This is a genomic window from Bradyrhizobium sp. LjRoot220, assembly GCF_964252915.1.
Lineage (GTDB): Bacteria > Pseudomonadota > Alphaproteobacteria > Rhizobiales > Xanthobacteraceae > Bradyrhizobium.
In genome coordinates, this window is record NZ_CAXUPS020000012.1 from 115,344 (window position 1) to 158,546 (window position 43,203).

At 63.8% G+C, this 43,203-nt stretch carries 34 protein-coding genes (1 of these 34 cut by a window edge); 17 read left to right on the forward strand and 17 right to left on the reverse strand.

Annotated features, from left to right (window positions below; genetic code table 11):
* Nucleotides 1–1,694 carry the 5' portion of a marine proteobacterial sortase target protein gene (locus ACSQ84_RS32855; protein WP_436215923.1) on the reverse strand. It extends 541 nt beyond the left edge of the window, so the window shows 1,694 of its 2,235 coding nt (coding positions 1–1,694); it begins with the start codon at nucleotides 1,692–1,694; its stop codon lies beyond the left edge, outside the window.
* Nucleotides 1,695–1,937: 243 nt separating this feature from the next.
* Here ACSQ84_RS32855 and ACSQ84_RS32860 point away from each other — a divergent pair, with 243 nt between their 5' ends.
* On the forward strand, nucleotides 1,938–2,702 hold the full coding sequence (locus ACSQ84_RS32860; RefSeq protein ID WP_436215888.1) for a helix-turn-helix domain-containing protein: 765 nt from the start codon (nucleotides 1,938–1,940) through the stop codon (nucleotides 2,700–2,702).
* Between the two features lie 174 nt (nucleotides 2,703–2,876).
* Nucleotides 2,877–3,086, forward strand: a complete 210-nt coding sequence (locus ACSQ84_RS32865; protein ID WP_192735591.1) for a cold-shock protein — start codon at nucleotides 2,877–2,879, stop codon at nucleotides 3,084–3,086.
* A gap of 115 nt (nucleotides 3,087–3,201) precedes the next feature.
* Here the strand turns inward: ACSQ84_RS32865 and ACSQ84_RS32870 are convergent, their stop codons facing one another.
* From ACSQ84_RS32870 to ACSQ84_RS32900, 7 genes are all read right to left on the reverse strand, one after another.
* Nucleotides 3,202–4,752, reverse strand: a complete 1,551-nt coding sequence (locus ACSQ84_RS32870; protein ID WP_436215889.1) for an acyl-CoA synthetase — start codon at nucleotides 4,750–4,752, stop codon at nucleotides 3,202–3,204.
* A 947-nt stretch (nucleotides 4,753–5,699) separates the two neighbouring features.
* The gene (locus tag ACSQ84_RS32875) at nucleotides 5,700–5,882 is read right to left on the reverse strand and encodes a hypothetical protein (RefSeq protein WP_436215890.1); all 183 of its coding nucleotides are present in this window, start codon (nucleotides 5,880–5,882) and stop codon (nucleotides 5,700–5,702) included.
* A gap of 180 nt (nucleotides 5,883–6,062) precedes the next feature.
* Nucleotides 6,063–6,593: a PaaI family thioesterase gene (locus ACSQ84_RS32880; RefSeq protein WP_436215891.1), complete on the reverse strand. Its 531-nt coding sequence runs from the start codon at nucleotides 6,591–6,593 to the stop codon at nucleotides 6,063–6,065.
* Nucleotides 6,594–6,657: 64 nt separating this feature from the next.
* The gene (locus tag ACSQ84_RS32885) at nucleotides 6,658–7,218 is read right to left on the reverse strand and encodes a hypothetical protein (RefSeq protein ID WP_436215892.1); all 561 of its coding nucleotides are present in this window, start codon (nucleotides 7,216–7,218) and stop codon (nucleotides 6,658–6,660) included.
* Between the two features lie 28 nt (nucleotides 7,219–7,246).
* Nucleotides 7,247–8,836, reverse strand: a complete 1,590-nt coding sequence (locus tag ACSQ84_RS32890) for a hypothetical protein (protein ID WP_436215893.1) — start codon at nucleotides 8,834–8,836, stop codon at nucleotides 7,247–7,249.
* 167 nt (nucleotides 8,837–9,003) lie between these two features.
* Entirely contained in the window at nucleotides 9,004–9,888 is an 885-nt protein-coding gene (locus tag ACSQ84_RS32895; RefSeq protein ID WP_436215894.1) for a tetratricopeptide repeat protein, read from the reverse strand.
* A 58-nt stretch (nucleotides 9,889–9,946) separates the two neighbouring features.
* Entirely contained in the window at nucleotides 9,947–10,993 is a 1,047-nt protein-coding gene (locus ACSQ84_RS32900) for a hypothetical protein (protein WP_436215895.1), read from the reverse strand.
* A gap of 230 nt (nucleotides 10,994–11,223) precedes the next feature.
* Here ACSQ84_RS32900 and ACSQ84_RS32905 point away from each other — a divergent pair, with 230 nt between their 5' ends.
* The 5 genes from ACSQ84_RS32905 to ACSQ84_RS32925 all read left to right on the forward strand — a co-directional run bounded on the left by ACSQ84_RS32905 (nucleotide 11,224) and on the right by ACSQ84_RS32925 (nucleotide 17,142).
* Nucleotides 11,224–12,435 (forward strand): NAD(P)/FAD-dependent oxidoreductase, encoded by a 1,212-nt coding sequence (locus ACSQ84_RS32905; protein ID WP_436215896.1) that lies wholly within the window; start codon nucleotides 11,224–11,226, stop codon nucleotides 12,433–12,435.
* 228 nt (nucleotides 12,436–12,663) lie between these two features.
* Complete coding sequence (locus ACSQ84_RS32910) at nucleotides 12,664–12,963, forward strand: hypothetical protein (RefSeq protein ID WP_436215897.1); 300 nt, start codon at nucleotides 12,664–12,666, stop codon at nucleotides 12,961–12,963.
* A gap of 140 nt (nucleotides 12,964–13,103) precedes the next feature.
* The gene (locus ACSQ84_RS32915; RefSeq protein WP_436215898.1) at nucleotides 13,104–14,840 is read left to right on the forward strand and encodes a type I secretion system permease/ATPase; all 1,737 of its coding nucleotides are present in this window, start codon (nucleotides 13,104–13,106) and stop codon (nucleotides 14,838–14,840) included.
* Nucleotides 14,837–16,165, forward strand: coding sequence for an HlyD family type I secretion periplasmic adaptor subunit (locus tag ACSQ84_RS32920; protein WP_436215899.1), 1,329 nt, complete (start codon nucleotides 14,837–14,839; stop codon nucleotides 16,163–16,165). The genes ACSQ84_RS32915 and ACSQ84_RS32920 overlap by 4 nt, the downstream gene beginning before the upstream one ends.
* Before the next feature lie 14 nt (nucleotides 16,166–16,179).
* A complete protein-coding gene (locus ACSQ84_RS32925; protein WP_436215900.1) occupies nucleotides 16,180–17,142 on the forward strand; it encodes a hypothetical protein in 963 nt (320 codons plus the stop codon).
* 6 nt (nucleotides 17,143–17,148) lie between these two features.
* Here ACSQ84_RS32925 and ACSQ84_RS32930 read toward each other — a convergent pair whose 3' ends face one another.
* The gene (locus ACSQ84_RS32930; RefSeq protein WP_436215901.1) at nucleotides 17,149–18,357 is read right to left on the reverse strand and encodes an ABC transporter substrate-binding protein; all 1,209 of its coding nucleotides are present in this window, start codon (nucleotides 18,355–18,357) and stop codon (nucleotides 17,149–17,151) included.
* Between the two features lie 171 nt (nucleotides 18,358–18,528).
* On the opposite strand from ACSQ84_RS32930, the gene ACSQ84_RS32935 reads away from it, so the two are divergent.
* The 7 genes from ACSQ84_RS32935 to ACSQ84_RS32965 all read left to right on the forward strand — a co-directional run bounded on the left by ACSQ84_RS32935 (nucleotide 18,529) and on the right by ACSQ84_RS32965 (nucleotide 27,429).
* Nucleotides 18,529–19,683 (forward strand): acyl-CoA dehydrogenase family protein, encoded by a 1,155-nt coding sequence (locus ACSQ84_RS32935; RefSeq protein WP_436215902.1) that lies wholly within the window; start codon nucleotides 18,529–18,531, stop codon nucleotides 19,681–19,683.
* 270 nt (nucleotides 19,684–19,953) lie between these two features.
* Nucleotides 19,954–21,120 (forward strand): acyl-CoA dehydrogenase family protein, encoded by a 1,167-nt coding sequence (locus ACSQ84_RS32940; protein ID WP_436215903.1) that lies wholly within the window; start codon nucleotides 19,954–19,956, stop codon nucleotides 21,118–21,120.
* Nucleotides 21,121–21,225: 105 nt separating this feature from the next.
* Nucleotides 21,226–21,882 (forward strand): glutathione S-transferase family protein, encoded by a 657-nt coding sequence (locus tag ACSQ84_RS32945; RefSeq protein ID WP_436215904.1) that lies wholly within the window; start codon nucleotides 21,226–21,228, stop codon nucleotides 21,880–21,882.
* Nucleotides 21,883–22,021: 139 nt separating this feature from the next.
* Complete coding sequence (locus ACSQ84_RS32950) at nucleotides 22,022–22,837, forward strand: helix-turn-helix domain-containing protein (protein ID WP_436215924.1); 816 nt, start codon at nucleotides 22,022–22,024, stop codon at nucleotides 22,835–22,837.
* Nucleotides 22,838–22,889: 52 nt separating this feature from the next.
* On the forward strand, nucleotides 22,890–23,756 hold the full coding sequence (locus ACSQ84_RS32955; RefSeq protein WP_436215905.1) for a 3-keto-5-aminohexanoate cleavage protein: 867 nt from the start codon (nucleotides 22,890–22,892) through the stop codon (nucleotides 23,754–23,756).
* 89 nt (nucleotides 23,757–23,845) lie between these two features.
* Entirely contained in the window at nucleotides 23,846–25,462 is a 1,617-nt protein-coding gene (locus ACSQ84_RS32960) for an acyl-CoA carboxylase subunit beta (protein ID WP_436215906.1), read from the forward strand.
* A 5-nt stretch (nucleotides 25,463–25,467) separates the two neighbouring features.
* A complete protein-coding gene (locus tag ACSQ84_RS32965; RefSeq protein ID WP_436215925.1) occupies nucleotides 25,468–27,429 on the forward strand; it encodes an acetyl/propionyl/methylcrotonyl-CoA carboxylase subunit alpha in 1,962 nt (653 codons plus the stop codon).
* A 165-nt stretch (nucleotides 27,430–27,594) separates the two neighbouring features.
* On the opposite strand, the gene ACSQ84_RS32970 is transcribed toward ACSQ84_RS32965, so the two are convergent.
* The 5 genes from ACSQ84_RS32970 to ACSQ84_RS32990 all read right to left on the reverse strand — a co-directional run bounded on the left by ACSQ84_RS32970 (nucleotide 27,595) and on the right by ACSQ84_RS32990 (nucleotide 33,328).
* The gene (locus ACSQ84_RS32970) at nucleotides 27,595–28,587 is read right to left on the reverse strand and encodes an ABC transporter ATP-binding protein (protein ID WP_436215907.1); all 993 of its coding nucleotides are present in this window, start codon (nucleotides 28,585–28,587) and stop codon (nucleotides 27,595–27,597) included.
* The gene (locus ACSQ84_RS32975) at nucleotides 28,584–29,597 is read right to left on the reverse strand and encodes an ABC transporter ATP-binding protein (protein WP_436215908.1); all 1,014 of its coding nucleotides are present in this window, start codon (nucleotides 29,595–29,597) and stop codon (nucleotides 28,584–28,586) included. Before ACSQ84_RS32975 ends, ACSQ84_RS32970 begins: the two co-directional genes overlap by 4 nt.
* Nucleotides 29,597–30,490 carry an ABC transporter permease gene (locus ACSQ84_RS32980; protein ID WP_192735580.1) on the reverse strand — a complete coding sequence of 298 codons (894 nt, stop codon included), beginning with the start codon at nucleotides 30,488–30,490 and terminating at the stop codon, nucleotides 29,597–29,599. Before ACSQ84_RS32980 ends, ACSQ84_RS32975 begins: the two co-directional genes overlap by 1 nt.
* Nucleotides 30,491–30,736: 246 nt before the next feature.
* Entirely contained in the window at nucleotides 30,737–31,684 is a 948-nt protein-coding gene (locus tag ACSQ84_RS32985) for an ABC transporter permease (protein WP_436215909.1), read from the reverse strand.
* 51 nt (nucleotides 31,685–31,735) lie between these two features.
* A complete protein-coding gene (locus ACSQ84_RS32990) occupies nucleotides 31,736–33,328 on the reverse strand; it encodes an ABC transporter substrate-binding protein (RefSeq protein WP_436215910.1) in 1,593 nt (530 codons plus the stop codon).
* A 385-nt stretch (nucleotides 33,329–33,713) separates the two neighbouring features.
* On the opposite strand from ACSQ84_RS32990, the gene ACSQ84_RS32995 reads away from it, so the two are divergent.
* Nucleotides 33,714–35,144, forward strand: a complete 1,431-nt coding sequence (locus ACSQ84_RS32995; protein WP_436215911.1) for an extracellular catalytic domain type 2 short-chain-length polyhydroxyalkanoate depolymerase — start codon at nucleotides 33,714–33,716, stop codon at nucleotides 35,142–35,144.
* A gap of 73 nt (nucleotides 35,145–35,217) precedes the next feature.
* Here the strand turns inward: ACSQ84_RS32995 and ACSQ84_RS33000 are convergent, their stop codons facing one another.
* Nucleotides 35,218–36,780, reverse strand: a complete 1,563-nt coding sequence (locus ACSQ84_RS33000) for an AMP-binding protein (protein WP_436215912.1) — start codon at nucleotides 36,778–36,780, stop codon at nucleotides 35,218–35,220.
* Nucleotides 36,781–36,797: 17 nt separating this feature from the next.
* Complete coding sequence (locus ACSQ84_RS33005) at nucleotides 36,798–37,952, reverse strand: iron-containing alcohol dehydrogenase (protein WP_436215913.1); 1,155 nt, start codon at nucleotides 37,950–37,952, stop codon at nucleotides 36,798–36,800.
* Nucleotides 37,953–38,410: 458 nt separating this feature from the next.
* Here ACSQ84_RS33005 and ACSQ84_RS33010 point away from each other — a divergent pair, with 458 nt between their 5' ends.
* Both ACSQ84_RS33010 and ACSQ84_RS33015 read left to right on the forward strand, forming a co-directional pair.
* A complete protein-coding gene (locus ACSQ84_RS33010) occupies nucleotides 38,411–39,595 on the forward strand; it encodes an efflux RND transporter periplasmic adaptor subunit (protein WP_436215926.1) in 1,185 nt (394 codons plus the stop codon).
* Nucleotides 39,592–42,744 (forward strand): efflux RND transporter permease subunit, encoded by a 3,153-nt coding sequence (locus tag ACSQ84_RS33015; RefSeq protein WP_436215914.1) that lies wholly within the window; start codon nucleotides 39,592–39,594, stop codon nucleotides 42,742–42,744. The genes ACSQ84_RS33010 and ACSQ84_RS33015 overlap by 4 nt, the downstream gene beginning before the upstream one ends.
* A gap of 18 nt (nucleotides 42,745–42,762) precedes the next feature.
* On the opposite strand, the gene ACSQ84_RS33020 is transcribed toward ACSQ84_RS33015, so the two are convergent.
* Nucleotides 42,763–43,155, reverse strand: a complete 393-nt coding sequence (locus tag ACSQ84_RS33020; protein ID WP_436215915.1) for an MAPEG family protein — start codon at nucleotides 43,153–43,155, stop codon at nucleotides 42,763–42,765.
* Nucleotides 43,156–43,203 lie beyond the last annotated feature (48 nt).

A 43,203-nucleotide genomic window follows, 5' to 3' on the forward strand; every position in this document is an offset into this window, starting at 1 on the left:
CGGTCGCCAATGCGGCCCTTGATCTCGACCGAGCCCGTGAGCTTGTCGAGCTTTGCGGCAAGCACCAGCGGCTCGTCGCGGTAGAGATCGGGGATCGCCGCCGGCGTGGTGTCAGCGCTGGCGTCGGAGAATTTCGCGGTGAGATTGGTCACCGCGGGATTCTCCAGTTTCGAGAACAGCCCGCGCATGCGCTCCTCGACCTGTTCGACCGAGCCGATATGGGTGAAGGCGCCGCGGCCGAGTTCGGCGGCGCGAGTCATCAGATGGGTGTTCGGAGCGGAGCCGATGCCGACCATGAAGATGCGCGAGCGGCCGCGTAGCGCGTTGATGGTCTCGAACAATTGCTGCTCATTGCCGATCGCGCCGTCGGTCAGGAACACGACCTGACGAACGCGGTTGGTGTCGCTGCCGGAACTGTCGCTGAGCGCAGCGCGCATCGCGGGTACCATTTCGGTGCCGCCAGTGGCCTGCAGCGCGCCGACGAACGAGGTGGCCTGATCGACATGCTCGCGGTCGGCTGGCACCGAGGCCGGGAACAGCATCTCCATGGTGTGATCGAAGCGGATCACGTTGAAGCGGTCGGCAGGCTGCAGGCGGCCCAATGCGTAGGTGAGGCTGGCCTTGGCCTGGATAATCGAGATACCGCCCATCGAGCCGGAATTGTCGATCACGAAGATCACCTCGCGCGGCAGTGGCTTCTGCTCGTTCTGCTCGACCGAAGGCGGCGTCACGAAGGCGAGCAGATGATCGCTGTCGCCGACACGTTCGCGGAACAGCCCGACCGACGGCGCCTTCTCGGCGGCCGGTTTCCACGTGAGTTCAAAGTCGCGATCCGCCGGCACCGCGGCTTCGGCGAGCCTGATGATGCGCGTGTCGTTGTCGGGGCTTTCGGTCTTGATGGGATGGTGATGGCTCTTGACCTCGCCGAGCGGGAAGCCGGCCTGCAGCCGCACCGTGATGCTGGTCGGATTGACCGGCGCGTTGGTCGCGGGGTCGAGCACTTCAGGCGAGATGCGGTCGCGGTCCGGAACGGGATCGGATTTGACAGCGCCCCAGCCGCCGCCATCGGCCCGGAAATCGACGCTCTGCACGATTGGTGCAGGATTATAGCGCGGCCCAACCACCATCGGCAGCCGCAGCGAGAATTCATGGCCGGTCTGCTGCACCGGTTCCTGGTATTCGATCTGCACCAGCACGGTTTCGCCGGGGCCGATATTGGCGACGGAGTTGGTGAAGATGTTCGGCCGTTCCTGTTCGGTCAGCGCCGCCTTGTGGCCGCCGGCGCGCGCCTGTTCATAGATGATGCGGGCCTGTTGCCGTTCCCTGATGTCGCCGACGATGACGCGGTCGCCGACCACCATCTTCAGCGTATCGACCGCGCCGCCCGACGGCAGCGGATAGACGTAGACCGCCTCGACCCAATTCTGCGTCGGGTTGCGGAACACCTGCGTGACGCGGGCGCGCACGGTGGGGCCGGACACGGTGAGGTCGACATCGATGCCGAGCCGCGAGGCGTCGGCATATCCGTCCTCGGTCTTCAGCAGCAGCGAGCCGGAGCGGGCGTCGCTTGCCTTGAGGAAGGCGGTCTGCGCGCGTTCGGCAGACCAAGCCGGCTCAAAACTCAAAAATAATGCCGCAAATCCGATAAAGAGTGCGGCGGCGCTCTCAAAGGCGAAGAACAGGATGACGCGCATTTTGCGCGACAGGCGCGTACTCCTGCTGGACTGGATTTCACCGCAAATCGTCATTTCCTTCTCCCGTGCGAATTGTTCGCCGTGGAGGAAATCTCCGGTAACGCGCGAGGTGGCGCGAGCGGAATGATCGGCCTTGTTCAGCCTGACGCCAGCGGAGGGCGCCACCGCGCGGACGGGTTTGTGCGGGTTTGTGATGGATTGTGCGTCTGGTAGAGTACCCAAGCAGGCCGAACAGGGGTGACGATGCCGACGCCGGACAAGCAGCTTTCCGCCGAGCAGAGCCGGCAGATCGCCGATACCATTCGTGAGGAGATCGCCCGTCGCCGCATCTCGCGGCAATCGCTGGCCGAGCTTGCAAAACTCAGCCTTTCGACGCTCGAGAAGGTGCTCGGCGGCCGCCGTCCGTTCACGCTGGCGACCACGGTCCGGCTCGAACAGGCGCTCGGCGTATCGCTGCGCAAGACGGCGGATGCCCCGGCGCCGGTCATACCGATCAATGGTGACATCGCGCCGGATGGTCTGGGGGCCTATTCGCGCCGCGCGGTGGCGTGGATCGAGGGCGCCTATGTGACGATCCGGCCGTCGTTCGGCGACAAGGATGCGATCTTCGCCTACCGCACCGAGATCGGCTGGGATGACACGGCCTCGTCGCTCGTGTTCCACGAACGCGAGCGGCAGGACGCGGCGTATACCCAGTTCGGTGAAGTATCGGTGCCGAACCAGTCCGGCCACATCTATCTCGTCACCAACCGGCACGGCCAGCACCGCCTGATCACGGTGGCTCGGCTAGCGATATCCGGCGAAATGTACGGCATCATCACCACGCTGCTGGCGGGGCGCGGTTCGCTGCTGACGCCGATCGCAGCCCCGATCGCCTATGTGCCGGTCAAGATGATCGAAAGTCCGACTTTTGGACGGATTTCGCCCGATAATGCCAATTATGCTGCCTATCGCGCCCATTTGCGCCGTACGATCGATGAGCCGTTTGCGATGTTTTTGCCCGGCTAGCTGGGGGCCCTTGTATTTCCCGGGCAAATGGCCTATATCGCACTTATTCGAATTGTCGTTTGCCTTGTTGACTACGCCGACACCGGCCCATCCCCAAGACATCGTTGAAATCGGATCAAGCCGGCACGGAGGTCGTGCAGGCAAAGCGCATACGCGCATCTTGGAGATAGTTACATGGCTACCGGAACAGTTAAGTGGTTTAACGCGACCAAGGGCTTCGGCTTCATTCAGCCCGACGATGGTGGAACGGACGTTTTCGTTCACATCTCGGCTGTGGAGCGCGCAGGTCTGAGCTCGCTCAACGAAGGTCAGAAGATCTCGTTCGAAGCGAAGAAGGACCCGATGCGCGGCAAGACCAGCGCCGAGAACCTTCGCGTCGACTAAATAAAGGTTGCTGATTACGGATTACCACGGACGTACTGGGATCCCTTGATTAGCCTCTGATACAGAAGCCCGCCGGTGATGAACCGGCGGGCTTTTCGTTGGTGCTCGCGCACGATCATGAAGCAATCGCCGCTTGGTCGGTCGGCTTCGAAACGCTGAAATTCTTTCGCAATGTCGGTTTGTGAATCTTCCCCGTCGCGTTGCGCGGCAGGGCGTCGACGAACTTGATCAGCCGCGGGCATTTGAACCGCGCCAGATTGGCTTGGCAGTGCGCGTGAATTTCCTCGGCTGAAAGCGTCTGGCCGGGCTTCACCGCCACGATCGCCATGCCGACCTCGCCCCACTGCTCGTTCGGGATACCGATCACGGCCGCTTCGGCGATGGCGTTCAGTTGATGCAGCACGCTTTCGACCTCCGCCGGATAGACGTTCTCGCCGCCTGAAATGTACATGTCCTTCCAGCGGTCGACGATGTAGTAGAAGCCCTCCTCGTCGACACGCGTGGCGTCGCCGGTGTGCAGCCAGCCATCTGTAAAGGAGGATGCGTTGGCATCCGGCCGGTTCCAGTAGCCCGGCGTGACGTTCGGCCCTTTCACCCAGAGTTCGCCGAGTTCGCCGACATCGGCATCCGTGCCATCAGGGCGAACGATCCGCACTTCCGTATGCAGCACCGGCTTGCCGGAGGAGCCGGCCTTGCGCGCGGCGTCTTCCTTGTCGAGCGTCAGCACCGCGGGGCTGGTCTCGGTCATGCCGTAACCTTGCTGCAGGGCGACGCCGCGGGCTTCCCATAGCTTTAGCAGCGGCACCGGCATCGGCGCGCCGCCGACGCCGCCGATCACCAACCGGCTGAAATCGGCCGCAGCGAACGCGGGGTGCTGCGACATGAACTGATAGATCGCCGGCACGCCGAAGAACTGGTTGATGCCGACGGACGCATCGCTGATCAATTGCAGCGCCAGACCAGGATCGAACGCGCGCATGATCAGCACGGTGCCGCCGGCGTGCAGCACCGGATTGGTGTAGCAATTCAGCCCGCCGGTGTGGAAGAGCGGCAGCACCGTGAGCAGCACCGATGACGGCGAGATGTAAGCGGGGCCGCCGAGATTGACGCAATTCCAGAACGTCATGCCGTGGGTGATGATCGCGCCCTTGGGCTGGCCCGTGGTGCCCGAGGTGTACATGATGGTCGAGATGTCATCGAGCGTGACCATCTCCGCGCGGTCGAGCGGTTTTGATCCCGCGATTGCCGCCTCATAGGAGCCGCCGGGGCCGAGCAGCAGCGCCGACGACACGTTGCAGAGTTTTGCGACCTCAAGCGCGACCTCGGCAAGATCAGCATCGTGGATCATCACTTTCGGCGAAGCATCGCCGACGATGTATTGCAGTTCGGGAACGGTGAGGCGGGTGTTGAGCGGCAGAAAGACAGCGCCGATCCGGAAGCAGGCGAACTGCACTTCCAGCGTATCGGTGGTATTGAGCGCCAGCACCGCGACCCGCTCGCCGCGCGCGACTTTCAGTCTGTCGCGGAGATGGGTGGCGAGCAGCGAGATCCGCGTATCGAACCCGGCATAGGAAAACCGGCGCTGGCTGGCGAGATCGACGGCCGCGATCTTGTCCGGCGTGCGTCGGCCGAAATGGGCGATCCAGTCGTAATAGCGAACGGACAAGGCATCCTCCAAATCCGGCAGTCTCGCGCCGCTGGTTTTGCTTGATGGTGTTTCCAGCAGATGAGGGGTCATATGGGGGATGCTGTCTTGCGTGGAGTGGCTGGGGCGAGGGCGGTTCGGGTGGGGAGATGGCTCCATCCACCGTCATTGCGAGGAGCGTAGCGACGAAGCAATCCATCTTGCCGAGCAAAGGAAGAATGGATTGCTTCGCGGAGCCTGTCATCGGGCGGCATTCGCGCGACCCGGTGGCTCGCAATGACGGAGGATACAATTTCGCATTCTCGCGACGCATTACGCCCGAGGCTTGCTATCGAATTTTCCGTACCCTCCAAACAGAGGGCGCGGGGAATGCCGGATGCGCGCTGCACCCGCGGTCTCGTGTGCAAATTGTGCAAAAAGTGCGCACACGAGCATACAGGGCAGCGGAGAGCATCCGACATTCCCTGCGCAATGGCTTTACGGCTTATAACGAGCTCTCCCCGGAGAACGGCTCTTTTGCCTCCGTTGCGCCCTGAGAAGCAATTGCCTCCAGGTGCGTTGACGCCAGCATCGCGACGTCAGGACCACACGTCTTTGCCGTACGCGACACCCGTCTTCGCCAAAAGGCTTCGCCGGGCAAGGCACCTTCGTCACAGGCACCTTCGCGTCCACCGCATCCCATCCCGCGCTTATGACGATCGCGAAACGCCCCTCGTACCGGGACGGGACCGGATCGTTATATTGCTGAGTCGGGTCGCGGTCAAGAAATATTTCTGTAAATCGGAAATTAATTGGGGGCGCGGGCCTTGGGCTGGCTTTCGGCATGCCTGCCTTGTGCCGACAGGCGACATGGGACCGCATCGATGAATGAAAGAGGCCGCCAACTGGAGGCGGCCTCTCAAGCCCGGTTTGCCGAGCCGGCATCACCGCATGTGCAGGCTCATCCGTTCCATTATTTGTGAACGGGATCAGTCGGGCGGTCGGTCGAACGGCGAAGGTCGCCGCCCTCCAAAGAGGCCACGGAGCCAGCTGATAATGCCGCCGACGCTGATCGCCTCGAGTTCGGCATCCGTCAACGCGTCGATTTCCGAGTACGAAATTTCGTCTTTGAATTGATCATTGCGGTCTCCTGTTATGCTCGGGAAGGCCATCCCCTCAATCCGTGGCCGAAGCAATGCCCGGCTGCGTGCCTGCCGGCTGCGCCGCACGTCACACAGATTGTCACAGTTCAAATCAGGTCAAACCAGATCGACGAGGGTCAAAACAGGCCAGCACCACGCTATCCTGATCAGTACAGCACCTGGCGCGGAGCGGCAGATTACGCCTTCGGCTCACCGCGAGATATCACCATCAATTGGAACCATTAAGGTCTCGCCGGTCGCCACCAGCGTTCGTTCGCCTCGATCGTTCTCGGCAAAAAGCTCCGCCTCGGCAAAGATCTGTTTGCGGCCAGCTCGAACGGTCGTGCCCTTGGCGATGAAGCGGCGGCCGACGGCCGGCCTCAGGCAGTTCATCGAGAAATGCGTGGCGGTTACGTTGCCAGCCAAGGTGGCCGCGGCGAAACCACACGCGGTATCCAGGAGCGCTGCGATCATTCCCGCATGGAGATGACCGGCGTACTGGGTAAAATCGTCGTTCCAGGCCATGACGATTTCGGCAGCCCCGTTTTCCGCGGCGGTCACGTCGAATCCGGCCAGGCGGTTCAACCCGGCGGAGGCGCTCGCCGAGGCAAGGTCCTGCAGACTCATTCCTGAACGGCTGACTTGTTTTTCGGCCATGCTAAACCCCGTCTGATCCGGTGTTCTGCCATCGAACACGATCGAGACGTGGATTGCATCGCCTACAAAGTTTAAATCAACCATTCAGCGCTTGTTTAAAACGGGCGCTGTGGGAGGGCAGGGCAATCACATTGCTGGCACGCGCACGTCAGAGGCCAAGCGTGATTTCAGCCCAGCGCATCACCGTGTTGCCGTTGAGAAACGCGATCACACTGGGCTCGGTCGCCGCCGGCCGGTCGTGGCCGAGCACGGCGGTTGCCGCGATCATGTCGCAGCGTTCGTTAAAAACCACCGATATCGCCGTCTTGCCGGGCGAATTGCGCGCGTTCAGCGCGTAGGCGCGGCTGCGACCTTTCATCCAGGCAATGCTGACCGGACGGCCAGCGCCGAGCGGCGATGCTTCGCCGACGAGAACAAGGTCTCCCATGCGGTCCAGATCTTCGTCGTCGGCCACGCCGGTCGTGCAATTGCAAAAGCCGATCTTGGCACGCAGATAGATGTTCACCTCGGCGCCGCAGTCCGCCGCCTTGCAGCGGAACGCCTTTCCCTTCCCCCACTGATCGATGGGGAAGGGCCAGGCCACTTCGGTCCAAACAGGCACGGTCGCGGTTGCGGCCGCGTGCCGTGGCGGACCGAACCACGCCAGCATCGCCGCCAGTATGCACCCCAGCGAGGCAGCTGCGACGGCGATACCGGTTACCCTTCTCATTGCGTCACCGTTTTTTCTTCCGGCCAGGTTAGTTGCTGGCGAGATACGTCTTCGCCGTCTTAACCTCCGGCCGCTCGGTGTCGGCATTCGCCGTCAGCGCCACGAGTTGCTGATAGTTCTGTCGCGCCGCGGTTTTGTCACCGAGCGTCTCGGCTGCCTTGGCAGCGCCGGCGTAGCCCTGGAAGCGATTCGGCTCCTTGGCCTTGGTGGCCTCGAATGCCGCAAACGCCTCCTTGGCCATGCCGCGATCGAGCAGCATAAAGCCGTAGAGTTCGCGCGCCGGCGCCAGCGGACCCGGCGTGACCACATGCTTCTCGGTCTTGTCCTCGGCGTCCGCTGCAGCACTCATCGCCTTGAGAGCCTCGTCGTACTTGCCCTCTGCGTGAAGCAGCCAGGCAACGGCAACCTGATGCTGGATGTCGACGATCCCTGACCAATAATTATCCTTGGCGTCGCGCAACTTGTCGCGCAATTCCGCGAGCTTTTGGATGTCAGCCTTGGCGGCTTCCGGCTTGCCGGAGCGCGCCGCGCCGAGCGCGCGTGCGAAATGCGTGATCGCCGTCGCGAAGTGCAGGTTGCTCGGCCTGACAGAGAGTTGCGAGGCGGCGTCCCAGTCGCCGCGGTCGATGGCATAGCGCGCCGGCGAGGCCGCCAGCGCGTAGTCGGCCGCCGCGACGGTCGCCTTGAAGTCGGTCTCCTTTATCATGTCGTCTATCACGGCGCGCGCCTGCTGGTCCTGGGCGAGCTGAAGGTGGGCATAAACCATGTAATCCTGCGCGTGCAGGTAGTTGCCCACCGACTTCTCCGCCTTCGCGGCCTTCACGGAGGCGACGTTGGAGGCGATCGATTCCTTCCAATAGCCGACACGGGTGTAAATGTGCGACGGCATGTGCTGCGCGTGCGGCGCGGCCGGCGCGATCTTGGCGTAGCGGTTGGCGGCGTCGAGGCCTTTCTGCGCAGTCGCCGGATAGTCGTAGAGGTGGATCAAATAGTGCGTTACGCCCGGATGCTGCGGCAGCCGTTTGGACATCGGCTCCAGGATTGCGGCGCCCTTGGTCTGTTGTGCGTAGGTCTTGTCGTTCAAATCCGCCGACGTGTTGAGCGTGATCGCGTAGGCAATTTGAGCTTCGTCGTCGTCAGGATATTTCGCCGCGATCTGGGCCTGCTTGTCGCGCAGCGCGCGCATGCGCTGGGCATGGGGGATGGTTTCGTAGTCCGCGTACATCACCATCATCGCATCGATGTAGTCGCGCTCGCGCTCGGTCTTGGCCCCGATCTCCTTGGCTTTGGTGATAGCAGCGAGGCCGGGCGCAAGATTCGGCCGCGGAATTGCGGCATGCGGATTATCCATCAGCGTGAGCGCGATACCCCAATATGCCATGGCGCATGTCGGGTCAGCCTTGATGGCCTCCTCAAAGATCTCCTTGGCATTGGTGTACCAAAAGGAGTGCTGATAGCGCATCGCGCGATCGAAGCGACGTTGCGCAACATCGTTGCACGAGGTTTTGAAGTTCACGTTACCGAGCTGCTGATCCCCGTCGTCCTGCGCGGCGACCAGCGGTTGAGATGTTGACAGGAAAAGAGCCGCGACGGCGACACCGAATGGAGACTTCCGCATGGATTCCCTCCCTCTGGCTCATCTGGAAAGGATGGCACTATACGACTTTCGCTCCGTGCTGGAATAACTTCGTCATGGCAGTGCAACTGACCTTTTGGCCGCTTCGGGTAAATGAGCTTAGGTGGTCTTGGAGGTCCGCTTTCAATCATATCGCGAGCGGAACAACCTCACACGGCCACGCCGAGCTGCGCGAGCAATTCTCCGATCAGCTTGCGCCCGTCGGCATCCTGCGTCAGCGCCAGCGCGTTGCGGTAGTCCGCGATCGCAAGGTCGAACCGCCGGATCATTCGGTAGGTCTGCGCGCGGTTGCGCAGAAAGAAGGGATTTGCCGGACTGATCTCGATCGCCTGGGTGAAGTCGGCGATGGCGAGGTCGTATTTGCGCAAGGTGTGATGGAGCAGGCCGCGGTTGCTGAGGGCGTGGGCGTGTCGCGGGACGATCTGCAGCAGCTTGCCGTATTCGGCGACGGCCAGCTCTTCGAAGCGGCCCTCGTTGACGAAGGCGTCGAAATCCGAGCTGGCCTTCTGCTGCCACGTCATTGCCCGGCCGAAATGGGCGTTGACCGACTTCGGATTGATGGCGATCGCGGCGTCGTAGTCCTGCAGCGCGCGGTCGAAGCGGCCCTTGTCGCGGTAGGCGTCGCCGCGGTTGGCGAAGGCAATGGGATCGTTGGAATTGAGACGGATCGCCTGGTCAAGCTCGGCGATGGCGCGATCGAGCTGCTTCTGGCGCAGGAACGCAACGCCGCGGCTGTTGAACGGGCCGCTGGCGGCAGGGCTGGCCTTCGTCACCGCGTCGAAGTCCGCCAGCGCACGGTCGTAGACGCCCAGGGCCAGATAGGCATTGCCGCGGGTGAAGTAGACACGGGCGAGCTCCCTCGCCTCGGCAGGCGGCGCGTTCATGATGACGAATGAGCAGGCCGCAACCCGATCCGCCTGCGGGGTGGCGTTGTCCAGGCACGTGCGCAGCTGAGGCGGCGTCTGGGCTTGCGCGCCTGATGGCGCCATTGCGAACGCGACGGCGGTGAGAATCATGCTGGCCAGAATTCGCATCGCGCGCTCCATGCTTCCTGATTGCCCGGTTGTCTGAGGCTGCCGTGTCGTTCGCATGTTACGAGCGTCCCGGCTGGCGCGTCGCGTCTGAAACCGTCTGAGGCGCGGACTTGGCGCGCGCCTCGTCCTGCAGGCGCCGGTTGGTCTCGGCATTGCGGCGAACCAGCGTGCCGATTGCTCGCGCGATTTCGTCGTCGTGCCGCCCGAGCACGCAGCCGCCCATCGCGATCGCGCCATAGTCGATCACGCCGTGGCGCTTCGGGTCGGTCGCTTCGACGAGAAGGTGGGGGACCACGTAGCCGGCCTGTCGCAGCGCCTGCACCATCGGCGTCTGCTGAGCGGCGGTCGGCACCTGTTGGTCGTTCGGGTCGCTGACGACCATCATGCGCAAGGCGCGGTTCTGCGCGAGCAATGCCACCTTGCCCGTGATGTCGAAAAAAGTCCTGCCGGGATCGCCGGCGCGCGGCTCCCCGCGGGTCACGATCTGTCCCGAGCCGGAAATCAGGCAGGCGATGTCGCGCCGCCGCTCGGCCAGGCCGAACACCAGCCGTCCCCCGCCGGACTCGCCAAACAGATGGAAGCCTTCGAACTGGTGGCGTTGCCGGATCGCCTCAAGCGCCGCGTCCATCAGGTGCAACTCGACCAGGGTCTTGCGTGACAGATGGGTGCCGGACGTGCCTTCGACGCCGATGCGTCCAAGATAGATCGCCGTCGTCCTGGCCAATTTCGAGAACTGATCGGCGATAGCAGCGAGCTTGTCGGTGTTGACGTCGCTGGCCTTGGATGGGTCCGCCCAGGTCCAGCGGGCCGGATCGACCGGGCCGTTGTGGTCGCCGTTCAGAATGACGACCGGTCGTGAGCCCTGACCTCCGGCTGTGGAGAGATAATAGCGGACACAGAAATCCTGGCCGTAGACGTTGAGCCATAGGGTCTGCGGTTTTGCGGCACACTCCTCGCGCGTCATCGTGATGCCGCGCAGCGTATCTTCCTTCCTGATGATCTCCGCGCCGGCAGGCCCAGCCGCGAACGGCGCAATGGCCAGCAGCACCGCTGCAAGCGCGCCGCGCGCCACACTCGACCAGCCAACATATCTTGAGAAAGCCATGACGACCTGCCACTCGGTTCCAGTCTCTTCCCGTGGTTTGTCGCTGGAAGAGGGTGGAAGCGCTGTGATGCCGGTCACACCGGACGTTTCGCGGACGCGCCTCGCTGGCGCAGTCGGCTACGTACTTGCGGACAGGGTTTGCCGCCGGTCGCCAGCCCCGCAAGCTTTCAACAAGCTTGCTTCCGGCGTTCTCGCGGGATTAGCTCCTGGCGAGCGTTCGGGAAAATGATATGGCGCGGATTGTCGTCCTCGGTGCGGGATTCGCAGGGCTCTGGGCTGCCCTTGGTGCTGCGCGCAAGCGCGACAAAACCGGTGCGCCGGATGTCGAAATACTCGTCGTCGACCGCAATCCCTATCACAACATCAGGGTTCGCAACTACGAGGTCGACACCAGCGAGGCGGTGATACCGCTCGTCGAAGTGCTGGATCCGGTCGGCGTCCAGCACAGGGTTGCCGAGGTGCTGGGAATCGATCCCCTCAAGCAACACGTCAGCGTCACAACGGGTCGCGGCAGCGAAGTCATCGCATACGATCGGCTGGTGCTGGCGCTCGGCAGCCAATTGGTGCGCCCTGCAATACCGGGCCTCGCGTCGAATGGCTTCGACATCGATACGTATGCGGCGGCCGTTCGGCTGGAGGCGCACCTCGCCGCATTGGGCGGGCAGGCGGATGCGGAAGGCCGTGCGACGGTTGTCGTCGTGGGCGCGGGCTTTACCGGCATCGAGGTCGCAACGGAGATGCCCGGCAAGCTCAAGAAAGCGGGCCTCTCTGCCAACCAGCGCACTATTCTTGTCGATCCAAATCCCATCGTTGGTGAGACCTTTGGAGAAAATGCACGCCCGATCGTCAGGGAAGCGCTGGCGGCGCTCGGTGTGGAGACGCGGCTCAACGCAAGGGTCACGGCTGTTGACACCAATACCGTCACGCTCTCCTCCGGCGAGATTATCCCGACGCGGACGGTGGTGTGGTGCGGGGGTATGAGGGCAAGCGCCGTGGTTCAAGCAATGGATGTCGAGCGGGATCGGCTTGGCCGCCTCCATGTCGATCGATTCATGCGCTTGACCGGCACGTCCAACATCTTTGCCGCCGGCGATGTGGCTTCCTGCGTCGTGGACGGTGAACATTCAAGCGTGATGTCCTGCCAGTTCGCAAGACCGATGGGCCGCTTTGCCGGCAATAATGTCGTGGCTGATTTGATCGGGCAGCCGATGCTGCCCCTGCAGATCGATTGGTACGTCACCGTGCTCGATCTCGGAAGCTGGGGCGCGCTTCATACCGTCGGATGGGACCGGCAGCTGCACACCTTTGGAGCCGCGGCCAAGGCGACCAAGCAAATCATCAATCAGCAGCGGATTTATCCGCCAAGGACAGGCGTGCGCGCCGACATTCTGGCTGCCGCCGCACCGACGGTGCAGAAGCCGCCGCCAACGGCGCGTCGATAATCCGCTGCGGTCCGCTTGGCGTGGCCGGCTCGCGAATTCCGTCAGCAATTCGCTGATGGATGGCGGCGCCGAACGCCCCCGGAACCGTGGGAACTCCAGGTTCCTGTTCCGCGCCCATTAAATGAGCACCAAATCGTCGCATATGAGTCCGCAACCATTCGCGCCGACGCGACTTTGTGGCCTGCGGCGCTTGCGTCGCACCCAAACCAACCAACCAAAGGAGATCACATGGCTCTACTCGGAAACCTGCTCGGTACTGTTGACGGATTGCTCGGTTCCGCGACCGGCGCACTCTCAGGCGGTGCCAGCGCAGGCGGCGGTGTGTCAGCTGGCGCCAGCGGAACGGATACGTCGCATACGCTCGACATCGGTGCGTTGATCGAAACCAACCCGAGCGTCAGCCTCTCGGCATCCGACCTTACCGGAACCGGCAGCATCGATGCCTCAGTTTCCGCTCCGACCATGATCGGCGCCACCGCCGATGTCGGCCACCTCGACGCAGGTGGCCTGCTCCAGGGGCTCACCTAAGGCCCTGCAAATCTCACAGCGCGTGGCGTGGGGAGATATCCCCACGCCATCGTCCTTGATGCCGCCGGCCTTCCGCAGCCGGTAGCTCCTGCATAGTGACCTGCATATTGACCTTCATAGTGATTTGGAGATGACACCGAATGCATTCGGGTTCGCCGGCGGTTTTTGACGAAGCCGTCGCACATTCGCGGCAAAGCGATGGCGTGCGCCAGGCGCTGGTCGCGCTGTGGCCGCACTTCATGTGGGCCGGCCTGTTCTCGAGCGGCATCAACCTGCTCTATTTGAGTTCGCCGCTCTACCTGATGCAGGTCTACAACCGCGTCCTGCTCAACGAGAACATCTCCACCCTTGTTCTTCTCACCCTGATCCTCGCCATCGCCTTGCTCACGATGGGGATGCTCGACGCGGTGCGTGCCTGGGTCCTGATCCGCTGCGGCATCCGTCTCGACATGGAGCTGTCGCGTCGCGTGTTCGAGGCGCTGGTGGTGCGCTCTGCTCAGCGCGGTGCGTCACGCGGCGCCCAGCAACTGCGTAATCTCGACCAGTTCCGCACCTTCGTGACCGGGCCGGGCATCTACTTCGCCTTCGACCTGCCGTGGATTCCGATCTACCTGATGCTGCTGTTCTTCATCCATCCGCTGCTCGGCATCGTCGCAACCATCGGCGCGGTCCTGCTGCTCGGCCTCGCCGGGCTCAACGAGGTGCTGACGCGCGAGCCGATGAAGCAGGCCGAGGCCGCCGGCAACCAATCCTACGTGTTCACCGAAAACGTATTGCGCCATGCCGACGTGATCCGTGCCATGGGCATGCAGCCCGCGGTCGAACGCAACTGGCAAAGCCAGCGCTCCTCGATGCTGGTGCAGCAAGCGCACGCCAGCGACAAGAACGCGGTCATGACCTCCTCGATCCGCTTTTTCCGCCTGCTGCTGCAATCGCTGATGCTCGGCACCGGCGCCTGGCTTGCGATCGATCATGCCATCGCGCCCGCGACGATCTTCGCGGCCAGCATCGTCATGGGCCGGGCACTGGTGCCGGTTGAACAGGCGGTCGGCACCTGGAAGCAGTTCATTGGCGCGCGCGAGGCCTATGTCGAGGTGCGCGACCTGCTGGCCGAGATCGACCTGACGCCGCCGCGCACCATCGTGCCGCGCAGCCGCGACACCATCGACGTGCGTGATGTCAGCTGCTTCCTGCCGGCGCGGAAGGAGCCGGTGATCAAGGGGCTGTCGTTCGATCTCGCCAGCGGTCAGGCGCTCGGCATCGTAGGCGCGAGCGGCTCGGGAAAAAGCACGCTGGCGCGCATGCTGGTCGGCGCGATCGCACCCGCCGGAGGACGGCTGCGCTTCGGCGGGCTCGATTACAGCCATTGGGATCCGCTCGAGTTCGGCCGCCATGTCGGCTATCTGCCGCAGGATGTCGGGTTGTTCGTCGGCACCGTGCGCGAAAACATCGCGCGCTTCGGCAATGCCTCGACCGAGGACATCATCGACGCGGCCAAGCGTGCCGGCATTCACGAGATGATCCTCGACCTGCCCAAGCAATACGATACGCAGCTCGGTGCCGGCGGCATCGGCCTGTCCGGCGGGCAACGTCAACGCCTCGCGCTGGCACGCGCGCTGCTCGGCCGGCCGCCCTTGCTCGTGCTCGACGAACCCAACGCCAATCTCGACGGGCCCGGCGAGGAAGCGCTGAAAGCCGCGCTGCTGCAGGCCAAGAACGAGGGCGCGACCGTCATCGTCATCACCCACCGCACCACCATCCTCGACATCGTCGACGTCATGATGGTGCTGCGCAACGGCCTGCTCGACATGCTCGGCCCGCCCGGTGAAATCTATCAGGCGCTGCAGCAGCAAGCCGCCGCGCGAGGCGCCGTATGACGGCGATCGGCGACGATTTCGGCCCGCTACGTGACCGCGCGGCCTATTCCCGGCCCGAGCGGCCGGCATGGCTCGGCGCCGGCGTCGCCGTTGCGTTCACGGGCGCGATGACGATGTGGGGCACGCTGGCGCCGATCTCGGGCGCGGCGATCGCCACCGGCAATCTGCAGGTCGAGGGACGGCGGCAGAGCGTGCAGCACCCCTATGGCGGCGTGGTCCGCCAGCTCCTGGTGCGCGACGGCGCCCGTGTCGAAAAGGGCCAGCTCCTGATCGCGCTTGACGACAGTGACCCGCGCGCCAAGCTCGACGTGCTGGTCGCCGACCGCGACGCGGCGCTTGCCGCGCAGGCGCGGCTGGTCGCCGAACGCGACGGCGGCGAGGCGCCCGAGTTCGGCGACGATCTGCGCACGCGAGGCGAGAAAGTCACCGTGCGCCAGGCGATGGCCAACGAACGCGCGATGATGGCCGCGCGCAAGCATCATTTCGAGGCCGAGACCGCGGTGCTGCGCGGCAAGATCAAGGAACTCACCGCGCAGGTCGGAGGCACGCGGGCGCAACTGACCGGCACCGAGAAGCAGCGCGAGCTGCTGCACGACGAGATGAGCGGCGCGCAGCACCTGTTCGAACAGGGCTACACGCCGAAGACCCGGATCCTGGCGCTGCAGCGCGAGGATGCGAGGCTGCAGGCCGACATCGGCGCGCAGCAGGCCAACATCGCCGGCATGCAGCAGCAGATCGCGCAGAACGAACTCGAGATCGCCAAGGCGGAACGCGCGCGGATGAGCGAGATCACCGACCAGATCCGCGCCACCGGCAGCAAGCTCGCCGAGCTCGGCCCCAAGATCGATGCCGCGGCCGACGTGGTGGCGCGCACCGGGATCACCGCCCCTGCAACCGGCTCGGTGGTCGGCCTCGACGTATTCACCGAGGGCGGCGTCATCCAGCCCGGCGCCAAGCTGATGGACGTCGTGCCGTCGGACAATCCGCTAATCGCCGACGCCCGGCTCAAACTGTCCGACATCAACGACGTGGCGTCGGGCCGCCGCGCCGAGGTCCGGCTTACCGGTGTGAATTACGCTGAGCGCCCGCGCCTCTACGGCACCATCAAGACGGTCTCTGCCGACCGAATGACGGACGACAAATCCTCGCCCGGCTACTACGCCGTCGAGGTCGCGCTCGATCCCGACGACGTCAGGAAATCGCATATCGAGCTGCAGCCGGGAATGCCGACCGAGGTGATCGTGCCGACACGCCCGCGCACGCTGTTCGAATATCTGTTCGGCCCGTTGCGCGACGAGATCACGCGCGCATTCCGCGAACGCTGACAGGGGGAGACGCGATGGCCATCTCCGACAAGGACAATGCGAGACGTGCCCATGCCGCCGAAACGGTGCGCCAGATCACGTCCAGCGAGACCGCGGCGTTCTTCACCTCGCTGCTTGCGGTCCTCAACGAGGCTGCAGCAGCGCCTGCTGCTGCCGGCCACCACGAACCGGAGCGGCCGGTGGCTGAGCCCGGCTTGCACCACCTGGGCCGTCCCGCAGAACCTTCGCAAAAGGAAAGCGTAACGGAGGGCATGCCGGCCGATCCTCGTTCTGGTGCGCAGCACGCCGACGGCACCGGTGCGGTACCGGCCGAGCCGACAGTTCACTTTGACGGCGTCGTGACGCACGAGGCGCCTGCGACATCAGCGGCTGCGCCGGCCGGCGCGTCGTCCTCCGCACCTGTCACGACCCTATCCATTGCGGCCGGGAGTCCTGACGCATCGGCCGATCAGGGATCGCCGCACCAGGCCGCCGCCAGTCACGGTATCAGCCCTGGTATCGCCAGCGCCGCACCGGCCACGGATCCGACTGCTGCCGTTTCGCAGACCACTGACGGCGTTACTGGCTTCCTCGACAGCTCACTAGCGACGGTGTCGCAAGGAATCTCACACGTCATTTCCGACGTCGGCGCCACGATCAATCAACTGACGTCGTCGCTGTCGGGCACGATCAACCATCTCACCGATAGCCTGTCCGGGCTGACGTCGACGCTTGTTCACGACGCGCCGGTCACCGCCGTTGTCGAACCGCTGCTGACGGACGTTCTCGGTTCGGCGCAGGATTCGACACAAGACACGTCCGCGCATTCCCAGGACAGCCCTTCGCACGGCATCCCGCTGCTCGATACCGCCGGTGCCATCCCGACGGCGCTGCTCCACCCGCTTCCGCTGCATCTCGGCTTCCTCGGCCAACCGACGATCGACGGCCATGAGCCGCATGACGCGGCATTCTCGACGCTGGCAATGCATCACTTCTGACGCAGTTCACGAGCCGCGCAGCAGCTCGCTGATGACGTTGAACTGGCCGTCGCGGAACTCTACCATGTAGCCGTCCTTGATCGGTCGGTAGTCCTTCGGCGAGGTGTTGAGCTTGACGCCGGGCATCAGAAGCGGCAGCGAGACGTCCTTGAGGTTGGCGGCCTGCGCGATGATGTTCTCGCGGCTGAGATCGTTCTTGCACTGCTCCAGCACCACGACCAGCGCCTGGGCCACCATGTAGCCATAGCCGGCGGCGAAGTTGGCGGGGTCGACATTCGGCACCCGCGCCTTCATGAAGTCGCGGTAGGCGACCAGATCAGGATCCTTGGAATCCGCCGAATAGGGCTTCAGCGAGCCGACCGACATGATGCCGTTGGCAGCTTCGAGGCCCGCCGGCACCATCACGGTTTCCTTGTTGGCGCAGCCCGAGGAGATGAAGCGGATCGGCCGCCAGCCGGTTTCATACGCTTTGCGGATCGCCTGCGCGCAGGCGCGCGGCGTCACGCTGTAGATCAGGAACACGTCGGCCTTGGTATTGGCGAGCGTCAGGATCTGCGAATCCACGCTGGGATCGGCAACTTCGAAGCTCGATGCCAGTGCGATCGCCTTGTCGGCGTCGGCCCCAAGCGCCTCTTTCACGCCGCGCAAATAATCCTTCCCGGCATCGTCGTTCTGGTAAAGGATCGCAAAGCGCGCGTTGGGATTTTTGGCGCGCGCATAGCGCACGTCGATGCCAGCTTCCTCGACGTAGTTCGGCGCCCAGGGCAGCGCCATCAGCCAGCGCTGGTTGACCGGGTCATTCCACTTTGATGCGGATGAGATCAGGAACAGATGCGGCACCTTGGCGCCGTTGAGATATTTCGCGGTCGCCGAACTCGGCGCGGTGCCCATGGTGCCGAACATGAAGGCGACATTGTCGTTCTCGACCAGGCGCCGCGTCGCCTCGACCGTCTTCGGCGGCGAAAAGCCGTCGTCGAGCGAGACCATGTTGAGCTTGCGCCCGTTGACGCCGCCCTTCTCGTTGATCATGTCGAAATAGCCGGCAAACGCCTTGCCGACGACGCTGAGCGCCGAGGCCGGGCCGCTATACGGCATGATGTTGCCGAACTTGATTTCGGTGTCGGTAATGCCCGGCTGCTGGGCGAAGGCCGCTGACGATGCGGCGAGGGATAGCGCGAGGAAGATGGCCGGGACAGATCGGCTCGATCGGATCATGCTTCATCTCCCCGGCGTTTTGCCGATTTTGTGTTATTGCTTTTGGGTGAAAGCTTAAAACATCGCCGGGGAACCGGTCTTGTGTTGAGTTGCTGCGCAGGGCACATCAGCCGCTCAACGCAAGTTTAGGCCGGCCGATTCAGGGCATCGTGATGGCGTCTGGAGAACAGCATGCTGGAGCGGACCAAGGCGAAGAGCCCGTTTTACAACGCGGATCATGAAGCGTTTCGCGACGTGATGCGGCGCTTTGTGACGCGCGAGATCGAACCTTATGCGCATGAATGGGACGAGGCCGGCGAGTTTCCGCGGGCGTTGTATGCCAGGGCTGCCGAGATCGGCTTGCTGGGTTTGGGCTTTCCCGAGGAATATGGTGGCACGGCCGCCGACCAGTTCATGAAAATCGTGGCCTCGCAGGAACTCGCGCGTGCCGGCGCCGGCGGCATCAGCGCGAGCCTGATGAGCCACACCATCGGCTCGCCGCCGATCGCGCGCGCCGCCCGGCCCGAAATCAAGGCGCGGGTGCTGCCCGAAGTGTTGTCGGGCAAGAAGATTTCGGCATTGGCGATTACCGAGCCGAGCGGCGGATCCGACGTCGCCAATCTGCGCACCAAGGCGCGCCGCGACGGCGATCATTACGTCGTCAGCGGCGAGAAGACGTTTATCACCTCGGGCATGCGGGCCGATTATCTGACCGTCGCGGTGCGCACCGGCGGCGAGGGCGCCGGCGGTGTCAGCCTGCTCCTGATCGAGGGCGATACGCCGGGGCTTTCGCGCACCAAACTCAAGAAGATGGGCTGGTGGGCGTCGGACACCGCGACCCTGCATTTCGACGATTGCCGGGTGCCGGCCCAAAACCTGCTCGGCGAGGAAGGCCAGGGCTTCAAGCTGATCATGCACAATTTCAACAGCGAACGGATGGGCATGGCGGCGAGCTGCACGGCTTACGCGCGCGTCTGCGTCGAAGAAGCGATCGCCTACGCCAGGGAGCGCCAGACCTTTGGCAAGCCGATCGCGCAGCACCAGGTAATCCGTCACAAGCTGGTCGACATGGCGCAAAAGGTCGCGGCCTCGCAGGCGATGCTGGAAATGCTGGCGTGGCGGCTCGACCAGGGCGAAAGCCCGGTCGCCGAAATCTGCATGATGAAGAACCAGGCGACGCAGACCATGGCATTTTGTGCGAGCGAGGCCGTACAGATCTTCGGCGGCGCCGGTTTCATGCGTGGCATCAAGGTGGAGCGCATCTACCGCGAGGTGAAGGTCAATGCGATTGGCGGTGGCACGGAAGAGATCATGAAGGATCTGGCGAGTAGGCAGATGGGGTTGTGATTGCGATTCACCGCTCTCCGTCATGCCCGGCCTTGTGCCGGGCATCCACGTCTTGACGGTCGTGCAGCAAGCAAGACGTGGATGGCCGGGCGTAGGCGAGCGGAAGCGACGCCGTCCTTCAGACGGCTATGCCCGGCCATGACGAGAAAACAAATGTTTCGTCATTCCGGGGCGAGCGAAGCGCGAACCCGGAATCTAGAGGTTACTTAAGCAGTATCGAGGTTCCGGGTTCGACGCTTCGCGCCGCCCCGGAACGACAGGGATCAACACATGCTCTTCACCGCCGATCACGACGAACCGCGCCGCGCCTTGCAGAAATTCATCGCCGCCGAAATCAATCCGTTCGTCGACGAATGGGAGAAGGCGGAGCAGTTTCCCTCGCATGAGCTGTTCAAGAAGCTCGGCAGCCTCGGCTTTCTCGGGCTCAACAAGCCGGTGGAGTTCGGCGGCCAAGGGCTCGACTACAGCTACGCGCTGATGATGGCCGAAGAGCTCGGCGCCATCCATTGCGGCGGCGTGCCGATGGCGATCGGGGTGCAGACCGATATGGCGACGCCAGCGCTGGCGCGGTTCGGCTCCGACGAAGTACGCCGCGAGTTTCTTGTGCCTGCAATTGCGGGCGACGCAGTGGCGTGCATCGGCGTGTCCGAGCCGGGCGCCGGCTCCGATGTCGCCTCGATCAAGACCAATGCCCGCTCAGATGGCGACGATTACGTCATCAATGGCGGCAAGATGTGGATCACCAACGGTGTGAAAGCCGACTGGATCTGCCTGCTCGCCAATACCAGCGACGGACAGGTGCATCGCAACAAGTCGCTGATCTGCGTGCCGATGAAGAGCAAGGGTGTGCAAGTCGCGCGCAAACTCGACAAGATGGGGATGCGCTCCTCCGACACCGCGCAAATTTTCTTCGACAATGTCCGGGTGCCGAAGCGCAACCGCATCGGCGAGGAAGGCATGGGCTTCACCTATCAGATGCTGCAGTTCCAGGAGGAGCGGCTGTGGGGCGCTGCGGCCTGCCTTAAGGCGCACGAGACCATCATCGCCGAGACCATCGAATACACCCGTAACCGCAAGGCGTTCGGCAAGACCATCCTCGACAACCAAGTGGTCCATTTCAAGCTCGCGGAAATGCAGACCGAGGTCGAGCTGTTGCGGGCGCTGATCTACCGCGCCGGAGAAGCGCTGGTCGCGGGCGAGGACGTCACGCGGCTCGCGACCATGGCGAAACTGAAGGCCGGCCGGCTCGGCCGCGAACTGACCGACGCCTGTTTGCAATTCTGGGGCGGCATGGGCTTTATGAACGAGACGCACGTCAGCCGTGCCTATCGCGACAGCCGCCTGACCTCGATCGGCGGCGGCGCCGATGAGGTGATGCTGACGGTGCTGTGCAAGATGATGGGCACGCTGCCTGGCGCGGGCAGATCCTCATCCTGAGGAGGCGCACTTGCGCCGTCTCGAAGGATGGGCCACGGGCCTCATGGTTCGAGACGCGCGAAGCCGCGCTCCTCACCATGAGGATTATAGAGAGGACGAAAAGAAATGATCACGCTGTATCACTGCGACGGGGCACGCTCGTTCCGCCCGCTCTGGATGCTGGAAGAGCTCGGGCTGCCCTATGAGCTGAAGATGCTGCCGTTTCCGCCGCGGGTGTTCGCCAAGGAATATCTGGCGATCAATCCGCTCGGCACCATTCCCTTCATGGTCGATGGCGAGACCAAAATGACGGAATCCTCCGGCATCTGCCATTACCTCGGCACCAAGTATGGCCCGACGCCGCTGGTGGTCGCGCCCGACGAACCCGCCTATGGCGCCTTCCTGAACTGGATGTATTTCTCCGACGCCACGCTGACCTTTCCGCAGACGCTGGTGCTGAGATACAGCCAACTGGAGCCGGAGGAGCGCCGCAATCCGCAGGTCGCCGGCGACTATGCCAAATGGTTCCTGGGCCGGCTGCGGGCCGTGGAAGCCGCCACCGGTAAGTCGGAAACGCTGTGCGCGGACCGCTTCACTGCCGCCGATATCGCCAACGGCTATGCGCTGCGGCTGGCCGACAATATCGGGCTCGCCAAGGATTTTGGGCCTAACGTCAGGGCTTATTGGGCCCGGTTGCAGGCGCGCGACGGTTACCAGCGGGCGGTGGCGGCGGAACAGAAGGCTGGCGTCGAGCAGAATGTGGCGCCGCGGGTACGGAACTAACTGAAGTCGTCATTCCGGGTTCGCTTCGCGCCCCGGAATGACGGTGGTTCTGTCGGTGACAGCCCCCCATTTTACGCTATGGTTGCCCCATCGCAGCGGCCAAAGAGCCGCGCGAGGAGGACGAACCATGCACGGCACTCTGGACGACATCGGCCGCAAATCGGGCCATCTGATGCTGATCACGCCGGAACGGGTGTTTTACGCGGGCCTGCTGGGCCGGCCGCGGGCACGCTGTTCGGGCGCGTTCAACATCTATGTCGCGATCGAAGGCGGGCTGTGGCTCACCACATCAGATGGCCGTGAGAGCCGTGCCGCGATGGTCGCCTTGCTGCCGCACGTCAAGCACACCATCGCCAGCGACTACCGTTCGGTGCTCAGCGTCGTGATTGAGCCGGAGAGCGTTTGTCCCGGCGTGCTCGAAGACCTCTCTGCGCGATTGTCGGGACCTGATGGCAAAGCCTTCTCCGACCGCATTCGCGCCGCCTATCTCGCCTTGCGCGAGCGTCATGCGGGCGAGGATTTCTCCAGCGCCGAATTTGACTCCCTGTGTCTTGGCGAAGCCCTGCCGCAGCGCGCGGTCGATCCACGCGTGGCCCGCGCGATCCTGCAGATCGGCAGGTTCTGCGGCGAGCCAGTGACGGCGGCGAGTTGCGCCGCGGAGGCCGGGCTGTCGCCGTCGCGCTTCCTGCATCTGTTCAAGGAAGAGACCGGCATTTCATTCCGCTCGTTCCGCGCCTGGAAGCGGGCGCGGCATCTGCTGCATTTCGCCAACCAGGACATCAACCTGGCGCATCTGGCGCAGGATATCGGCTATCCTGATTCCACGCATTTCAGCCACTCGATCCGCCGCTTCTACGGCCTAAAGCCGCGCGCGATCTTTTCCGGCTCGCGCGACCTGGCGATCTTCCGCTGCAATCGCACTGGCTCCAGCGGGTTGACGCAAGAAGCGGGCTGACGCGGCACGCATGATCGCGCAGAGGTTTCCGCCCATTGCCGAAGGCTGATCCATGAGCGACAAGGCCGTCATTACCTGCGCGCTGAACGGCGTGCTGACCGATCCGAAACAGCACAACGTGCCTGTCACGCCCGAGCAGATGGCGCGCGAGGCCAAGGCCGCCTTCAATGCCGGCGCCAGCATCATGCACATCCATCTGCGCCAGCAGGAGCCGGGCAAGGGCCATCTGCCGTCGTGGGACGTCAACGTCAGCCGGGAGATTCAGCAGGCGGTGCGCGAGGCCTGCCCCGGCGTCATCATCAACCACACCACCGGCACCTCCGGCTCGAATTATCACGGCGCGCTCGATTGCGTGCGCGAGACAAAACCCGAAATCGCGGCCTGCAACGCCGGCTCGCTGAATTACCTCAAGGTGAAATCCGACAACACCTGGGCCTGGCCGCCGATGATGTTCGATAACGCGGTCGAGAAGGTGCAGGACTATCTCGACGTCATGAAGGCGGCGGGCACGATTCCCGAATTCGAATGCTTCGATGTCGGCATCGTGCGCTGCGTCGGCATGTACCGGCAGACCGGCATGTATTCGGGGCCGCTGGAGTACAATTTCGTGATGGGCGTTGCCTCCGGCATGCCGGCCGATCCGGATCTGCTGCCGATCCTGCTCAAGCTCAAACTGCCGGAAGCACGCTGGCAGGTCACGGCCATCGGCCGCGCCGAAATCTGGCCGCTGCACCAGCGTTGCGCCGATCTCGGCGGTCATTTGCGCACGGGTCTGGAGGATACGTTCTATCTCGCCGACGGCACAAAGGTGACGTCTAATGGCCAATTGATCGAGGCGATCGCCGCTTGCGCCCGCCGCGCGGGGCGCGAGATCGCCAGCCCGGCCGAGGCGCGGCAGATTTTTGGGACCAGGCATTAATTGTCATTCCGGGGCACGCGAAGCGTGAACCCGGAATCTCGAGGTTCCGGGTTCGCTACGCGCCCCGGAACGACGGAGTAGACTATTTCATGGCCATCATTGAATCGACCATCGCTCCCAGCAGTGCCGCCTACCAGGCCAACCGCGACGGCATGCTGGCGCTGATCGCGCGGCTGCGGGCGCTGGAAGAACGGACGCGGGCGGCGTCTGCCGCCGCCAAGGAGCGCTTCCACAAGCGCGGACAATTATTGCCGCGTGAGCGCGTGGCGCTGGTGCTCGACCCCGGCACGCCGTTCATCGAACTGTCGACGCTGGCGGGCTACATGTTCGACGTGCCGGATGCCGACAAGAGCATCCCGGGCGGTGGAGCGATCGCCGGCATCGGGTTCGTCTCCGGCATCCGCTGCATGGTCAGCGCCAATGATTCCGGCATCGACGCCGGCGCGCTGCAGCCTTACGGCCTCGACAAGACCTTGCGGGTGCAGGAACTGGCGCTGGAGAACAAGCTGCCTTACGTGCAACTGGTCGAAAGCGCGGGCGCCAACCTGCTGCGCTACCGCGTCGAGGATTTTGTTCGCGGCGGCAACATTTTTCGCAATCTGGCGCGGCTGTCAGCGGCGGGCTTACCTGTCGTGACGGTGACGCATGGTTCGTCGACCGCGGGCGGCGCCTATCAGACCGGGCTCTCCGATTACATCGTGATGGTACGCGGCCGCACCCGCGCCTTCCTCGCCGGGCCGCCGCTGCTCAAGGCCGCGACGGGGGAGATCGCGACCGAGGAGGAACTCGGCGGCGCCGAGATGCACACCTCGATCTCCGGGCTCGGCGATTATCTCGCCGAGGATGACCGCGACGCGCTGCGCATCGCGCGCGACATCATGGCCAACCTGGAATGGGACCGGCCGAAGCCGGCTGAACTTTCATATCGCGCGCCGCGCTACGATTCCGAGGAACTGCTTGGCATCATGCCGATGGACCACAAGCGTCCGGTCGACATGCGGCAGGCCATCGCGCGCTTTATCGACGATTCCGATTTTACCGAGTTCGGCGCCAATTACGGCCCGGCGACCGTCTGCGGCCACGCCCGCATCGAGGGGCAGGCGATCGGCATCATCACCAATAACGGTCCGCTCGACGTGCCCGGCGCCAACAAGGCGACGCACTTCATTCAGGCCTGCTGCCAGTCGCGCACGCCGCTGCTCTATCTCAACAACACCACGGGCTACATGGTAGGCCGAGCCTACGAGGAAGCCGGCATGATCAAGCACGGCTCCAAGATGATCCAGGCGGTGACCTCGGCCACCGTGCCGCAGATCACGATCTATTGCGGCGCCTCGTTCGGCGCCGGCAATTACGGCATGTGCGGGCGCGGTTTCCATCCGCGGTTTTGTTTCTCCTGGCCCAATGCCAAGACCGCCGTGATGGGCGGCGAGCAAGCGGCAGAGACCATGGCGATCGTCACCGAGGCCGCCGCCGCGCGGCGCGGCAAGCCGGTCGAGCAGGAAAAGCTTGATGCGATGAAGGCGCAAATAACAGGCGTGTTCGATGGCCAGATGGACGTGTTCTCGACCTCGGCACGGGTGCTTGATGATGGCGTGATCGACCCCCGCGATACCCGCAGCATATTATCCGAGGTGCTGGCGATCTGCCGCGAGGCGGAGGCGCGGCAACCCCAGCGCATGCAATTCTCGGTCGCGCGGCCATGACGATGATGAAGCCGACGCCATTCTTCAAGATTCTGATCGCCAACCGCGGCGAGATCGCGCTGCGCATCATGCGCACCGCGCGCCGCCTCGGCTATGGCGTGGTCGCGGTCTATTCCGATGCCGACCGTGACGCGCTGCATGTCCGCGAAGCCGACCAGGCCGTGCGGATCGGCGAGGCGCTGCCGGCGCAGTCCTATTTGCGAATCGAGGCGATCATTGCGGCCGCCAAGGCCAGCGGCGCCACGGCGGTTCATCCCGGCTACGGCTTCCTCGCCGAAAACGAGGATTTCGCATTAGCCTGCCGCGATGCTGGCCTCGTCTTCATCGGGCCGTCGCCGGAAGCGATCCGGGCGATGGGCAACAAGGCCGGCGCCAAGGACATCATGCAAAAGGCCGGCGTGCCCTGCGTGCCCGGCTACCAGGGCGCCGACCAGAGCGACGCTGTCATGCTGGCGGAGGCCAAAAAGATCGGCTTTCCCGTGATGATCAAGGCGGTGGCCGGCGGCGGCGGGCGCGGCATGCGGCTGGTGGCGGATGCTGATTCATTTCCGGATGCGCTGCGCAGCGCGCGGTCCGAGGCGCAGGGCGCGTTCGGCGATCCCACGGTCATTTTGGAGCGCGCCATCGTTAATCCCCGCCACATCGAAATCCAGGTGTTCGGAGACCGCTATCGCAACGCGGTCCATCTCGGCGAGCGCGATTGCTCGGTGCAGCGGCGGCACCAGAAACTGATTGAGGAGGCGCCGTCGCCGGCGGTGTCACCGCGATTGCGGGCGCGGATGGGCGAGGTCGCGGTGTCAGCCGTGAAATCGATCGGCTATGAGGGCGCCGGCACGCTGGAATTCCTGCTGGATAGCTCAGGCGAATTCTACTTCATGGAAATGAACACGCGGCTACAGGTCGAACATCCCGTCACCGAAGCGATCACGGGGCTTGATCTGGTCGAACTGCAACTGCGCATCGCCAGCGGCGAGCCGCTCGGGCTGGTGCAGGAGGATATCAAATTCTACGGCCACGCCATCGAGGTGCGGCTGTGTTCGGAGGATGCCGGCCACGACTTCATGCCGCAATCCGGCAGAATGGCGGTGTGGCAGATGCCGGATGGCATCCGCGTCGAACACGCGCTGCAATCCAGCTCCGAGATTCCGCCGTTCTATGATTCGATGATCGCCAAGATCATCAGCCATGGCGCTACCCGCGACGAGGCGCGGTCCAAGCTGATCGTTGGTCTGGAGCAGCTAGCCGCGTTCGGCGTCACCACCAATCAGGGCTTTTTGATTTCGTGCCTGCGCCATTCCGGCTTTGCTTCGGGTGAGGCGACGACGTCGTTCATCGGCAGTTACCGCGACGAGCTATTGGCGCCGCGCAAGAACGCGGCGGCCGAAGCCGAGCTAGCGGCGTTGCTGTTGTACGTGACGGATCCGTTTGCGCCGAAATGGAAGCCCGGCCGCTCGCTGGCCGCGGCGTTCCCGGTTCCCGTTCGTGTCGAGATCGGTGGCGCGGTCCATGAGATCGAGATCCTGCGCGAGCGCGACGGCAGCTATCGCGGGCTCAATGACATGCTCTACCGGATCGAAGTCCACGCAGTCGACGGCGACACCATTCGTTTCAGCCGCGACGGTCTTGCGGAGTCCGTCAAATTCCTCCGTGACCGGGACTGGCTCTACTTCCTGCATCGCGGCGCCACGATCGCGGTCCGCGATCTGACGCTCGCCGCACCGGTATCCGCTGCGGCTAGCGGCGGCGACGGTAAGGTGCGCGCGGCGATGAACGGCCGCGTCGTCGCCGTGCTGGTCAAGCCGGGCGATCAGGTCGTGGCCGGCCAGCCGGTGATGACGCTGGAAGCGATGAAGATGGAGCACGTGCATACGGCCGGTGTTGCGGGTATGGTCTCCGCAATTGACGTGGCCGAGGGCGAGCAGGTGACGACAGGGAAGATCGTGGTCGAGATCGAGGCGGCGGCGTAGCAGCAAATTCACTGTCGTCCCGGGCTTGACCTCAGATGCGCAATTGCGCATCGGGGGACCCATAGCCACCGATGTTGGCTGTGCGAAAGCTTAAGCCACAGCTCGTTTCAACAACAGATGACCGGGGTTATGGGTCCCGGGTCAAGCCCGGGACGACAGCGGAGATTACTCAGCCCGTCCCGTCCCCTCATTCAACCAGCACGCCACCTGGTGCCGTGCGCCGGCATCGATCAGCACCGGCCGCTCCACCTTGCAGCGGTCCATCACGTAGCGGCAGCGGGTGTGGAAGGCGCAGCCGGAGGGCGGGTTGATCGGACTTGGGACGTCGCCGTCGATCATCGGGGCCAGCTTCTTGGCCTTGGGATTGGCGACCGGCACCGAGGCGAGGAGCGCCTGCGTATAGGGATGGCGCGGGTTGGCGAACAGCTCGGTTTTGTCGGCGATCTCGACGATGCGTCCGAGATACATCACGGCGACGCGATGGCTGATATGGGCGACCACGGCGAGATCATGGGCGATGAACAAATAGGAAAAATTGTTCTTGCGCTGCAGGTCGATCAACAGATTGATCACCTGCGCCTGGATCGAGACGTCGAGCGCCGAGACCGGCTCGTCGCACACGATCAGGCGCGGCCCGAGCGACAACGCGCGGGCAATGCAGATGCGCTGCCGCTGCCCGCCGGAGAACTGATGCGGATAGTTCTTCATCTGGTCCGCCCGCAGGCCGACCTGCGCAAACAGTTCCGCAACCCGTTCCTGCTGCTTGGCGCCGGTGGCAAGACCGTGGACACCAAGCGGCTCGCCGACGATATCGCCGGCGGTCATGCGCGGATTGAGCGAGGCAAACGGATCCTGGAACACGATCTGCATCGAACGCCGATGCGGCCGCAGATCCGTCTTGCTGAGTTTGGTGATATCGGTGCCATCAAGCTTGATGGCGCCGCTGGTCGGTTCCACCAGCCGCAACACGCTGCGGGCGACGGTCGACTTACCGCAGCCGGATTCGCCGACCAGCCCGAGCGTCTCGCCCTTGCCGACCGAGAAGCTGACGCCATCGACCGAATGCACGGTGCCGATGCGCCGGCGCAGGATGCCGCCGCGCACCGGGTAATGCTTGACGAGCTCGGTGACCTCCAAAAGCGGCGTTGCGTCGGTCATGGCGCGGCCACCATTTCCGCCGCGCGCCAGCACGCCGCAAAATGCTCGTCGCCGAAATCCTCGAGCGGCGGATATTCGGCGCGGCAACGATCGATCGCAAACTGACAACGCGGTGCAAAGGCGCAGCCCGGCGGCAGGTTGGTCAGCGACGGCACCATGCCGGGAATTTCGGTCAGCCTCACTTCTTCCTTCGCGCCGAGCGATATCACCGCCGGCATCGAGGCCATCAGGCCGCGCGTGTAGGGATGTTTTGGATTTTCGAACAGCGCCTCGACGGTCGCCTCCTCGACCTTCTTGCCGGCATACATCACGATGACGCGCTGCGCGGTCTGTGCGACCACGCCGAGGTCGTGGGTGATCAGGATCAGCCCGGTGCCGAGCGTCTTTTGCAGGTCGACGATCAGCGCCAGGATCTGCGCCTGGATCGTGACGTCGAGCGCAGTGGTCGGCTCATCCGCGATCAAGAGCGTCGGGCGGCACGCCAGCGCCATGGCGATCATCGCGCGCTGGCGCATGCCGCCGGAAAGCTGGTGCGGATATTCGTGCGCGCGCCGTTCCGGTTCGGGAATCCGGACCAGGCGCAGCATCTCGACCGCTTTGGTCCAAGCTTCCTTCGCCGTCATGTCCTGGTGCAGCCGCACCACTTCGGTGATCTGGTCGCCGATCCGCATTACCGGATTGAGCGAGGTCATCGGCTCCTGGAAGATCATCGACATCCGGTTGCCGCGGATCTGGCGCATCTCGGCCTCGTCGATGCCGAGCAGATCGGTGCCCTCGAGCGTTACCGAGCCGCCGACAATCCGGCCCGGCGGGTCCGGCACCAGCCGCATGATCGACAGCGCGCTGACGCTCTTGCCGCAGCCGGACTCGCCGACGATCGCCAGCGTCTCGCCGCGGCGGACGTGGAACGACACGTCGTCGACCGCGCGGAACAGGCCCGAATTGGTGAAGAACACCGTCTGCAGGTTCTTGACGTCGAGAACCGTATCGTCCGCTCCAGCCACGCTCATCAGCCGCGCTGCCTCGGATCGAGAATGTCGCGCAACGCGTCGCCGAACAGATTGGTGCCGAACACGGCAAGGCTGATTGCGACGCCGGGGAAGATCACCAGCCACGGCGCGGTGCGGACATATTCCGCCGCCGATTCCGACAGCATGCGGCCCCATGACGGATAGGGTTCGGGAATGCCGAGGCCAAGGAACGACAGCGAGGCCTCGGTGAGAATGGTGGAGCCGAGCTGCGCGGTCGCCAGCACGATCAGCGGCGCCAGGGTGTTCGGCAGCACGTGGCGGATCGCGATCCGCGTCTCGCTCATGCCGATCGATTTGGCAGCCTCGACGAACGGCAGTTCGCGCAGCGCCAGTGTGTTGGCGCGGATCACGCGGGCCACTGTCGGGATCAGCGGGATCGCGATCGCGATGATGACGTTCGGCAGCGATGGTCCGAGCGCCGCCGTCATCACCAACGCCAGTACCAGCAGCGGCAGCGCCTGCAAAATGTCGGTGACGCGCTGGAACAGCAGATCGACCCAGCCCGAGAGATAGCCGGAGACGAGGCCGACGATGACGCCGAGGGTTGAGCCCAGCAGCGTGGCGCCGATGCCGACGGCCAGCGAAATCCGGGCGCCATGGACGATCCGGCTCCAGACATCGCGGCCGAATGAATCGGTACCCAGCCAATGCACGGCATCGGGCGCCGCCAGCCGGTGCGTGGAATCGACGCTGAGCGGGCTGAAGCGGCAGATCAGATCGGCCGATATCGCCACCCAGACGAACATCACCATGATGAACAGGCCGATGGTGCCGAGCATGTAGCGCTGCGCGAGGAACGTCAGCCGGCGCCAGCCATGCGTTGAATGGGCGCCGGCGCGTTTCAGTTCGCTATCGTAATTGACCACAGCCAAGGGGGGGTTCCTAACTAAAGCATGATGGTTGAGTCGATCGGGCGGCAGGCTCGCTGCACCTCTCCCGCTTGCGGGGGGCGAGACGAGCGAAGCTCACTGTTAGGTCGCCACGCTCGAAGAGCGCGGCGGGTGGGGGCTCTCTCCACACGATGACTAGCGGTGAGACCCCCACCCCAACCCTCCCCCGCAAGCGGGAGAGGGGCCGCACCTCCGTCGTGATTACTATTCTGGCCCAATTGCAGCACGCTAATCCCCGTAGCGGATGCGCGGATCGATCGCGGCGTAAAGCATGTCGACGGTGAAGTTGGCGAACACCACGACCACCGCGATCAGCATCACCAGGTTCTGCACGATCGGGTAGTCGCGCCAGCGCAGCGCCTCGACCAGGAAGCGGGCGATGCCGGGAATATTGAACACGGTTTCGGTGACGATCAGCCCACCGATCAGGAACGCGGCCTCGATGCCGATCACGGTGATGACCGGCAGGATGGCGTTTTTCAGCGCATGGCGATAATTGACCGAATTTTCCGAGGCGCCCTTGGCGCGTGCGGTGCGGATGAAGTCCTGGCGCAGGATTTCGAGCATCGAGGAGCGCGTGATGCGCATCGTCAGCGCGGCGCTGCGAAAGCCGACCGCCATCGCCGGAACGCAGTAGATGGCGATCGCCTCGGTCCAGGTTTTCGGGTTGGGATTGAAGATCGGCATGGTTCCAAACATCGAAACCGACGCCATCAGGATCAGCAGCCCGAGCCAGAACGAAGGCAGCGACAGCCCGCTCAGGCTGACGATGCGTAATGCATAATCGAGCTTGGTGCCCTGGTGGACGGCGCTGATGACGCCGAGGGGAATGCCGATCGCTGCGGAGAACAGCAGCGCCAGGCCCGCCAGCCGCGCCGTGATCGGAATCCGCGGCAGGATTTCCTGCAGCGCCGGCTTTTCCGAGACATAGGAATAGCCGAGATCGCCGTGCAGCAAGCCGCCGATCCAGCGGAAATACTGCACCACGATCGGGTCGCTGAGGCCGAGTTCCTTTTCCAGATTGGCCTTGTCGGCGGGATCGACGAAGCCGGCGGCGTCGAACAGGATGTCGACGATGTTGCCGGGCACGACGCGCAGCAGCACGAAGATGATGATCGAGATCCCGACCAGGGTCACGAACATCAAGGCGAGGCGTCGCACGATATAAGCAAACACCAGGCTGCTCCTGTCAACGCGTATCGAGGCAAACGATCGTGGCGGCGGACGCTACTTGTCCATCCAGACATCCTCGTACCGATAGCCGTTATAGGAGCTGTTCACCATGATGGTGATGCCCTTGACATAAGGCTGCCAGCACGAGCCCTGGCGGCTGTGGTAGATGATCGGGCGGGCGACGTCCTCCTGCAGCTTCTTGTCGATTTCCCAGACGATTTTCTTGCGCTTGGCAACATCGGTTTCCTGGGACTGCTCGCCGAACAGCTTCTCGATTTCCTTGTTGCAGTAATTGGTGTAGTTGCGCTCCGAGCCGCAGGAATAGTTCTCGTAGAACGACTGGTCCGGATCATCGACGGCATTGCCGGTCAGGTTGAGGCCAAGCGCATAATCCTTGCGCGCGACTTTCGAAAACCAGTTCGCGGTCTCGACCACGTCAAGCTCGCCATCGATATAGATGCTCTTGAGCTGATCGATCAGGATGATGGCCGGATCGCGATAGATCGGAATATTGCGCGTTGCGATCTTGACCGCGAGCCGCTTGTCCGGCCCAAAGCCCGCCTTCTGCATCAGCTTGCGCGCCTCCTCGCGGTTGGCGTTGATGTCAGGGCCGTAGCCCGGGATCGTCTCCAGCATCTCCTTCGGCATCGCCCACAACCCGCCCGGGGCGGGCAGCATGGTGCCGCCGATATCCGCCTGTCCCTCGAACAGGATCGAGACGAATGCCTTGCGGTCGATCGCCAGCGCCATCGCGCGGCGAATATCCAGGTTGTCAAACGGCGGCGAGGACGAGTTGACGATGATGTTGGTCGAGACGTTGACCGGCGCGACGACGCACACCGCGTTCGGCGACTGCTTCTTGACGTCCTTAAGCAGCGGGATCGACACTTCGGTCGGGAACGTCATGTCGAATTGGCCGGAGATAAAGCCGAGAATGGCGGTCGATCGGTTGGTGATGATGGTGTATTCGATGCCGTCGAGATGCGGCAGGCCCTTCTTCCAGTAGTCCGGACTGCGGGTGATCTTGATCGATTCGTTGGCCTTGAACTCGACGAATTTGAACGGACCGGTACCGATCGGCTTGGTGCGCATGTCGGCGGGCGAAACATGGCAGGGATAGACCGGTGTATAGCCGGAGGCGAGCAGCGCCAGCAGCGCCGGTTGCGGCCGTTTCAGAGTGAACGACGCCTCGAAATCGCCTGACGTGGTGACGTCGGCAACCTCATTATACCAGGACTTGCGCGGGTTCTTGCGGAATTTCTGCTGCGACTTGCCCATCAGCATGTCGAAGGTGCATTTGACGTCGGCGGAGGTGAACGGCTTGCCGTCGTGCCATTTGACGCCCTGCCGCAGTTTGAAGCTGAGCTTTTTCCTGTCGTCGCTCCAGGTCCAGCTCTCGGCGAGATCAGGGACGATCGAATCCATCGAGTTCTGCGCCACGTCCTGCTTGTACATCACGAGGTTGTTGAAAACAGGCATGAAGGGAATGTTGACCGAAAAAGTCGCTTCCTCGTGGATCGAGGCGCTGGCCGGACTGTCGCGGTGGTAGACCTTGAGGATACCGCCCTGCTTGGGCTCGGCCGATGCAACATGGTAGGCCGGCAGCAATAACAACGCTGCGGCGATAAGCGTTCGCACGCTCCGCATGGTGTCCCCTCCCTCGAATGTTCGGTCTCAAGTGGCCCGATTGGCGCCGACGATAGCATGACGGCGCGTCCGGGCAACCGGTCAAGTCCGTGCGGGATTGGCAATTCGCACTAATGGAAATCCGTATGACGGAACTTGTGCGATGCTTTGCGGCCATTTGCTTGGAAATGGGCGCGTTGCGACGCACACAAGATCGTCGCGCCATGATGGCTCAGCCGGCCATCCACGCGGCCGTGTCCCGGCATATTTGCGCTCGTCGGTCGGCAAGGCGCCGGATCGGTCGTGATCGTGTTCGCGGTCAGACGGACTTCGTCGAGGGGGATATTCCTGGCATGAAACCAGCATACTCGGATGTTATATGCCCTCATCTCAACAGGAGCGTGTCATGGATCCAGTGGCGCTGCGCAGAATGGCAATCGCCGCGGCCGCTTTTGGTTGCGCGGCGATTGTCGCAGGTCCGGCCCTGACCGAAGAGCGCCTGACCGGTTTCAACGCCGATATCCGCGAAAGCTCGGTATCCGGCATCTCGTCCGGCGCATTCATGGCAGTCCAGTTCGCGACCGCCTGGTCTTCGGTGATCAAGGGCGTCGGCGTGGTTGCCGGCGGACCGTACTGGTGCGCAAAAGCGGATGCCGACGACTTCCTGAACGGCTACATGCTCCCGATCATGAACGCGACCGGCCCGTGCATGTCCGGGCCGCCCCCGGAGCTGGGCAGCTCTTTCGCGAAGGCTGACGCCAAAGCCGCTTCCGGCGATATCGACCCCTTGCAGTTCGTGAGCCGGCAAAAAGTATATCTCTTCCACGGCTACAACGACGCCGTCGTAGCGAAGTCGGTCACCGACGCGGCGGCAGATTTTTATCGCCATTATCTGGGCGAGCCCAATCGCGGCAATCTCTTCTACCAGACGACGATCGGAGCGGGCCATTCGCTGGTCATCGCGCAGGAGCCGCACAAGCCGGGCCTGAACGAATGCGCGGCCAACGCCGTCCCTTACATCGACCAGTGCGGCTACGACCAGGCCGGAATCATCCTCCAGCACATTTACGGTGCGTTGAATGCGCCCAACCGGGGGCCTTTGACCGGGGCGCTCTGGCAATTCGACCAAGCGGTTTACACCAAGCCGCGTCATCCTGGTCTGCTCAGCCTCGGCAACACCGGCTACGTGTTCGTTCCCAAGGAATGCGAGGACGGTGCGGCGTGCCGCGTTCATATCGCGTTGCATGGCTGCAAGCAGGACAGTGGCAGTATCGGTCGACGTTTCGTCGATGATACCGGGTACAATGCCTGGGCGGATACCAACCATCTGATTGTGCTGTATCCGCAGACGGAGTCGAGTTCGTTCGCGCCGTTCAACCCTCAGGCGTGCTGGGACTGGTGGAGTTACGTCAACCACGAGGATAGCTATGTCACCAAGTCCGGGCCGCAGATCAAAGCGATCAAAGCAATGCTCGATGCGCTGACGGCGCGTGCCACGCCGGCGGCAGCTCCTGCGCCGGCGCCTGCAGTGGCGCCGGCTTCGCTCAAGGTCATCGACACGTCGGACAGCTCGGTCGATCTGGCGTGGAGCCCGCAGGCGGGAATGACAGCCTACCGCATCTCGCGCGCAGCCGCTGACGGCCAGTTCGTCGTGGTGGCTGAGGTAGCGGGTCCCAGTTTCGGCGATTCAAACCTGAAACCGGCATCCGCGTATCGCTGGCGCATCTCGGCCATTGTGAACGGAGTCGAAGGTCCAGCCTCGGAGGAGGTTGCCGCCACCACACGAGCTGTTCCGGCGCCCTGCGCGCACCCAGGCAGCTGCCCGATTGTCAAATAACCGGGTTCGGCGCCGTGCGCGCCGCGTACCCGTTTGTGCAGGATCGGTCCTCGTCGAACGATATCTTCCGGCCTCACACGATCCGCGAGGTCTTGTTGCCCCAATAGCGGTCGCGCAGCAGGCGCTTGTAGAGTTTGCCGGTGGGGAGCCGCGGCAGTTCTTTTTCGAAGTCGATCGAGCGCGGCACCTTCTGGCGCGACAGCGACTGGCTGCAGTACGCGATCAATTCCTCGGCGAGTTCAGGTCCCGGTGAAACGCCCGGCATCGGCTGCACCACCGCCTTCACTTCTTCGCCAAGATCCGGATTGGGTACGCCGAACACCGCGGCGTCGGCGATCTTGGGATGGGTAATCAGCAGATTCTCGCATTCCTGCGGGTAGATGTTGACGCCGCCAGAGATGATCATGAAGGTCGCGCGGTCGGTCAGATAGAGATAGCCGTCATTGTCGACATAGCCGACATCGCCCACCGTACTCATGCTGCCGTCCGCCGATCGGGCCTCCTTCGTCTTGGCCGGATCGCCGAAATATTCGAACGGAGTCGCGGTCTTGAACCATACCGTGCCCGGTGTGCCGACGGGAACGGCCTGCATGTTCTCGTCGAGGATATGCAGATCGCCGAGCAAGACCCGGCCGACGGTGCCGCGATGGGCCAGCCACTCCTCGCTGTCGCAGGCGGTGAAGCCGAGCCCTTCGGTGGCGCCGTAATATTCGTGGATGATCGGGCCCCACCATTTGATGATGTCGTCCTTGACCGCCGCGGGGCAGGGCGCGGCGGCGTGGATCGCGATCTCGAGCGAGGAGAGATCGTAGCGCTTGCGTACGTCCTCCGGCAGCTTCAGCATCCGCGAAAACATCGTCGGCACCAATTGCGTATGCGTAATGCCCCATTTCGGGATCAGCGAGAGATAGTGCTCGGGATCGAACCGTTCCATGATGATGGCGGTGCCGCCCATCTTGATCGTGAGGTTGACGGCGGCCTGCGGCGCCGAGTGGTAGAGCGGCGCCGGCGACAGATAGACCATGCCCTCGCGGTAATGCCAGACCTTCACCAGGAAATCGAACAGCGGCAATTGCTGATCGGCCGGCAGTTCCGGCAGCGGCCGCAGAATGCCCTTCGGCCGGCCGGTGGTGCCGGAGGAATAGAGCATCGCGGTGCCGACGCATTCATCCGATATCGGCGTGTGCGGCAGATCAGCCGTCACCTGCTGCAGGCCGACGACGCGGTCGCTTTCGGGCCAACTTTCTCCCTGGCCATCGGCGACGATGCAGAGTTCGACGTGCGGGCATTCCTTCAACGCCTCGCGCGCGACGTCGAGTTTTTCCCGAGACGTGATCAGGATGCGCGACTGGCTGTTGGTCAGGATGTAGGCGAGTTCGCTCGCGGTGAGATACGAATTCACGCAGGTGTAATAGAGCCCCGAGCGCTCGCCGGCGCCGCAGGCTTCGAGATAGCGGCTGTTGTTCTCCATGAAGATCGAATAATGGTCGAGCCGCTGCAAACCGCGCTTGCGAAACAGGTGCGCCAGCCGGTTGGAGCGCGCGTCCAGTTCGCGATAGGTGACGGTCTCGCCGGTGCCGGCCATGATGAAGGCGGGTTGCAGCGGACGCAGATGAACATGCTTGCCGGTGTACATTCGTTGCTCTGTTCTCCCTAGGCAGCCAATTCGAGAATCTCGCGCACCTGCGCCGGGCCTTCGATTCTGCGCGGGTTGCGCGGCACCCATGGCGTCGCCATCGCCTGCTGTGCAATCCGCTCGAAATGTTCAGGCCCGACTTTGACCTCGCGCAGGCTGCGCGGCATGCCGAGGCCGCGAATGAAATCGTCGAGCACGTCGCCGGCGTCTTCGCCCGGATGTCCCATCGCGGCCGCGACCAGCGCCTGGCGCTCGGCATTAACAGGCTTGTTCCAGCGCATCACGCTCGGCAGCATCACGCACGACGTATGGCCGTGCGGCACACCGAATTCGGCGCCGAGCACATAGCCGATGCCATGGCTGGCACCCATCGGCACCCCCGAGGCCAAGGGCCCGGTCGACAGCCAGGTCCCGATCTGGCAGTCCATCCGCGCGTCGAGATCTGACCCATCGGCCTTCACGCGCGGCAGCGCCTGCGCCAGCAGCGACAGCCCCTTCAACGCCTGGGCGTCGGCATAGGGATGCGCCTCGCGCGAACAAATGCCCTCGACGCAGTGGTCGACGGCGCGGATGCCGGTCGACAGCCACAGCCATTCCGGCGTGTGGGCGCCGAGCGCCGGATCGAGGATGGTGACGCGCGGGATCGCCAGCGGATGGCGCAGCATCTCCTTGACCTTGGTGCGCTCGTTGGTGACGCCGGCGATTGAGGTGAACTCGCCGCCGGCGATCGTGGTCGGCGCCGAGATCTGCCGCACGATCGGCGCGTTCATTGGCGGCGATGCGCCGCCCACGGCCTTAATCCTGTCGATGCCGTCAATCGTAGAGACATCATTGGCGAGACAGAGCTGTACGGCTTTGGCGCCGTCGGTGACCGAGCCACCGCCGACGGTGACAATGAGATCGGCGCGGGCCTCGCGGGCCTGATTGGTGGCCGATATCACCGCCGAACGCGGCGTGTGCGGCGGCATCGCGTCGAACGTGCCGATGCAGCGCGGGCCCAGCGCGCGGCGGATCTTCTCGATGACGTCGGTCTCGCGGTTGAGCGTACCGCTGACCATCAGGAACGCTCTGCCAGCGCCGAGCCGGTCCATCTGCTCGACGATCACCTCGGATGCGGGCCGTCCGAACACGACTTCATCCATGGCGCCGAACACCACACGCCCTTGATGCACGCTTGTCCTCCCCGGACATTCTGGCTTTGTTGGCAGCTTTTGGATGGCAGGTTAGCGGAGGAAATTCGACACGTCATGCCCGAAGATGGTGCGCATGGAATGCCGGTGTGGTATGGCCGTAATCGCCGCCCCTTCGTGCGGGCGCGTCGCGGACCTGACTTCCGAAAAGCTGAAACATCCTGCCCGTCGCCGGGACCAAATTGGCGAACGTTAGCTGGCGCGAAAAAAATGCATGCCCATTTGGGCACGGTCACGCTTTCGTTACGATCAAGGCTCAGGAAATGCATAACGATTGTGCTTGATCCCGTCCCGCTCTTGATCAGACTGTGCACCAGACACATCTGTGACCTCCGCCGAGTTCCACGGCAGCCGCCAGCATCGATCGCGATATTGGGGATGGGGAGATCGAATTGAATCCGACCGAAAAATGGAGCCGTCACTTTCGCGGCGTCTCCCCGCTGATCCTTGTGCCTCTGATCCTTGTGTCCGCGCTGGCGCTGTCCGGGTGCGGCGAGACGCCTCCGGCGCCGGCCGCCGCGGCGCCGCCGTCCGTCACGGTCGCGCAGCCGGTGAAACGCACCGTCACCGACTGGGATGAATTCACCGGCCGGTTCGAGCCCATTGCGGAAGTCCAGGTTCGCGCCCGCGTCGGCGGCTTCGTCAACTCCGTGGAGTTCAAGGATGGGGCGATCGTGCGTGCGGGCGATCTGCTTTATGTCATCGACCCGCGCCCGTTCGAGGCCGTGGCATTGCAGGCCGATGGCCAGCTCGCGGATTCGCGTGCCAGGGTGGAACTTGCCAGGCGCGAACTCGACCGCGCCCTGAACCTGGTCCAAACCAGTGCGGTCTCGGAACAGGTCGTCGACCAGCGTCGTCAGGCGTTGCAGGCCGCGAATGCAGCCCAGATGCAGGCCGAGGGCGCGCTCAAGGCGGCGAACCTCAACATCGAGTTCACGCATGTGAAAGCGCCGCTCACCGGCCGGGTCAGCCGCCACCTCGTCAGCCCCGGCAATCTGGTGCAGGGCAGCGAGGGCACGGCGACGCTGCTCACCTCGATCGTCACGCTCGACCCGATCTATATCTATTTCGACATGGACGAGGCGACGTACCTGAAGTACAGCCGGCTCTGGTTCGAAGGCAAGCGGCCGAGTTCGCGCGAAAACCCGAATCCGGTCCAGATAACGCTGACCGGGGAAACCAAGCCGTCGCATGACGGCGCGATGAATTTCCTCGACAACCGGCTCGATGTTTCCACCGGCACGCTGCGCGGCCGCGCCTTGGTTCCGAACAAGGATCTTTCGATCCTGCCCGGCCAGTTCGGCCGCGTCCGGCTGATCGGCAGTGGGCCCTATGAGGCGCTGTTGCTGCCGGATACCGCCATCGCCACCGACCAGTCGCGAAAAATAGTTTTCGTGGTCAAGGACGACAATACGGTCGAGGCCAAGCCGGTGACGCTGGGCCCGCTCGACGAAGGCCTGCGCGTGATCCGGGACGGTCTCAAGGCCGAGGACCGCGTCATCGTCGACGGCCTGCAACGCGCCCGCGTCGGGGCCAAGGTCAGTCCGCATCCCGCACCAGCCGCTGCCAAGACCGATACCAAGACAGATACCAAGACAGATACCAAGACCGGTGACAAAAAATGAATCTTGGCCGGCTCTCCATCAATCAGCCCATCCTGGCGATGGTGCTGTCGATCGTGCTGCTGATCGTCGGTGCGATCGCCTACACCACGCTGCCGGTCTCGGAATATCCGCAAGTGGTGCCGCCGACCGTGGTGGTGACCACGCAATATCCGGGCGCCTCCGCGCAGACCGTCTCCGATACGGTCGCAGCCCCGATCGAGCAGGAGATCAACGGCGTCGAGGACATGCTGTATCTCTACAGCCAGGCGACCTCGAACGGGCAGTTGACAATTACCGTCACGTTCAAGCTTGGCACCGATCTCGACAAGGCCCAGGTGCTGGTCCAGAACCGCGTCGCGATCGCGCAGCCGCGCCTGCCCGAGGAGGTGCAGCGCAACGGCGTCGTCACCCGCAAGAACAGCCCCGACATCCTGATGGTCGTGTTCATGCTGTCGCCGGACGACAGCTACGATCAGCTCTACATCTCGAACTACGCGTTGCTGCAGGTCCGCGACCAGTTGCTGCGGCTCGACGGCGTCGGCGACATTCAGATGTTCGGTGCGCGCGATTATTCGATGCGGCTGTGGCTCGACCCTGACAAGATCGCCAATCTCGGCCTGACATCGGGCGAAGTGATCGCCGCGGTGCGGGCGCAAAACGTCCAGATCGCGGGCGGCCAGATCGCGGAGCCGCCGATCGCCGATCGCGCTTTTCAGCCCAATCTCACCTTCACCGGCCGCTTGAAGGATATCGGCCAGTTCGAGGATATTCTGGTCAAGGCCAGCGCCGACGGCCGCACCGTGCGGCTGCGCGACGTCGCCAGGATCGAGCTCGGCGCGCTGTCCTATTCCACCAACAGCTTCCTGCTCCGCAAATCCGCGGTCGCCATGCTGGTGACGCAGCGGCCGGGATCGAACGCGCTGGCAACGGCGAAGAATATTTCCAACACCATGGAGAAGCTGAAGGCCAGTTTCCCGCGTGGGCTCGACTACAATATCGGCTACAATCCGACCGAGTTCATCGCGCAGTCGGTCAGCGAACTGATCACGACGATCTACGAGGCGATGGCGCTCGTCGTCATCGTCGTGCTGGTGTTCCTGCAGGGCTGGCGTCCGGCGATCATCCCGATCATCGCCATACCGGTCTCGCTGGTCGGCACCTTCGCTGTGATGGCGGCGCTGGGGTTCTCGATCAACAACCTCACTCTGTTCGGCCTGGTGCTGGCGGTCGGCATCGTGGTCGACGACGCGATCGTGGTGGTCGAAAACGTCGAGCGGCATCTCGAGCATGGCATGAGCCGGCGCGAGGCGGCGCTCAAGACGATGGAGGAGGTCGGCAGCGCGCTGGTCTCGATCGCGCTGGTGCTGTGCGCGGTGTTCGTGCCGACCGCGTTCCTCGGCGGTATCTCCGGGCAGTTCTTTCAGCAATTCGCGGTTACCATCGCGGTGGCGACCGCGATCTCCTGTTTCTGCTCGCTGACGCTGTCGCCGGCGCTGGCCTCGATGATCCTGGTGCCGCACGCGGAAAAGCGGCCGCCGGCAAGCTGGAATTTCATCGGGCGCGGCTGGGACGCGTTCACCGGGGTGTTCAACCGCGGCTTCGACCGGCTGGCGCATGGCTACGCCAGCGCGGCCAACTTCGTGATCCGGCACTCGGCGGTGATGCTGCTGTTGTATGCCGCGCTGATCGGCAGCGCCGGATGGCTGCTCTACACCACGCCGCAGGGCTTCATCCCGGCGCAGGATCGCGGCTACGTCATTGTGTCCGTGCAGTTGCCAGGCGCGGCATCGCTGGCGCGCACCACGGAAGTCGTGCGCGAGATCGAAAGAATCGCGCTCGACACCCCCGGCATCATCAGGGTGGCGGCGTTCGCCGGATTTTCCGGCGCCACCCGCACCCAGGCCAGCAACGCGGCCGCGCTGTTTCCGGTGTTCGAGGAACCGGAAGCGCGCATCAAGAAGGGGCTGACCGCAGCGGTGATTACGGGCGATCTGCGCAAGCGGCTCGCGCATCTGGAAGGCGCGTTCATTATCGTCATCCCACCGCCCGCGATCCCGGGCATCGGCACCGGCGGCGGCTTCACGATACGTGTCCAGGATCGTGGCGGACGCGGGCCGGAGATGCTGGCGTCGGCCACCGACGAACTCGTCGCCGCCGCGCGCAAGGCGCCCGGCCTCACGCAGGTGTTTTCTCCGTTCACCGCAAATACGCCGCAGCTGTTCGTCGACATCGACCGGATCAAGGCGCAGAAGCTCGGCGTGCCGATCCAGAGCATCAACGACACGATCCAGGTTTACTTCGGTTCGTCCTACGTCAACGACTTCAATATTCTCGGCCGCACCTATCGCGTGACCGCGCAGGCCGACCTGCCGTTCCGCAAGGAAACATCCGACCTGTCGCGGCTGCGCACCCGCAACGCCGCCGGCGATATGGTTCAGCTCGGCAGCGTGGTGGACTTCAAGGATGTTTCCGGCCCCGATCGGGTCGCGCGCTACAATCTCTATCCGGCCTCCGAGCTGCAGGGCGATGCGACGCCGGGCACGAGTTCGACGACCGCCATCAACACCATCAAGGCGCTGGCGGAGCAGACGCTGCCGAGCGGGTTCGCGTTCGAATGGACCGATCTGTCCTATCAGCAGGTCACCGGCGGCAATGCGGGGCTTTACGTGTTCCCGATCTGCGTGCTGTTCGTGTTCCTGGTGCTGGCGGCGCAGTATGGCAGCTGGAGCCTGCCGTTCGCGGTGATCCTGATCGTGCCGATGTGCCTGCTCGCCGCCACCATCGGCGTGCGGATCATGGGACAGGATGTCAACATCCTGACTCAGATCGGTTTCGTCGTGCTGGTCGGGCTGGCGGCCAAGAACGCGATCCTGATCGTCGAGTTTGCGCGCGACATCGAGAACGAGGGCCGCGACCGGCTGGAAGCGGTGATCGAAGCCTGCCGCTTGAGGCTGCGGCCGATCCTGATGACGTCGTTCGCCTTCATCCTCGGTGTGCTGCCGCTGGTGATCTCGTCCGGCTCGGGATCGGAAATGCGCCAGGCGGTCGGCGTCGCGGTGTTCTTCGGCATGATCGGCGTCACGCTGTTCGGCCTGGTCTTTACGCCGATCTTCTACATGATCGTGCGGGGACTGGCCGATCCGAAGAAGCCGAAACCTGCCGTTACGTGACGCAAGGCGATCGCCGTCTCACCCCTGCACGATGCGCCACACGATCGCGCCCAGCGCGCCCGCCAGCAGCACGAACGCCGCGACCGCCTGGATGGCGAAGCCGCGGCCGCGCTTGGCGGCAGCCTGCGAATAGCCGAACATGTAGAGAATGCGGCCGGCGATCCAGACCAGGCCGAGCCCGGCCGCGAAGGGGTCGCCGATATAGACCGCAAACAGCCACAGCGACGGCAGGAAGATCGGCATCCATTCCAGCGTGTTCATCTGCACGCGAAACACCCGCTCGAAATCCGGATGGCCCGAAATCGCCGGCACCTTGATGCCGAACGCGGCGCGCGCTTTCGAGACCTGAACCGAGGTGAAGAAGTAGAACAGAATGGCAAGGCAGGTGACGAGCGCGGTGAAGTGGTACATTGCGGAATTCCTCTTGGGAGTGCGTCGGCTTGTAGCGTGATCCGTCAC

Coding starts and splice junctions, on each gene's coding strand:
- ACSQ84_RS32965 (WP_436215925.1), top strand. CDS start 25,468: ATGAAGCCGACGCCATTCTTCAAGATTCTGATCGCCAACCGCGGCGAG.
- ACSQ84_RS32860 (WP_436215888.1), top strand. CDS start 1,938: ATGCCGACGCCGGACAAGCAGCTTTCCGCCGAGCAGAGCCGGCAGATC.
- ACSQ84_RS32915 (WP_436215898.1), top strand. CDS start 13,104: ATGCATTCGGGTTCGCCGGCGGTTTTTGACGAAGCCGTCGCACATTCG.
- ACSQ84_RS32955 (WP_436215905.1), top strand. CDS start 22,890: ATGAGCGACAAGGCCGTCATTACCTGCGCGCTGAACGGCGTGCTGACC.
- ACSQ84_RS32935 (WP_436215902.1), top strand. CDS start 18,529: ATGCTGGAGCGGACCAAGGCGAAGAGCCCGTTTTACAACGCGGATCAT.
- ACSQ84_RS32890 (WP_436215893.1), bottom strand. CDS start 8,836: ATGCGGAAGTCTCCATTCGGTGTCGCCGTCGCGGCTCTTTTCCTGTCA.
- ACSQ84_RS32990 (WP_436215910.1), bottom strand. CDS start 33,328: ATGCGGAGCGTGCGAACGCTTATCGCCGCAGCGTTGTTATTGCTGCCG.
- ACSQ84_RS32905 (WP_436215896.1), top strand. CDS start 11,224: ATGGCGCGGATTGTCGTCCTCGGTGCGGGATTCGCAGGGCTCTGGGCT.
- ACSQ84_RS32940 (WP_436215903.1), top strand. CDS start 19,954: ATGCTCTTCACCGCCGATCACGACGAACCGCGCCGCGCCTTGCAGAAA.
- ACSQ84_RS32930 (WP_436215901.1), bottom strand. CDS start 18,357: ATGATCCGATCGAGCCGATCTGTCCCGGCCATCTTCCTCGCGCTATCC.
- ACSQ84_RS33015 (WP_436215914.1), top strand. CDS start 39,592: ATGAATCTTGGCCGGCTCTCCATCAATCAGCCCATCCTGGCGATGGTG.
- ACSQ84_RS33000 (WP_436215912.1), bottom strand. CDS start 36,780: ATGTACACCGGCAAGCATGTTCATCTGCGTCCGCTGCAACCCGCCTTC.
- ACSQ84_RS32885 (WP_436215892.1), bottom strand. CDS start 7,218: ATGAGAAGGGTAACCGGTATCGCCGTCGCAGCTGCCTCGCTGGGGTGC.
- ACSQ84_RS32960 (WP_436215906.1), top strand. CDS start 23,846: ATGGCCATCATTGAATCGACCATCGCTCCCAGCAGTGCCGCCTACCAG.
- ACSQ84_RS32925 (WP_436215900.1), top strand. CDS start 16,180: ATGGCCATCTCCGACAAGGACAATGCGAGACGTGCCCATGCCGCCGAA.
- ACSQ84_RS32910 (WP_436215897.1), top strand. CDS start 12,664: ATGGCTCTACTCGGAAACCTGCTCGGTACTGTTGACGGATTGCTCGGT.
- ACSQ84_RS32895 (WP_436215894.1), bottom strand. CDS start 9,888: ATGCGAATTCTGGCCAGCATGATTCTCACCGCCGTCGCGTTCGCAATG.
- ACSQ84_RS32975 (WP_436215908.1), bottom strand. CDS start 29,597: ATGAGCGTGGCTGGAGCGGACGATACGGTTCTCGACGTCAAGAACCTG.
- ACSQ84_RS32875 (WP_436215890.1), bottom strand. CDS start 5,882: ATGGCCTTCCCGAGCATAACAGGAGACCGCAATGATCAATTCAAAGAC.
- ACSQ84_RS32945 (WP_436215904.1), top strand. CDS start 21,226: ATGATCACGCTGTATCACTGCGACGGGGCACGCTCGTTCCGCCCGCTC.
- ACSQ84_RS33020 (WP_436215915.1), bottom strand. CDS start 43,155: ATGTACCACTTCACCGCGCTCGTCACCTGCCTTGCCATTCTGTTCTAC.
- ACSQ84_RS32995 (WP_436215911.1), top strand. CDS start 33,714: ATGGATCCAGTGGCGCTGCGCAGAATGGCAATCGCCGCGGCCGCTTTT.
- ACSQ84_RS32865 (WP_192735591.1), top strand. CDS start 2,877: ATGGCTACCGGAACAGTTAAGTGGTTTAACGCGACCAAGGGCTTCGGC.
- ACSQ84_RS32880 (WP_436215891.1), bottom strand. CDS start 6,593: ATGGTTGATTTAAACTTTGTAGGCGATGCAATCCACGTCTCGATCGTG.
- ACSQ84_RS32900 (WP_436215895.1), bottom strand. CDS start 10,993: ATGGCTTTCTCAAGATATGTTGGCTGGTCGAGTGTGGCGCGCGGCGCG.
- ACSQ84_RS32920 (WP_436215899.1), top strand. CDS start 14,837: ATGACGGCGATCGGCGACGATTTCGGCCCGCTACGTGACCGCGCGGCC.
- ACSQ84_RS32970 (WP_436215907.1), bottom strand. CDS start 28,587: ATGACCGACGCAACGCCGCTTTTGGAGGTCACCGAGCTCGTCAAGCAT.